The 56672-nt window shown below is 65.9% G+C and carries 56 protein-coding genes (2 of these 56 cut by a window edge); 25 read left to right on the top strand and 31 right to left on the bottom strand.

The features are described from left to right. Nucleotides 1-505 carry the 5' portion of a TonB-dependent receptor gene (locus GV068_RS04410; protein ID WP_159696180.1) on the bottom strand. The gene continues 2372 nt to the left of window position 1, outside the view, so the window shows 505 of its 2877 coding nt (coding positions 1-505); it begins with the start codon at nt 503-505; its stop codon lies beyond the left edge, outside the window. A 506-nt stretch (nt 506-1011) separates the two neighbouring features. Here GV068_RS04410 and aroG point away from each other — a divergent pair. Further along, nucleotides 1012-2070, top strand: a complete 1059-nt coding sequence (aroG, locus tag GV068_RS04405; protein WP_159696179.1) for a 3-deoxy-7-phosphoheptulonate synthase AroG — start codon at nt 1012-1014, stop codon at nt 2068-2070. A 60-nt stretch (nt 2071-2130) separates the two neighbouring features. On the opposite strand, the gene GV068_RS04400 is transcribed toward aroG, so the two are convergent. Next, nucleotides 2131-4995 carry a TonB-dependent receptor domain-containing protein gene (locus tag GV068_RS04400; RefSeq protein WP_229463715.1) on the bottom strand — a complete coding sequence of 955 codons (2865 nt, stop codon included), beginning with the start codon at nt 4993-4995 and terminating at the stop codon, nt 2131-2133. A gap of 384 nt (nt 4996-5379) precedes the next feature. Between GV068_RS04400 and GV068_RS04395 the strand changes: the two genes are divergently transcribed. The 15 genes from GV068_RS04395 to GV068_RS04325 all read left to right on the top strand — a co-directional run bounded on the left by GV068_RS04395 (nt 5380) and on the right by GV068_RS04325 (nt 24995). After that, nucleotides 5380-6318, top strand: coding sequence for an ABC transporter permease (locus GV068_RS04395; RefSeq protein ID WP_159696177.1), 939 nt, complete (start codon nt 5380-5382; stop codon nt 6316-6318). After that, nucleotides 6315-7334: an ABC transporter permease gene (locus GV068_RS04390; RefSeq protein WP_159696176.1), complete on the top strand. Its 1020-nt coding sequence runs from the start codon at nt 6315-6317 to the stop codon at nt 7332-7334. Before GV068_RS04395 ends, GV068_RS04390 begins: the two co-directional genes overlap by 4 nt. A gap of 2 nt (nt 7335-7336) precedes the next feature. Further along, nucleotides 7337-9019: an ABC transporter ATP-binding protein gene (locus tag GV068_RS04385; RefSeq protein WP_159696175.1), complete on the top strand. Its 1683-nt coding sequence runs from the start codon at nt 7337-7339 to the stop codon at nt 9017-9019. Nucleotides 9020-9089: 70 nt separating this feature from the next. Next, nucleotides 9090-10034, top strand: coding sequence for a rhodanese-like domain-containing protein (locus GV068_RS04380; protein ID WP_159696174.1), 945 nt, complete (start codon nt 9090-9092; stop codon nt 10032-10034). A 144-nt stretch (nt 10035-10178) separates the two neighbouring features. Next, nucleotides 10179-11198: a glucokinase gene (locus GV068_RS04375; protein ID WP_159696173.1), complete on the top strand. Its 1020-nt coding sequence runs from the start codon at nt 10179-10181 to the stop codon at nt 11196-11198. Nucleotides 11199-11524: 326 nt separating this feature from the next. Then, nucleotides 11525-12271: an SMC-Scp complex subunit ScpB gene (gene scpB, locus GV068_RS04370; protein ID WP_159696172.1), complete on the top strand. Its 747-nt coding sequence runs from the start codon at nt 11525-11527 to the stop codon at nt 12269-12271. Then, nucleotides 12258-14162, top strand: a complete 1905-nt coding sequence (rluB, locus tag GV068_RS04365) for a 23S rRNA pseudouridine(2605) synthase RluB (protein WP_159696171.1) — start codon at nt 12258-12260, stop codon at nt 14160-14162. The genes scpB and rluB overlap by 14 nt, the downstream gene beginning before the upstream one ends. 342 nt (nt 14163-14504) lie before the next feature. Next, entirely contained in the window at nt 14505-14993 is a 489-nt protein-coding gene (gene rimP, locus GV068_RS04360; protein ID WP_159696170.1) for a ribosome maturation factor RimP, read from the top strand. After that, nucleotides 14990-16555: a transcription termination factor NusA gene (gene nusA, locus GV068_RS04355; protein ID WP_159696169.1), complete on the top strand. Its 1566-nt coding sequence runs from the start codon at nt 14990-14992 to the stop codon at nt 16553-16555. The genes rimP and nusA overlap by 4 nt, the downstream gene beginning before the upstream one ends. A 46-nt stretch (nt 16556-16601) precedes the next feature. Beyond that, complete coding sequence (gene infB / locus GV068_RS04350; protein WP_159696168.1) at nt 16602-19454, top strand: translation initiation factor IF-2; 2853 nt, start codon at nt 16602-16604, stop codon at nt 19452-19454. A 101-nt stretch (nt 19455-19555) separates the two neighbouring features. Continuing rightward, the gene (gene rbfA / locus GV068_RS04345; RefSeq protein WP_159696167.1) at nt 19556-19993 is read left to right on the top strand and encodes a 30S ribosome-binding factor RbfA; all 438 of its coding nucleotides are present in this window, start codon (nt 19556-19558) and stop codon (nt 19991-19993) included. Then, nucleotides 19990-20910 carry a tRNA pseudouridine(55) synthase TruB gene (truB, locus tag GV068_RS04340; RefSeq protein ID WP_159696166.1) on the top strand — a complete coding sequence of 307 codons (921 nt, stop codon included), beginning with the start codon at nt 19990-19992 and terminating at the stop codon, nt 20908-20910. Before rbfA ends, truB begins: the two co-directional genes overlap by 4 nt. A gap of 136 nt (nt 20911-21046) precedes the next feature. Beyond that, nucleotides 21047-22072, top strand: a complete 1026-nt coding sequence (locus GV068_RS04335) for a S41 family peptidase (RefSeq protein WP_159696165.1) — start codon at nt 21047-21049, stop codon at nt 22070-22072. A 303-nt stretch (nt 22073-22375) separates the two neighbouring features. Then, entirely contained in the window at nt 22376-24214 is a 1839-nt protein-coding gene (typA, locus tag GV068_RS04330) for a translational GTPase TypA (protein ID WP_159696164.1), read from the top strand. Nucleotides 24215-24467: 253 nt separating this feature from the next. Then, nucleotides 24468-24995 carry a porin family protein gene (locus tag GV068_RS04325; RefSeq protein WP_159696163.1) on the top strand — a complete coding sequence of 176 codons (528 nt, stop codon included), beginning with the start codon at nt 24468-24470 and terminating at the stop codon, nt 24993-24995. Nucleotides 24996-25065: 70 nt separating this feature from the next. On the opposite strand, the gene GV068_RS04320 is transcribed toward GV068_RS04325, so the two are convergent. From GV068_RS04320 to flgB, 12 genes are all read right to left on the bottom strand, one after another. Further along, the gene (locus tag GV068_RS04320) at nt 25066-26082 is read right to left on the bottom strand and encodes a hypothetical protein (protein WP_159696162.1); all 1017 of its coding nucleotides are present in this window, start codon (nt 26080-26082) and stop codon (nt 25066-25068) included. Between the two features lie 30 nt (nt 26083-26112). Further along, complete coding sequence (flgL, locus tag GV068_RS04315) at nt 26113-27024, bottom strand: flagellar hook-associated protein FlgL (protein WP_159696161.1); 912 nt, start codon at nt 27022-27024, stop codon at nt 26113-26115. 10 nt (nt 27025-27034) lie between these two features. Further along, a complete protein-coding gene (flgK, locus tag GV068_RS04310) occupies nt 27035-28408 on the bottom strand; it encodes a flagellar hook-associated protein FlgK (protein ID WP_159696160.1) in 1374 nt (457 codons plus the stop codon). 94 nt (nt 28409-28502) lie between these two features. Then, nucleotides 28503-28853 carry a rod-binding protein gene (locus GV068_RS04305; RefSeq protein WP_159696159.1) on the bottom strand — a complete coding sequence of 117 codons (351 nt, stop codon included), beginning with the start codon at nt 28851-28853 and terminating at the stop codon, nt 28503-28505. After that, complete coding sequence (locus GV068_RS04300) at nt 28853-29938, bottom strand: flagellar basal body P-ring protein FlgI (protein ID WP_159696158.1); 1086 nt, start codon at nt 29936-29938, stop codon at nt 28853-28855. The genes GV068_RS04305 and GV068_RS04300 overlap by 1 nt, the downstream gene beginning before the upstream one ends. Nucleotides 29939-29984: 46 nt before the next feature. Next, a complete protein-coding gene (gene flgH / locus GV068_RS04295) occupies nt 29985-30635 on the bottom strand; it encodes a flagellar basal body L-ring protein FlgH (protein ID WP_159696157.1) in 651 nt (216 codons plus the stop codon). 3 nt (nt 30636-30638) lie between these two features. Further along, complete coding sequence (gene flgG / locus GV068_RS04290; protein WP_201303242.1) at nt 30639-31424, bottom strand: flagellar basal-body rod protein FlgG; 786 nt, start codon at nt 31422-31424, stop codon at nt 30639-30641. A 31-nt stretch (nt 31425-31455) separates the two neighbouring features. Continuing rightward, nucleotides 31456-32184: a flagellar basal body rod protein FlgF gene (locus GV068_RS04285; RefSeq protein WP_159696156.1), complete on the bottom strand. Its 729-nt coding sequence runs from the start codon at nt 32182-32184 to the stop codon at nt 31456-31458. 12 nt (nt 32185-32196) lie between these two features. After that, nucleotides 32197-33387 (bottom strand): flagellar hook-basal body complex protein, encoded by a 1191-nt coding sequence (locus tag GV068_RS04280; protein WP_159696155.1) that lies wholly within the window; start codon nt 33385-33387, stop codon nt 32197-32199. Between the two features lie 11 nt (nt 33388-33398). Beyond that, entirely contained in the window at nt 33399-34082 is a 684-nt protein-coding gene (locus tag GV068_RS04275; protein ID WP_159696154.1) for a flagellar hook capping FlgD N-terminal domain-containing protein, read from the bottom strand. Between the two features lie 4 nt (nt 34083-34086). After that, nucleotides 34087-34491 carry a flagellar basal body rod protein FlgC gene (gene flgC / locus GV068_RS04270; protein WP_159696153.1) on the bottom strand — a complete coding sequence of 135 codons (405 nt, stop codon included), beginning with the start codon at nt 34489-34491 and terminating at the stop codon, nt 34087-34089. Between the two features lie 2 nt (nt 34492-34493). Then, nucleotides 34494-34853, bottom strand: coding sequence for a flagellar basal body rod protein FlgB (flgB, locus tag GV068_RS04265; protein ID WP_159696152.1), 360 nt, complete (start codon nt 34851-34853; stop codon nt 34494-34496). A gap of 220 nt (nt 34854-35073) precedes the next feature. Between flgB and flgA the strand changes: the two genes are divergently transcribed. Next, a complete protein-coding gene (gene flgA, locus GV068_RS04260) occupies nt 35074-35652 on the top strand; it encodes a flagellar basal body P-ring formation chaperone FlgA (protein WP_229463705.1) in 579 nt (192 codons plus the stop codon). Here flgA and GV068_RS04255 read toward each other — a convergent pair. Genes GV068_RS04255 through GV068_RS04175 form a run of 17 tightly spaced genes read right to left on the bottom strand, consistent with a single transcriptional unit; the run spans nt 35649 to nt 49142 of the window. Then, nucleotides 35649-36389, bottom strand: coding sequence for a glycoside hydrolase family 73 protein (locus GV068_RS04255; protein ID WP_159696150.1), 741 nt, complete (start codon nt 36387-36389; stop codon nt 35649-35651). The genes flgA and GV068_RS04255 overlap by 4 nt on opposite strands. Next, nucleotides 36376-36804 carry a flagellar export chaperone FlgN gene (flgN, locus tag GV068_RS04250; protein WP_159696149.1) on the bottom strand — a complete coding sequence of 143 codons (429 nt, stop codon included), beginning with the start codon at nt 36802-36804 and terminating at the stop codon, nt 36376-36378. The genes GV068_RS04255 and flgN overlap by 14 nt, the downstream gene beginning before the upstream one ends. After that, on the bottom strand, nt 36801-37076 hold the full coding sequence (gene flgM / locus GV068_RS04245; protein WP_159696148.1) for a flagellar biosynthesis anti-sigma factor FlgM: 276 nt from the start codon (nt 37074-37076) through the stop codon (nt 36801-36803). Before flgM ends, flgN begins: the two co-directional genes overlap by 4 nt. A gap of 42 nt (nt 37077-37118) precedes the next feature. Further along, on the bottom strand, nt 37119-38057 hold the full coding sequence (locus tag GV068_RS04240; RefSeq protein ID WP_159696147.1) for a flagellar motor protein MotB: 939 nt from the start codon (nt 38055-38057) through the stop codon (nt 37119-37121). A 2-nt stretch (nt 38058-38059) separates the two neighbouring features. Next, nucleotides 38060-38971, bottom strand: coding sequence for a flagellar motor stator protein MotA (gene motA / locus GV068_RS04235; RefSeq protein WP_159696146.1), 912 nt, complete (start codon nt 38969-38971; stop codon nt 38060-38062). 41 nt (nt 38972-39012) lie between these two features. Beyond that, complete coding sequence (locus GV068_RS04230; RefSeq protein ID WP_159704566.1) at nt 39013-39753, bottom strand: FliA/WhiG family RNA polymerase sigma factor; 741 nt, start codon at nt 39751-39753, stop codon at nt 39013-39015. A gap of 21 nt (nt 39754-39774) precedes the next feature. Then, nucleotides 39775-40242: a flagellar basal body-associated FliL family protein gene (locus GV068_RS04225; RefSeq protein WP_159696145.1), complete on the bottom strand. Its 468-nt coding sequence runs from the start codon at nt 40240-40242 to the stop codon at nt 39775-39777. A gap of 21 nt (nt 40243-40263) precedes the next feature. Continuing rightward, nucleotides 40264-41445, bottom strand: a complete 1182-nt coding sequence (locus GV068_RS04220) for a flagellar hook-length control protein FliK (RefSeq protein ID WP_159696144.1) — start codon at nt 41443-41445, stop codon at nt 40264-40266. Continuing rightward, nucleotides 41442-41759, bottom strand: a complete 318-nt coding sequence (locus GV068_RS04215; RefSeq protein WP_159696143.1) for a hypothetical protein — start codon at nt 41757-41759, stop codon at nt 41442-41444. Before GV068_RS04215 ends, GV068_RS04220 begins: the two co-directional genes overlap by 4 nt. Further along, entirely contained in the window at nt 41752-42141 is a 390-nt protein-coding gene (gene fliS, locus GV068_RS04210) for a flagellar export chaperone FliS (RefSeq protein WP_159696142.1), read from the bottom strand. The genes GV068_RS04215 and fliS overlap by 8 nt, the downstream gene beginning before the upstream one ends. A 26-nt stretch (nt 42142-42167) precedes the next feature. Continuing rightward, the gene (gene fliD, locus GV068_RS04205; RefSeq protein WP_159696141.1) at nt 42168-43565 is read right to left on the bottom strand and encodes a flagellar filament capping protein FliD; all 1398 of its coding nucleotides are present in this window, start codon (nt 43563-43565) and stop codon (nt 42168-42170) included. A 19-nt stretch (nt 43566-43584) separates the two neighbouring features. Continuing rightward, the gene (locus GV068_RS04200) at nt 43585-44025 is read right to left on the bottom strand and encodes a flagellar FliJ family protein (RefSeq protein ID WP_159696140.1); all 441 of its coding nucleotides are present in this window, start codon (nt 44023-44025) and stop codon (nt 43585-43587) included. Further along, entirely contained in the window at nt 44022-45338 is a 1317-nt protein-coding gene (gene fliI / locus GV068_RS04195; protein WP_159696139.1) for a flagellar protein export ATPase FliI, read from the bottom strand. The genes GV068_RS04200 and fliI overlap by 4 nt, the downstream gene beginning before the upstream one ends. Continuing rightward, on the bottom strand, nt 45335-46018 hold the full coding sequence (fliH, locus tag GV068_RS04190; RefSeq protein ID WP_159696138.1) for a flagellar assembly protein FliH: 684 nt from the start codon (nt 46016-46018) through the stop codon (nt 45335-45337). Before fliH ends, fliI begins: the two co-directional genes overlap by 4 nt. Then, a complete protein-coding gene (locus tag GV068_RS04185; protein ID WP_159696137.1) occupies nt 46015-47037 on the bottom strand; it encodes a FliG C-terminal domain-containing protein in 1023 nt (340 codons plus the stop codon). Before GV068_RS04185 ends, fliH begins: the two co-directional genes overlap by 4 nt. Then, the gene (fliF, locus tag GV068_RS04180; protein ID WP_373888405.1) at nt 47021-48757 is read right to left on the bottom strand and encodes a flagellar basal-body MS-ring/collar protein FliF; all 1737 of its coding nucleotides are present in this window, start codon (nt 48755-48757) and stop codon (nt 47021-47023) included. The genes GV068_RS04185 and fliF overlap by 17 nt, the downstream gene beginning before the upstream one ends. Nucleotides 48758-48794: 37 nt before the next feature. Further along, entirely contained in the window at nt 48795-49142 is a 348-nt protein-coding gene (locus tag GV068_RS04175) for a flagellar hook-basal body complex protein FliE (protein ID WP_159696136.1), read from the bottom strand. Between the two features lie 351 nt (nt 49143-49493). Between GV068_RS04175 and GV068_RS04170 the strand changes: the two genes are divergently transcribed. The 8 genes in view from GV068_RS04170 to GV068_RS04135 are tightly spaced (at most 24 nt apart) and all read left to right on the top strand, a layout consistent with a single transcriptional unit that may run on beyond the window. Beyond that, nucleotides 49494-50399, top strand: coding sequence for a FliM/FliN family flagellar motor switch protein (locus tag GV068_RS04170; protein WP_159696135.1), 906 nt, complete (start codon nt 49494-49496; stop codon nt 50397-50399). 7 nt (nt 50400-50406) lie between these two features. Continuing rightward, nucleotides 50407-50769 carry a FliM/FliN family flagellar motor switch protein gene (locus GV068_RS04165; RefSeq protein ID WP_373888404.1) on the top strand — a complete coding sequence of 121 codons (363 nt, stop codon included), beginning with the start codon at nt 50407-50409 and terminating at the stop codon, nt 50767-50769. Continuing rightward, the gene (gene fliP, locus GV068_RS04160; RefSeq protein WP_373888403.1) at nt 50766-51563 is read left to right on the top strand and encodes a flagellar type III secretion system pore protein FliP; all 798 of its coding nucleotides are present in this window, start codon (nt 50766-50768) and stop codon (nt 51561-51563) included. The genes GV068_RS04165 and fliP overlap by 4 nt, the downstream gene beginning before the upstream one ends. 18 nt (nt 51564-51581) lie before the next feature. Next, the gene (fliQ, locus tag GV068_RS04155) at nt 51582-51851 is read left to right on the top strand and encodes a flagellar biosynthesis protein FliQ (RefSeq protein WP_159696133.1); all 270 of its coding nucleotides are present in this window, start codon (nt 51582-51584) and stop codon (nt 51849-51851) included. A 17-nt stretch (nt 51852-51868) separates the two neighbouring features. Then, nucleotides 51869-52648 (top strand): flagellar biosynthetic protein FliR, encoded by a 780-nt coding sequence (gene fliR, locus GV068_RS04150; RefSeq protein WP_159696132.1) that lies wholly within the window; start codon nt 51869-51871, stop codon nt 52646-52648. Beyond that, on the top strand, nt 52638-53777 hold the full coding sequence (locus GV068_RS04145) for a flagellar biosynthesis protein FlhB (RefSeq protein WP_159696131.1): 1140 nt from the start codon (nt 52638-52640) through the stop codon (nt 53775-53777). Before fliR ends, GV068_RS04145 begins: the two co-directional genes overlap by 11 nt. Next, a complete protein-coding gene (locus tag GV068_RS04140) occupies nt 53774-55867 on the top strand; it encodes a flagellar biosynthesis protein FlhA (protein WP_159696130.1) in 2094 nt (697 codons plus the stop codon). Before GV068_RS04145 ends, GV068_RS04140 begins: the two co-directional genes overlap by 4 nt. A gap of 24 nt (nt 55868-55891) precedes the next feature. Beyond that, nucleotides 55892-56672 carry the 5' portion of a DegT/DnrJ/EryC1/StrS aminotransferase family protein gene (locus GV068_RS04135; protein WP_159696129.1) on the top strand. It continues 329 nt past the right edge of the window, so 781 of the gene's 1110 nt are visible here — the first part of the coding sequence; the start codon lies at nt 55892-55894; the stop codon falls past the right edge of the window.

Genomic DNA, 56672 nt, shown 5'->3' with positions numbered 1-56672 from the left:
TGGCCGAAGCGCCGTCCTTCAGGATCTCGACCCGCTCGACGGCGTCGGTGGGGATGACGTTGAGGTCGGCGAACACCTTCTGGCCGTCGTCGGCCAGGCCGTAGGGCGCCATGCGGCGGCCGTTGAGCAGCACCAGGGTCGAGGCGGTGCCGAGGCCGCGCAGCGAGATGCCGGAGGCGCCCGCGGCGAAGCCGCCGCCGAAGTTGGCCGGGACCGAACCCGAGTTGTCGACGGCGAGGGTCTGCAGCAGTTCTGCCACCGTGGTCTTGCCCGAGCGTTCGATGTCGGCCCGGTTCACGGTCTGCACCGATGAGGCGGTCTCTGCCTGGGCGCGGCGGATGTTGGACCCGGTGATTTCGACGCGGGCGACCGGCTTCGGCGCGGCCTCCTGCGCGCGCAGGACGGGGGCGGGCAGTAGCAGGGTAAAGCCGACAGACAACAGGCCGACGGCACCGCCGCCGGCGAAGATGCGCCGCAGGGAGCGCGAGAGCAGGGTTTCAGTCATGTCCGGACTCCAGTGGTTGGGTTGTTCCCGCCGCGTCCGCTTTGCCATTGATCAAATGCTGTAAAGACTTTTCTTGTGAGAACACAAGAAGGCTGCGGAGCTTCGGGGCTTGGAGCGACTTTTGCACCGCTGGATCAACCGCGACTGATCCCGCTCAAGGAGCGCGGAAAGGCGGGGAACGGTTGTGTGGTTCCCGCAACCGCTTGCCGAATCTTGTGATGACAATTGGCGTGATGTTGTATTCGCCGCTTCTGGAAAAGGCTTGCCAACCGTTACACAATGGCGTTATAGTCAGGCGAACAAGGTCTCCCGACCCCTCCGGACTTCCCATGCGCCAGCACGTTTTCTTTACCTGCTATTTTTACTTTAGCCATTCCAGCCCTCAGGCGGTGGAGTAGCGGCAGGTTCACGCAGATCACGAACAGTCCGACGCAATCCAGACAAACCGCCAGCGATGGCGGTTTTTTCATTTTCAGCCTCAGCTCACACACATTACGGAGTACAGCATGCCTCGCACCGACGATTTACGCATCCGCGAAATGAAGGAACTGACGCCGCCCGCGCACCTGATCCGCGAGTTCCCGGTCACGCCGGCGGCGGAGCAGACCGCGGCCAGCGCGCGCGTGGCGCTGCACCGCATCCTGCACGGCCAGGACGACCGCGTGATGGTGGTGGTCGGCCCCTGCTCGATCCACGATCCGAAGGCGGCGCTCGAATACGCGCGCGGCCTGGCCGAGCAGCGCGTGCGCTTCGCCGGCGAACTCGAGATCGTGATGCGCGTGTACTTCGAGAAGCCGCGCACCACGGTCGGCTGGAAGGGCATGATCAATGACCCTTACATGGACAACAGCTTCCGCATCAACGACGGCCTGCGCATGGCGCGCGAGCTGCTGCGCAACATCAACGAGCTGGGCCTGCCGGCCGGCACCGAGTTCCTGGACGTGATCAGCCCGCAGTACATCGCCGACCTGATCAGCTGGGGCGCGATCGGCGCCCGCACCACCGAATCGCAGGTGCACCGCGAACTGGCCTCCGGTCTGTCCTGTCCGGTGGGCTTCAAGAACGGCACCGACGGCAACATCAAGATCGCGGCCGACGCGATCAAGGCGGCCTCGCAGCCGCACCACTTCCTGTCGGTGACCAAGGGCGGGCATTCGGCGATCGTGTCGACCGCCGGCAACGAGGACTGCCACATCATCCTGCGCGGCGGCAAGGCGCCGAACTACGATGCGGCGAGCGTGGAAGAGGCTTGCCGCCAGCTGGCGGCCAACGGCCTGGCGAGCCGCCTGATGATCGACGCTTCGCACGCCAACAGCAGCAAGAACCCGCAGAACCAGGTGCCGGTGTGTGCCGACATCGCTAGCCAGATCGCGGCGGGCGACGACCGCATCGTCGGGGTGATGATCGAATCGCACCTGGTGGGCGGACGCCAGGACCTGGTGCCGGGCAAGGAACTGACCTACGGACAATCGGTGACCGACGGCTGCATCGATTGGGAGACCAGCATCGGGGTGCTGGAAGGGCTGGCGCAGGCCGTGAAGCAGCGCAGGTTGCGGCCGGAATAAGGCCCGGAATAAAAAAACGGCGCACCGAGGTGCGCCGTTTTCGTTTGAGCCGCTAGCCGATCAGAACTTGGCGGTCAGGTTCAGGAAGATATGACGGCCCATGGCGTCATACACCTGCGGGTAGGTATTGCCGTTGCCGAACACTGCGGCCACGACACCGGTCACTGGCGGATCCTTGTCCAGCGCGTTGTTCATGCCGGCGCGCAGGGTGAAGTTCTTGTTGATCGCCCACTGGCCCACCAGGTCCAGGTAGTTGCGTGCTGCCAGGCGTTCGTCAGCCGGTTCGAAGTCGGTGGCCAGCAGCGGGTTGTCGCTGGTAGCGTCGAGCTTCACACCCTTGATGTAGCGCCAGGTCACGCCCACTTCCAGGCCGCTCCATGGGGTGCCCCAGACGGCGCGGATCTTGTGGCGGTACTTCGGCAGCGGGGTGCCGCAGCTGGTGCCGTGCAGGCCGGCGCAGTCGTACTGTCCCGAACCCGGGAAGTCTTCCTGCTTGAACTCGTCCAGGAAGGTGGCGATATACGACAGGTCGAGGCTGCCGTAGCCGGACAGCTTCATGCCGTAGTTGGCGCCAAGGTCCACGCCGCGGGTCGAGCTCATGCCCAGGTTCTGGTTGGTCGCGACGATGCGGCCGGTCGGCAGGGCCCACAGGGTGCCGAGACGGTCACGCTGGATCAGCGAGCAGAACTTCGGATCGCCGGTCTGGATACACTGGCTCAGGGTGGTCGATGCCGACAGGCCGCCGATGGTGCCTTCGACCTTCATGTCGAACGCGTCGACGGTCAGGCTCAGGTTACGCATCGGGGTCAGCACCAGGCCCAGGGTGTAGGAGTCCGATTTCTCGGGCGCCAGGCCGGTATTGCCGCCGGTGATGTTGTTGTACTGCTGGGCCGGGCTGTCTTCGATCTTGCCGTACTGGGCAGCCGTGACGCCGGTCAGCTGGCACTGCGCCAGGGTGGCCGACGGGGTGGCGCCGGCGCACGGGTCGCTCGACATGCCGAACAGGCTCAGGCCGCTCGGGGTGAACAGTTCGACCACGTTGGCGGCGCGGGCGGCGCGCTGGTAGCTGAAGCGCACCTTGGCGGCCTGCACCGGCGCCCATTCGAGGCCGGCGCCGTAGGAGTTGGTCTTCTGGCCGGTCGAGTAGTCCGACTTACGATAGGACAGGGTCGCGGTCAGGGAGTCGGCGAACGGCAGCTTTTCCAGCAGCGGGATACGCGCTTCGGCGTAGTAGTCCTTCACGCTGAACTGGCCGGAGACGCCGAAGGTCGGGCCGCCCTGGCCGGCCAGGTCGCCGGTCTGGTAGGCGGTGTCGGTGTCCAGGGTCAGCTTCTCGGTGCGGTGTTCCCAGCCCAGGGCCAGGCCGATGCCGCTGCTGGCGGTCGGCAGCTTCAGGCCATAGTCGCCCAGGTTGGTCGACAGGTTGATGCCCTGTACCGACTGGTGGGTGCTGCCCTTCTGGAAGCCCGGGGTCTGCAGGTAAGCCAGTGCTTCAGGCGTGACCTTGCCCAGCGACCAGATGTTGTACGGGACGCAGTTCGGGTCAGTGCCGTCGACGACGCTCTGGCAGACCGGCTGGCCAGCGGCGTTGGTGACGACGTTCAGCGCGCGGCCGATGCGCACGTTCGAGAAGTCGTTGAAGTAGGTTTCCGAGTACAGCACCTTGCCCACTTGCGCGAAGGCGTCGTAGGTCCAGTTGCCGACGTCGCCCTTGACGCCGATCACGCCGCGGTAGGAGGTGTGGCGCTGGTCGTCCTGGCGGCCGCCGCCTTCGACGTTGCGGCGGAAGATCAGGGCGTCGGCGGTCTGGCCCGGAGCGGTCAGGCCGAGGTCACGGCGCCATGCCGGGGTCAGGAACGGGTTTTCGTAGCGGATCGCATTCGCGCCCGAGGCGTCGAAGCCGAACAGGCCGGACGGGGCGATCTGCGCCACGGTGTGGTCATCGTGGAAGCTGGCCTCGGTGTACAGGCGCGCCTTGTCGTTGATGTCGTAGTGGGTGAAGCTGCTGAAGGTGTAGCGCTCCGACGGACGGCGGAAGTAGTTCAGCGGACCGTAGTTGTACTGGTCGGTCGCGGCCACGTAGGGACGGGTGTTGCCGGCGGCGTCAGCGACGGTGCGCTGGCCGGCGTCGGTGAAGAAGCGGCCCGGGAAGCTGGTGCCCGAACCGCCGCAGTTGAAGGTGTTGCCCGAGCTGAAGCCGTCCAGCGAGCAGGCGGTGAAGTCGCGCTCGGACTGCAGCAGCGCGTCTTCCTTCTTGTAGCCGATGAAGGCGACGGCATTGCCGCGGCCGTCGGCGAAGTTACCGCCCAGCAGCAGGTTGACGTCCTTGACCTTGCCGTCGGCGCCCTTGTCGCCCGGCACCGGGAAGTTGCGGCGTTTGGCTGCCTCGGCAGCGGCGCCGCCGTTCTGGTCGTGGTTGTAGAAGGCGTAGTTCGACTCGATCTGCACGCCCTGGAAGGTGTCGTTCATGATGAAGTTGACGACACCCGCCACCGCATCCGAACCGTAGATGGCGCCGGCGCCACCGGTCAGCACCTCGACGCGCTTGATCAGCGATGCCGGGATCTGGTTCAGGTCGGCTGCGGTATTGCGTGGCGAACCCGACGGCAGGCGGCGGCCGTTGACCAGCACCAGGGTGCGGTCGGCGCCGAAGTTGCGCAGGTTGACGGTTGCGGTACCGGAGGAGCCGTTCGAGATCGAACCGCCCTGGTCGGCGAAGACCTGGGGCAGGTTGTTCAGCAGGTTTTCGACCGAACGCGTGCCTTCGAGCTTGATGTCCTTGGCGCTGACCACGGTCACCGGGCTCACGCTTTCCAGGTTGGCGGTCGCGATGCGCGAGCCGGTCACTTCCACGCGCTGCAGTTGCTGGCCTTCGGCAGGCGCTTGCTGCGCGTCCTGCGCATAGGCGGAGGCGGCGAATGCCATGCCGCCCGCAAACATCAATCGAACCGAACGAGATAATACTGTTTCAACCATCATGTCGAGCTTCCCAGGTAAGCTCCGCGGCTCTTTTTCTTGAGTCGGCCGCAGAGAAGTTTCGAGACATTGCCGCACAAGTGCAAAATCGGCATCTTTTCCTGCATGGCAATAAATACAATGACATACATACGCTGTCAAATGGAATGTCTGTACAAGTCGAAAAAACAACTGCCCAGCAAAAGTCTTTACAAACGGAATATTTAGAGTTATAGGCGGGAAATAAAATGGAATGGTCGGGCGCCGCCATGGCATGCTGTCAACCCGGCAAAATATGCGCTATCGTTACGCGCCCGGCCGGCCAGGCGCCGCCCTAATTACTTCAGGAGATCCATGCTTCGCTTTATCGTCCGCCGGCTGTGGCAGATGCTGCCGACCATGCTCGGGGTCGTGGTGCTGGTCTTCGTGCTCTTCAACTGGGTGGGCGGCGACCCGGCCTACCTGCTGGCCGGGAAGATGGCCGACACCGCCGCCATCGAGAACATCCGGCGCCAGCTCGGCACCGACCAGCCCTATACGGTGCAGCTGTGGATCTTCGTCAAGCAGATCCTGACTTTCGACTTCGGCAATGCCTGGAGCACGGGCGAGCCGGTGTCGCACATCATCTCCAGCCGCCTCGGGCCTTCGCTCACCGTGCTGGTGCCGCTGACCATCCTGGAAACCGTGCTCGGCATCGCGCTGGCGCTCAGCATCGCCTTCGTGCGTGGCTCGCTGACGGACCGCGCGGTGATGGTGGCCTGCACGGTCGGCATGTCGATCTCGATCCTGGTCTACATCATCGTGTTCCAGTACCTGTTCGCCTACAAGCTGGGGCTGTTCCCGGTGCAGGGCTGGGGCAATAGCCTGGGCGAGAACCTGCTGCGCTATGCGCTGCTGCCCATCATCATCGGCCTGGCCGTCTCGATCGCGCCGACCCTGCGCCTGTACCGCAGTTTCGTGCTGGACGAAGTAGGGCAGGACTACGTGCGCACCGCGCGCGCCAAGGGCTTGCCCGAGCGGCGCGTGGTCTGGGTCCATGTGCTGCGCAATGCCGCGATCCCGATCATCACCCACGTCATGGCGAACCTGCCGGCGCTTCTCATCGGCGCGTTCCTGCTGGAGCGCTTCTTCGGCATTCCGGGCATCGGGCGCGAAGTCATCCTGGCGGTCGAACGCAGCGACTTCCCGGTGATCAAGGCGATCACGGTCTATGTCGCCGCCGCGACCATGGTGTTCAACCTGCTCGCCGACCTGCTGTACCAGCTTGTCGATCCACGGGTGAAACTGACATGAGGATGGCTACGACGAACGCGCGCGCACCCGGACTGTGGGCGCTGGCCTGGCGCCGCCTGCGCGCCGACCGCGTGGCGATGGCCGCGCTGGCGGTGGTGGCGGCTTTCCTGTTGATGCTGCTGCTGTCCGCCACCGGCCTGGTGGCGAGCGATTGGGAAGACGAGGTGGCGGTCAACTACGCGCCGCCAAGCTTCGTGGGCGCGGATGCCGGCACGCGCGCGCTGGCAGCGGCCCAGCTGCCGCGCGAGACGCCGCCGAACGCCTTCGATCCGCTGGCCAACGAACTGGCGCAGCTCAAGGCGCAAGTCCGCGCCGCGCATCCGCCCGTGCAGAAAGCCACCACGCTGTCGTTCGGGGCCGACAAGTGGGGCCACGACATCGTCAAGAAGACCATCAAGGGCGGCGAGACCTCGATCGTGGTGGGCCTGGTGGCCGCCCTGGTGGCGGTGACCCTGGGCACCCTGTTCGGGGCGCTGTCCGGCTTCTACGGCGGCATCGTGGACGACCTGTTCAACTGGTTCTACAGCATCTTCACCTCGATTCCCTCGATCCTGATGATCCTCACCGTGGCTGCGGTGCTGCAGCAGAAGGGTGTGATGACCATCGTGCTGATCCTCGGCCTGACCGGCTGGACCGGGCCTTATCGCCTGATGCGCGCCGAGTACATCAAGCACAAGGCGCGCGAGTACGTGATGGCGGCCGACGCCATTGGCGCCTCCAGTTGGCGCCGCATGTTCGGCCACATCCTGCCCAACGTTTCGCACGTGGCCCTGGTGCAGATGTCGATCCTGGTGGTCGGCTTCATCAAGGCCGAAGTGATCCTGTCCTTCCTCGGCTTCGGTGTGCCGGTCGGCGTGGTCTCCTGGGGCAGCATGCTGAACGAGGCGCAGAATGAACTCATCCTGGGCAAGTGGTGGCAACTGGCCGCCAGCGCGAGCGCGATGGCGCTGCTGGTCACCGCCTTTTCGCTGTTTGCGGACGCCCTGCGCGACGCGCTCGACCCCAAGCTCAAATGACGATGGACCAACACCTCCTCTCGGTGCGCGACCTGCGCATTTCCTTCCGCGTCGACAAGAAGAACACGGTCGAAGCGGTGAAGGGCATTTCCTTCGACGTGCCGAGGAACAGCACGGTGGCGCTGGTGGGCGAATCCGGCAGCGGCAAATCGGTCAGTTCGCTCGCCATCATGGGCCTGCTGCCGCTGGAAACCACGGTTGTCCATCCCGGTTCCAGCGCGCGCTTCGACGGCCGTGAGCTGCTCGATCTGTCCGTGGCGGAGCGCCGCAAGCTGTGTGGCAAGGACATCGCGATGATCTTCCAGGAGCCGATGTCTTCGCTCAATCCGGTGTTCACGGTGGGCTACCAGATCGGCGAGGTGCTGCGCCGGCACATGGGGATGAACGCGAAGCAGGCGAAGGCGCGCACCCTCGAACTGCTGGCGGAAGTGGGCATTCCCGACCCTTCGACAAAGATCGAAGCGTACCCGAGCCAGATGTCGGGCGGCCAGCAGCAGCGCGTGATGATCGCGATGGCGATCGCCTGCGAACCCAAGCTCCTGATTGCGGACGAGCCGACCACGGCGCTCGACGTGACCATCCAGAAGCAGATCATGGAACTGATCGCGGGCCTGCAAAAGAAGCACCAGATGTCGGTGCTGTTCATCACCCACGACCTCGGGCTGGTGGCCGAGATTGCGGACCGCGTGATCGTGATGCGCCACGGCGAAGTGCGCGAGGAGGGCGCGGCCGCGCAGGTATTTGGCGCGCCGGCCGACGCTTATACCCGAGCCCTGCTGCACTGCCGCCCGAAGCTGGACCAGCGCCCGCTGCGCCTGCCCGTGATCGACGATTACCTGAGCGGCCGCTTCATGCCTGACGACGAGCTGCCGCAGCGCACGCGCGGCAGCGCGCCTGAGGACGAGCCGGTGCTGGTCGTGAAGAACCTGGCCAAGAGCTTCATCCTGCGCGAAGGCCTGCTCAAGAAGCGCGAGTTCAAGGCGGTGAAGGACGTCTCCTTTACGCTGGCGCGCGGCAAGACCCTGGGCGTGGTGGGCGAATCCGGCTCGGGCAAGACCACGGTCGGCCTGACCCTGCTGCGCCTGCACCGCGCAACGGGCGGCAGCGCCATGTTCGACGGGCGCGACCTGTTCACGATGCCCGACCGCGACTACCAGGCCTACAAGCGGCGCATCCAGATCATCTTCCAGAACCCCTACGCTTCGCTCAATCCGCGCTTCACGGTGGGCCAGATCCTGCTCGAGCCGATGCGCATCCACCGCATCGGCGCCAACGACGCCGAACGCATCGACATGGCGCACACCCTGCTCAAGCGGGTGGGACTGCCGGAACAGGCTTTCCACCGCTACCCGCACGAATTCTCCGGCGGCCAGCGCCAGCGCATCGCGATCGCGCGCTGCCTCACCATGAAGCCGGAAATCCTGGTGTGCGACGAATCGGTGTCGGCGCTCGACGTGTCGGTGCAGGCCCAGGTGCTGAACCTGCTGCAGGACCTGCAGGACGAATACGGCATGAGCTACATCTTCATCTCGCACGACCTGTCGGTGGTGAAGTACATCGCCGACCAGGTGATGGTGATGCACCATGGGAGCGTGGTCGAGATGGCCGATTCGGACGAGCTGTATCGCAATCCGCAGCACGCGTACACGCGCACGCTTCTCGCCGCGATCCCGCGCGGCGCCTGAACGGCGCCGCTGGTGCAAAAAACCACAGCGGCGCCCAGCGACGCGCGGGAAAGTCGGCTACACTAGAACGATGCCCCAGCTTGTCGAACTCCTGCAGATCTATGGTGTGCTGATTGTGTTCGGCATCGTCCTTGTCGAACAGTTCGGCCTGCCCATTCCCGCCTTTCCGGTCCTGATCGTGGCCGGCGCCCTCTCCGTCGACGGTTCCCTCAGCTGGCAGCTATGCCTGCTGTCCGCGGTCGGCGCCTGCCTGATCTGCGACCTGTTCTGGTTCCGCGCCGGGCGCTTCTATGGCAAGCGCATCCTGCGCCTGCTGTGCAAGATCTCGCTGTCGCCCGATTCCTGTGTCAACCAGACCGAAGACCGTTTCCGCCGCTTCGGCGCGAAGTCGCTGCTGGTGTCCAAGTTCGTCCCCGGCTTCAATACCATCGCCGCGCCGCTGTCCGGCGCGATCGGCACCGTGCCCCGCCAGTTCCTCGGCTATGCCCTTACCGGCGCGGCGCTGTGGAGCGGCACCGGCATCCTGCTCGGCATCCTGTTCCATGACGGCGTTCAGGAGCTGCTCGACTGGCTCGAGACCGCCGGCGGCACCGCCCTGATGGTGCTGGCCACGCTGCTGCTGCTCTTTATCGCGGTCAAGTACGTGGAGCGGCGCCGCCAGCGCGCCCGCAGCGCGGTGCCGCGCATCGAGATCGCCGAGCTGAAGGCGCTCATCGACGGCGGTCACGATCCGGTCATCATCGACGCCCGCAGCCTGACCGCCCAGCAGCTCGAGGCCGCGATTCCTGGCGCCGTGGTGTTCCAGTCCTGCGTGCCGGACCAGCTGATGGCCACCATCGACAAGGACCGCCACGTCGTCATCTACTGCAGCTGCCCGAACGATGTGACGGCGGCCGAAGTGGCCAAGCAGTTCCTGGCCAATGGCTTCCACCGTGCGCGTCCCTTGCGCGGCGGGCTGGACGCGTGGAACGCGCAGCAGGGCGCCGATCCGGAACTGGCCCCGGCAGCGTGCTGAGGTAGTTCGACTACTTTTGAGTTCGCACCACGTTTAGGCCGGTTGGCGCCGCGAAAACGGGGCTTTGTACCTAAACTACAAAATTCTCTTGTAAGACTGCTACAAAGTTTAGTAAGCTTGGTCATCGCTTCTTTATTAGCTGCAATGACCGCCTTTCCCTCCAGCCTAGCCCAAGCGTCCACCATTCCTGCCGGCGGCGCGCGCCTGCTCGCCGACATCGGCGGCACCAACGCCCGTTTCGCGCTGGAGGCCAAGCCCGGGCGTTTCGAGGCGATCGAAGTGCTGTCCTGCCAGGAGCATGCGAGCCTGGCCGACGCCATCCGCGCCTACCTGGCGCTGCCCCAGGTGGCCGGCCGCGCGGGCGGCCTGCGCCACGCGGCGATCGCGATCGCCAATCCGGTCACCGGCGACCAGGTGCGCATGACCAATCACCACTGGGCTTTCTCGATCGAGGCGCTGCGCCAGGAGTGCGGCTTTGCTACTCTGGTCGTGGTCAACGATTTCTCGGCGCTGGCGCGCTCGCTGCCGCACTTGGGCGAGCACAAGCGCCAGATCGGCGGCGGCGCGCCGGTGGCGGATGCGCCGCTCGGCCTGCTGGGCGCCGGCACCGGCCTGGGCGTGTCCGGCCTGATCCCGGCCCCCGGTGGCGCCGGCTGGACGGCGCTGCGCAGCGAGGGCGGGCACACCAGCTTTTCGCCGGTGAACGAGCTCGAAGTCGCGATCCTGCAGTACGCCTGGCGCGAATTCGAGCACGTCTCCAGCGAGCGCCTGCTGTCCGGCGCCGGGGTCGAACTGATCTACCGCGCCCTGAGCGAGCGCGCCGGCCGTCCCGACAGCCTGAGCGCGCCCGAGATCTCGCGCCGTGCCCTTGAGGGCGAATGCGCCGTCTGCGACGCCGTGCTGGACGCCTTCTGCGGCATGCTCGGCACCGCCGCCGGCAACCTGGCCATCACCCTCGGCGCCCAGGGCGGGGTCTATATCGGCGGTGGCATCGTGCCGCGCCTGGGCGAGCGTTTCGTGCAATCGTCCTTCCGCCGCCGTTTCGAGCAGAAGGGGCGTTTCAGCGCCTACCTGGCCCAGGTCCCGACCTACCTGATCACGGCGGAATACCCGGCTTTCCTGGGTGTGTCGGCGATTTTGTCGGAAAAACTGGCCACGGCTTGACCAAATAGGGCATTCCTGCACGGCGACCCCCGGTCGCCTTGTCCGTTTTCGGGTTTTATCGGTTACAATGGCCGCCAGTTGTCGGACAAGATATCGCCGTCTTCCGGCAAGACCACCCGTTTTCCTGACCCGCCTGGCACGCGGGCAGCCGTGGCAGGCGCCAAGCCCGCCACCTTAGTCAGCCCGTCGCATTCCAGCCCGGGCCCACGGATTCCAGAGTATTGCGCGCACTACCATCGCACCGCGGCCGGTCTCGGCCCCGCGGCTGGCATCCGCTAAACCAGTGTAGTTTTGATGTGTGCATTCGAGCGTGACGACACCGCCATATGAATACTGACGAGGCCAAGCGCGTCCTCGAGACCGCCTTGCTGTGCGCGCGCGAACCGATGACGATCCACGGCATGAAGAAGCTCTTCGCCGAGGTCGATGCGGGCGGCCGCCAACTGAACGCCGGTGTCGGCAGCGACACCATCAAGATCTTGCTGGAAGAATTGCGCCAGGACTGGCAGGGGCGCGGAATCGAGATCGTCAGCCTGGCGTCCGGCTGGCGCTTCCAGAGCCGGCCCGAGATGAAGCCCTATCTCGACCGCCTGGCGCCCGAGAAGCCGCCGAAGTATTCGCGCGCGACGCTGGAAACGCTGGCGATCATCGCCTACCGCCAGCCGGTCACGCGCGGCGACATCGAGGAAATCCGCGGCGTCGCCGTGAATTCGCAGACCATCAAGCTGCTGGAAGACCGCGGCTGGATCGACGTGGTCGGCCACCGCGAAGTGGTGGGGCGCCCGGCGCTGCTGGGCACCACCAAGCAGTTCCTGGACGACCTCGGCCTGGCCTCGCTGTCGCAACTGCCGCCGCTGCAAGCGGTCAGCGACGGGCCGGACAGCCGCAGCCTGGAAGCGCTGGAAGCGGCGCTGAACGACAACTTTGAACGGGCGGACGCTGCGGCGCACGCCGAAGAGACAGACACCGAGACGGACGCGATGCCCGTCGAAGTCACCCATTTTGACCGGGAGACGGCAGACGCCGCCGGGCCGGATCAGCACAATAAAGATACGAACGATGAATCCAACTGAACCGAACGACAAGCCCGTCGAGGCCGAAGCGGCCGCCAAACCGAAACGTACGCGCAAGACCGCCGTCAAGGCGGAGGCCGCCCCCGTGACCGAAGCCGCGCCGGCAGCTGAAAAGCCGAAGCGCACCCGCAAAGCCGCAGCGCCGGCGGAAGCCGCTGTCGAAGCGCCTGCCGCGGTCGAGCCGGCCGCGAAACCGCGCAAGACCCGCGCCAAGCCGGCTGCCGCCGAAGCGGCAGTTGCGCCAAGCGTGGAGGCGCCAGCTGCGGCCCCGGTGGCCGAAGCCGCCGCCGCCCAGGCCGGCGAACAGCGCAAGCCGCGCGGCCCGCGCCAGATGCGCGAGAAGCGCCAGGAACGCGAACTGCGCCAGCAGGAGCAGGTGGCAAGCCAGCCGCCGGTTGAAGCTGTCGCAGCTGCCGCAGTTGAAGGCGAGCAGCCGCAGCTCGACGCCAAGCGCGAAGGCCGTGGCCGCAACCAGCAGAAGGGGCGCGGCCAGCAGGGCCAGCGTCCGCAACAGGGCGTGCAGCAGGCCGGCAAGCCGCAGGGCCAGCCGGGCAAGCAAGGCAAGCCTCAGGGCAAGGGCGGCAAGCCGCAGCAGGGCAAGGGCGGCAAGGGCAACGAGGCCGACGCGGTATTCTCCTTCGTCACCTCGGACGATTTCGACGCCAACGAGGGTGGCCGCGGCAAGGCGCAGCCTAAGCCGGTGCGCCGCGACCTGACCGCCGACGACGACGCACCGAAGCTGCACAAGGTGCTGGCCGAAGCGGGCCTGGGCTCGCGCCGCGACATGGAAGAACTGATCGTCGCCGGCCGCGTGTCGGTGAACGGCGAGCCGGCCCATATCGGCCAGCGCATCCTGCCGACCGATGCGGTCCGCATCAACGGCAAGCTGATCCAGCGCCGCGTGAACAACAGCAAGCCGCCGCGCGTGCTGGTGTACCACAAGCCGGCCGGCGAGATCGTCAGCCACGACGATCCGGAAGGCCGTCCGTCCGTGTTCGACCGCCTGCCGACCATGAAGACCGGCAAGTGGCTGGCCGTGGGCCGCCTCGACTTCAACACCGAAGGCCTGCTGCTGTTCACCACCTCGGGCGACCTGGCCAACCGCCTGATGCACCCGCGTTACAACATCGACCGCGAATACGCGGTGCGCACCCTGGGCGAGCTGGAAGAAGGCATGCGCCAGAAGCTGCTGGCCGGTGTCGAGCTGGACGACGGCCTGGCCTCGTTCTCGAAAGTCCAGGACGGCGGCGGCGAAGGCATCAACAAGTGGTACCGCGTGGTGATCGGCGAAGGCCGCAACCGCGAGGTGCGCCGCATGTTCGAGGCGGTCGGCCTGACCGTCTCGCGCCTGATCCGTACCCGCTACGGCGCCATGACCCTGCCGACCGGCCTGAAGCGCGGCCGCTGGGAAGAGCTGGAGGAAAACGACGTGCGCGCCCTGATGGCGGCCTTCGGCGTCGAGAAGAAGGGCGGCGCCGACGGCAATGCCAAGGGCAAGGGCGGCAAGCCGCAAGCCGGCAAGCACGGCGACGATGCGCGCCGCTCGGACGGCAACCGTATCGATCGCGCCGACGCCAACCGCAATGTCGACCCGTTCGGCCCGCAGGTAGCGCGTGCCGGCGTGCCGCGCCAGCAGGGTCCGGGCGGCTTCGCGGGCGGTCGTCCGCAGGGCCAGGGACCGAAGGGCGCAGTTGGCGGCAAGGGCCGCGGCGGCAACAACGCCAATTCCTTCGGCGGCAAAGGGGGTAGCGGGGGCGGCAGCAGCCGTCCGAAGCAGCCGGACCCGCTGCAGACCACCTTCGGCTTCGCCGGCACCGGCGGCGGCCGTCGCGGCGGCCAGGGTCCGCGCGGTTCCGAGCATGGCTTGCCGCGCCGCGGACGCCGCGGCTGAGGCAAAAACAAGCGTTTCGGCGGCAAAAACCGGGAAAAATCGGTGCAAAACATGATAATTTCCCGCGCCGCCGTTCACGCCTTGCTGCAATGCCGTAGAATGCAGCCCATGCCCCGATGTGGTAATCCTGCCAACTGTTGCTTTTCATGCTAGCGCCCGCCCATTTTTGGCCCGGCGATTGCGAGAGAGGCAGGATCACTGTATAATTTGCAGCCTAATCAAAGTTCTTCCCATATTTTCTTGGTGCAAGTGCTTTCATCTGGTTGGGTTGTGAATACAAAAAGATGGGCAGATGCCCATTTTTTTTTTGTAATTTCGATTTGCGAGTCGTGGAGAAGCATCGTGCAGCAGTTTGAACTCATCGCCAAAACAGTCAGTGGTCTCGGCTACGAACTCGTCGATGTCGAACGGGGTGAGCGCGGCATCCTGCGCGTGTATATCGATTTCCCCGCGGATGTCGTGGAAGAGAAGGGCCTGATCACGGTCGAGGACTGCGCCACGGTCAGCCATCAGTTGACGCACGTGTTCACCGTCGAGAATGTGGATTACGAACGGCTGGAAGTCTCGTCGCCGGGCCTCGATCGCCCGGTGCGGACCCTGGCCGACTTTGCGCGTTTCGCCGGCCATGAATGCACGGTGAAGCTGCGGGTCGCCATGCCCGGCACCGCGAACCGCAAGACCTTCACGGGGATCCTGCGCGGCGTCGAAGGCGACAAGGTTGGTCTGGAATTTGATAATAAAGATGGTGCAGCGTTGTTGGAATTTACGCTGGCCGAATTGGACAAGGCACGCCTCGTGCCGCAGGTGGATTTTAGGAGTCGCAAAGCATGAGTCGCGAAATTTTATTGCTGGTGGATGCGCTTGCGCGCGAAAAGAACGTCGATAAGGAAGTGGTTTTCGGAGCGCTCGAATTCGCGCTCGCGCAAGCCACGAAAAAACGCTATGAAGGCGATGTCGACATTCGCGTGAGCATCGATCGCGACAGCGGCGAATTCGAAACCTTCCGCCGCTGGCACGTCGTTCCCGACGAAGCCGGCCTGCAGCTGCCCGACCAGGAAATCCTGCACTTCGAAGCCAAGGAACAGATCCCTGACATCGAAGTCGACGAATACATCGAAGATCCGATCGAATCGGTCGAGTTCGGCCGCCGCTTCGCCCAGGACACCAAGCAGGTCGTGCTGCAGCGCGTGCGCGATGCCGAGCGCGAGCAGATCCTGCAGGACTTCCTCGAGCGCGGCGATTCGCTGGTCACCGGCACCATCAAGCGCATGGAGCGCGGCGATGCCATCGTGGAATCGGGCAAGATCGAAGCACGCCTGCCGCGCGACCAGATGATCCCGAAAGAGAACCTGCGTATCGGCGACCGCGTCCGCGCCTACATCCTGCGCGTGGACCGCAACATGCGCGGCCCGCAGGTGATCCTGTCGCGCACCGCGCCGGAATTCATCATGAAGCTGTTCGAGCTGGAAGTGCCGGAAATCGAGCAAGGCCTCCTGCAGATCAAATCGGCTGCCCGTGACGCCGGCGTGCGCGCCAAGATCGCGGTGTTCACCTCGGACAAGCGGATCGACCCGATCGGTACCTGCGTCGGCATGCGCGGTTCGCGCGTGCAGGCCGTGACCGGCGAGCTGGGCGGCGAGCGCGTGGACATCGTGCTGTGGTCGGACGATCCGGCCCAGTTCGTCATCGGCGCGCTGGCTCCGGCCAACGTCTCCTCGATCATGGTCGACGAAGACAAGCACGCCATGGACGTGGTGGTCGACGAAGAGAACCTGGCGATCGCGATCGGCCGTTCGGGCCAGAACGTGCGCCTGGCGTCGGAACTGACCGGCTGGAAGATCAACATCATGACGGCCGAGGAATCGGCCAACAAGGTGGAGCAGGAAACCGCCGCGATCCGTGCGCTGTTCATGGAAAAACTGGACGTCGACCAGGAAGTGGCCGACATCCTGGTGGATGAGGGCTTCTCGAGCCTTGAAGAAATCGCTTACGTCCCAATTTCCGAAATGCTGGAAATCGAGTCGTTCGACGAAGACACCGTCAACGAACTGCGCACCCGTGCCCGTGACGCACTGGTGACCGAAGCGATCGCTTCCGAAGAAGGCCTCGAAGGGATGGAAGAAGCCCTCGTGAACCTGGAAGGCATGGACCGCACCACCGCCGGCAAGCTCGGCCTGGCTGGGATCAAGACGGTCGAAGCCTTCGCGGCACTCGCCTACGACGAATTCGGCGCCATCCTGGCGCTGCCGTCGGACCGTGCCCGCGACCTGATCAAGAATGAATTTAACGATGTGACCGACGAAGAGATGAAGCTGGTCGACAGCAAATACGATGACCGCGCCAAGGCGCTGCAGGCGAAAGCCTGGAGCCTGGCAGAAACGGCCAAGGCGTAATTTGCAAATCTTTATCATCTCAGCGACACATAGAAAAGAGGACTGAATGGCGAGTAACAACGTAGCCCAATTTGCCACCGAACTGAAGATGCCCGCAGACCTGCTGCTGACACAGCTGCGCTCGGCCGGCGTCGAGAAAAGTTCGACGTCAGATCCCTTGTCGAAAGATGATAAGGACAAGCTGCTGAACCACCTGCGCCGTACCCACGGCGCAGCGGAATCGACTGAAAAGAAGAAGATTACGGTCACCCGCAAGGAAACGACCGAGATCAAGCAGGCTGACGCCAGCGGCAAATCGCGCACCATCCAGGTCGAAGTCCGCAAGAAGCGCACCTTCGTGCAGCGCGACGACCTGGTCACGCCGAAAGCCGCCGAAGCCGCCGCTCCGGTGGTGGACGCTGCCGAGCAGGCGCGCCGCGAAGAAGACGCGCGCCGCCAGACCGAGCTGATCGCCCGCCAGGAAGCGGACCTGCGTGAAAAGCAGGAACGCCTGGCCAAGCTGGAAGCCGAGGAAGCCGCACAAGCCAAGGCCGCTGAAGAGCAGGCCAAGCGCGACGCGGCCGAGAAGGCCAAGCGCGAAGCCGCCGAGGCAGCCGCTGCCGCGAAGGCAGCCGCTACCCAGGCGTCTGCCGCGCCGGTGTCGGCCGCAGCCGAAGAGGCCGCGCAAGCCGCTGCCGCCGAGGCCAAGAAGCGCTCGGAAGAAGCCGCCAAGGAAGCCGCCGAACGCGCTGCCGCCACCGAGCGCGCACGCAAGGCCGTGGCCGACGAAGTGGCCCAAATCAAGCTCATGATGAGCCAGCCGCGCCGCGTCATCAAGGCGCCGGAACCGGTTGCCAAGCCGGCTGCACCTGCAGCCCCGGCCGGTACCCTGCACAAGCCGGCTGCATCGGCCGACAAGAAGCCGGGCGAAGCCAAACCGGGCGACAAGAAGCCGGGCGACAAGAAGTCGATCAAGTCGGCCAACGTGTCCTCGACCTGGTCGGACGACGCCAAGAAGCGCGGTGCACCGAGCGGCCCGAAAGGCCGTGGTGCGCCTGGCGGCGGCACTGGCCGTGACGGCTGGCGCGCGGGTGGCCGCAGCGGTGGCCGTCGTTCGCATAGCGACGACCGCGAGACCAATTTCCAGGCCCCGACCGAGGCGATCGTCAAGGACGTCCACGTGCCGGAAACCATCACCGTGGCGGAACTCGCCCACAAGATGTCGGTGAAGGCGTCGGAAGTCATCAAGCAGCTGATGAAACTGGGCCAGATGTGCACCATCAACCAGGTGCTGGATCAGGAAACCGCGATGATCCTGGTGGAAGAGATGGGCCACAAGGCCTTCCCGGCCGCCGTCGACGATCCGGAAGCACTGCTGGCCGACCAGGGCGAGCACGCCGAGTTCGAAGCCAAGCCGCGCGCTCCGGTCGTGACCGTCATGGGCCACGTCGACCACGGTAAAACTTCGCTGCTGGATTACATCCGCCGCGCGAAAGTGGCGGCTGGCGAAGCCGGCGGCATTACCCAGCACATCGGCGCCTACCACGTGGACACCCCGCGCGGCATGGTTACCTTCCTGGATACCCCGGGTCACGAAGCCTTCACGGCAATGCGTGCCCGCGGCGCGAAAGCGACCGACATCGTCATCCTGGTGGTGGCGGCGGACGACGGCGTGATGCCGCAGACCAAGGAAGCGATTGCCCACGCGAAAGCAGCCGGCGTGCCGCTGGTGGTGGCGATCAACAAGATCGACAAGCCGGGCGCCAACACCGACCGCGTCACCCAGGAACTGGTGGCCGAAGGCGTGGTGCCGGAAGAATACGGCGGCGATTCGCCGTTCGTCCCAGTGTCGGCGAAAGTCGGCACCGGTATCGACGACCTGCTGGAACAGGTGCTGCTGCAGGCCGAGGTGCTGGAACTGACCGCCCCGACCGAAGCGCCGGCACGCGGCCTGGTGGTCGAAGCCCGCCTCGACAAGGGCCGGGGTCCGGTCGCGACCATCCTGGTGCAATCGGGTACCCTGCGCCGCGGCGACGTGGTGCTGGCCGGTTCCTCCTTCGGCCGCGTCCGTGCGATGCTGGACGAGAACGGCAAGTCGGTGACCGAAGCCGGTCCGTCGATCCCGGTCGAGATCCAGGGCCTGACCGAGGTGCCGAGCGCCGGTGAAGAAGCGATGGTGATGGCCGACGAGCGCAAGGCGCGCGAAATCGCCCTGTTCCGTCAAGGTAAGTTCCGCGACGTCAAACTGGCGAAGCAGCAGGCCGCCAAGCTGGAGAACATGTTCGACCAGATGGCCGAAGGCGAAGTCAAGAACCTGCCGCTCATCGTCAAGACCGACGTGCAGGGTTCGCAGGAAGCGCTGGTCGGTTCGCTGCAGAAGCTGTCGACCTCGGAAGTGCGGGTCCAGATCGTCCACGCGGCGGTCGGCGGCATCAGCGAGTCGGACGTCAACCTGGCGGTGGCCTCGAAAGCGGTCATCATCGGCTTCAACGCCCGTGCCGATGCATCGGCGCGCAAGGTGGCGGAAGCCAACGGCGTCGACATCCGTTACTACAGCATCATTTACGATGCGATCGACGAGATCAAGACCGCACTGTCGGGCATGCTGGCGCCGGAGAAGCGCGAGACCATCACCGGCCAGGTCGAGATTCGCCAGGTCATCCTGGTCTCGAAGGTCGGCGCGATCGCGGGCTGCCTGGTCACCGATGGCGTGGTCAAGCGTACCTCCTCGGTTCGCCTGCTGCGCAACAACATCGTCGTGTGGACCGGCGAGATCGACTCGCTCAAGCGCTTCAAGGACGACGCGAAGGAAGTCCGCGCCGGTCTCGAGTGCGGCCTGTCGCTCAAGAACTACAACGACATCCAGGTGGGCGATACCCTGGAAGTCTTCGAAGTCACCGAAGTGGCGCGTACGCTGTAATTCCGCAAGGAGGCGTACCATGAGGGCCAGGACGCTTCGCGGCAATGCCGCGAGGGGCCTGGCCCTTGTTTTTAGTCACAAGAACAACATCAGCAAAGAACATGGCAAAACACAGCAAAAGCATCCCCCAGCGCGGCCTGCGCGTCGCCGACCAGATCCAGAAAGACCTGTCGGAACTGATCGCCTTCGAACTCAAGGACCCGCGCGTCGGCATGGTCACCATCAGCGAAGTGAAGCTGACCCCCGACTACGCCCACGCCAAGGTCTACTTCACCCTGCTCAAGGATAGTCCGGAAGAAGTCAAGCAGACCCTCGAAGGCCTGTCGAAGGCGGCCGGCTACCTGCGCAACCTGCTGGGCAAGCGCCTGCACATCCACACGCTGCCCCAGCTGCACTTCGTGCACGACACCTCGACCACGCGCGGCCTGGCCATGTCGGCCCTGATCGACCAGGCCAACGCGGTGCGCGCGGCGGATGCCGACGAGCCGGTGGACACGACGCCGGGCGCGCGCTCGGCGCCGCCGGCGGATTCCGAGTGAACGCGCGTCCGCCGAAGAAGCCGCGCGACCTGGTCGACGGCGTCCTCCTGCTCGACAAGCCGGTCGGCCTGTCCTCGAACGACGCCCTGATCAAGGCCAAGCGTGTCCTGAACGCCAAGAAGGCCGGCCACACCGGCACCCTCGATCCCTTCGCCACCGGCTTGCTGCCGCTGTGCTTCGGCGAGGCGACCAAGTTTTCGCAAGACCTGCTGGAAGCCGACAAGACCTACGAAGCAACGGTTCACCTGGGCATCATGACCAGCACCGGCGACACTGAAGGAGAGGTGATCGAGCAGCGCGAGGTCGATGTCACGCGCGAGCAGATCGAAGCTGCGCTGGCGCGTTTTCGCGGTCCCATCTTCCAGGTCCCGCCCATGTATTCCGCGCTCAAGCGCGACGGCAAGGCGCTGTACGAATACGCGCGCGAAGGCATCACGCTCGAGCGCGAGGCGCGTCCGGTGACGATCCACGGCCTGTCCCTGGTCGAGTTCAATGCGCCTTTCCTCAAGATCCTGGTCACCTGCAGCAAGGGCACCTATGTGCGCGTGCTGGGCGAGGACATCGGCGCCGCGCTCGGCTGCGGCGCGCACCTGAACGCGCTGCGCCGAGTGCAGGTGGGCGCGCTGTCGACCGACCGCATGATCACGCTGGAAGACCTGCAGGCGCACCCGGATCCGCTGTCGCTGCTGGCCCCGGTCGATGCGCTGCTGTCGAGCTTCCCGTCGGTCGAGCTCACGCCGGAACTGGCGAAGCGCTTCCTCAACGGCCAGCGCCTGGCGCTGGGCAAGGAATCGGTCATGGTCCCCGGCGAGCTGGGGCGGGTGCGGGTCTACCTCGACGGCAAGCTGCTCGGCACCGCCAACCTGCAGGAATACGCGATCCTGGCGCCGGAGCGCCTGATCGCGGCGCAGCAGTAAAAGCGGCCGGGGCGTCCATCTCGGCGGGCGGACAACCCGGGTGGCGTCCGCGGACGCCCCGCGGGGCGCTTTTCCCTAGGGGAAACAGCTGGCACGGCCTTTGCAAGAGTGTCCTTACCAACCCAAGGAGACTCCCATGCATCGTCACTTATTACGCGCGGCCGTGCTGGCCGCGTCCCTCCTGAGCAGTACTGGACTGAGCGCGGCCGCGCCGATCGAGCGCGAGCTCGTCATCGACGAAGCCCTGGCCCTGATCAAGGCGCAATACGTGTTCCCCGAACGCTACGAGGCGATCGAGCAGAGTGTGCGCAAGCACCAGCAGGCGGGCGAGTATGCCGCGGCGGCCAGCGAGGAGGAATTCGTCAAGCTCGTGACGACGCACCTGCGCGACATCACGCACGATGGGCACATGGGCCTGAAATACCAGCCAAAGGTGCGCGATTTCCGTCCGGCCGCCTTCACCATCACGCCGGCACAGCGCGAGCAGGAACGGCGCGAGAACTACGGTTTGAATAAAGTCGAAGTGTTGCCCGGCAACGTAGGCTACCTGAACGTGATCCAGTTCCACGATGTCGAGAATGCGCGCGATACGATCGCCGCAGCCATGGCCTTCCTCTCGAATACCGATGCCTTGATCATCGACCTGCGCGATAACCGCGGCGGCAATGGCGAATCGATGCAATTACTTGCCAGCTACTTCTTCAAGGACGTTCTCACCCTGATGGAACTGCGCTTCCGCGGCCAGAAGCCGGAGCAGGCCAGGACCTACGCCGAGGTCTCGGGCAAGCGCTACCTCGACAAGCCGGTCTATGTCCTGACCTCCGGCCGCACTTTCTCCGCGGGCGAGGCCTTTGTTCACGCGTTGCAAAGCCGCAAGCGCGTCACCCTGGTCGGTGCGACGACGCGCGGCGCCGGCAATCCGAACACGATGCTGCCGGTGAGGACCGACTACCTGCTGTCGGTGCCGATCGGCGAGTCGGTCAACCCGGTTACCGGCAGCGGCTGGGAGGGTGTCGGCGTCAAGCCCGATGTCGCGGTGGCCGACAAGGCAGCGCTCGGCATCGTCCACCGCCGGGCGCTGGAAACCCTGCGCGACGGGGCGAAGGACGAAGCCCTGCGCACCAGCCTGGTCAAGCAGATCGAAGCCTTGGACAAAAGCTGAGAAACTTTTTCTTCAAGACCCGTTCCGACGGGTCTTGAAATCCCCCGAAACATCCCTATATTACCTGCTGTACCGGAGTGGTAGCCTCATGCTGCCCAGCGGCATCCGGACCTGTCATCCCCCTGCAACACCTTGCCGCTATGCTCGACGGCGGCACATCGTCCAACTTTTCAGTGCATTCCCCCTCGCTGCAGCGCAGCAAGGCCGATAACCATGCTATAGTAGCGGGTTACGGAAACCGGTAATGCTCTCGAATCGTCACCGCCTCCATCCATCACGCAACATTCACTGTTGAATACATACATGTCAGACATCAAACGCGCAATTCGTAATATTGCAATCATCGCCCACGTTGACCACGGCAAGACCACCCTGGTCGACCAGCTGCTGCGCCAGTCGGGCACCTTCCGTGAAAACCAGGCGGTGGATACCCGCGTGATGGACTCGAACGACCTCGAAAAAGAACGCGGCATTACCATTCTGTCGAAGAACTGCGCGGTCGAGTACGAAGGCACCCACATCAACATCGTCGACACCCCGGGCCACGCCGACTTCGGCGGCGAGGTCGAGCGCGTGCTGTCGATGGTGGACTCGGTGCTGCTGCTGGTCGATGCCCAGGAAGGCCCGATGCCGCAGACCCGTTTCGTGACCCGCAAGGCGCTGGCCCTGGGCTTGAAGCCGATCGTCGTCGTCAACAAGATCGACCGTCCGGGCGCACGCGCCGACTGGGCGATCAACCAGACCTTCGAACTGTTCGACAAGCTCGGCGCCACCGACGAGCAGCTGGACTTCCCGATCGTCTACGCTTCGGGCCTGAACGGCTACGCCGGCATGGACGAAAGCGTGCGCGGCGGCGACATGAAGCCGCTGTTCGACGCCATCCTGAAATACGTACCGGTGCGTGACGACAACCCGGACGGCCCGCTTCAGATGCAGATCACTTCGCTGGACTACTCGTCTTACGTCGGCAAGATCGGTATCGGCCGCATCAACCGTGGCCGCGTCAAGCCGGGCATGGACGTGCTGGTCGTGAACGGCCAGGACGACAAGAACCCGATCAAGGGCCGCATCAACCAGGTGCTGAACTTCAAGGGCCTGGAGCGCGTGCAGGTGGAAGAAGCCGTCGCCGGCGACATCGTCCTGATCAACGGTATCGAAGACATCGGCATCGGCGTGACCGTCACCGCCCCGGACGTGCCGGAAGCGCTGCCGATGCTGACCGTCGACGAGCCGACCCTGACCATGAACTTCATGGTCAACACCTCGCCACTGGCCGGCCGCGAAGGCAAATTCGTCACCAGCCGCCAGCTGCGCGAGCGTCTCGAGCGCGAACTGAAGGCCAACGTGGCGCTGCGCGTGCTGCCGACCGACGACGACACCATCTTTGAAGTGTCGGGCCGCGGCGAGCTGCACCTGACCATTCTGCTGGAAAACATGCGTCGCGAAGGCTTCGAGCTGGCCGTGTCGCGTCCGCGCGTGGTGTTCAAGGAAATCGACGGCGTCAAGTGCGAGCCGTTCGAGAACCTGACCGTCGACGTGGAAGAAGTGAACCAGGGCGGCGTGATGGAAGAACTGGGCCGCCGCCGTGGCGACCTGCAGAACATGGAATCGGACGGCAAGGGCCGTGTCCGTCTGGAATACCTGATCCCGGCGCGTGGCCTGATCGGCTTCCAGGGCGAGTTCATGACCCTGACCCGCGGTACCGGCCTGATGAGCCACGTGTTCCATGAATACGCACCGGTCGACAACACCAAGGGCGACCTGGCCGGCCGCCGCAACGGCGTGCTGATCTCGCAGGACGACGGCGCCGCCGTGGCCTACGCGATCTGGAAACTGCAAGACCGCGGCCGTATGTTCGTCGAGCACAACACCCCGGTGTACGAAGGCATGATCATCGGCATCCACTCGCGCGACAACGACCTGGTCGTCAACCCGATCAAGGGCAAGCAGCTGACCAACGTGCGCTCGTCGGGTACCGACGAAGCCGTGCGCCTGGTGCCGCCGATCCAGATGTCGCTGGAATACGCCGTCGAGTTCATCGAGGACGACGAACTGGTCGAGATCACCCCGAAATCGATCCGCCTGCGCAAGCGCTTCCTGAAAGAGCACGAGCGTAAGAAGGCGAGCCGCGAAGGCGCATAATCCGTTTCAGGCTCTAGAAGAAACCCGCTGCTTCGCCAGCGGGTTTTTTTTCGCCTGTAGTGCTGTCCGCAGGCCGCTACAGCATATCGTCCGTCATCTGGCGCACATAAGTGCCGATCTGGTCTCTATTTTTCATCTTGTTACAGTTCTTACTGCCCGTTCGCTTGGGCATTGCGACGATCCTTGCTATTGTGATCACAACGCGATTCATTGTGAATTGCGATCCAGTTAGTAATCGTTAAAGGGAGTTCGCATGAAAAAGCTGATCATTGCCACCATCGTCACCGCCGCCGCCATCGGCAGCGCCCAAGCCCAGAACACGCCGGGCACCGCCTATGTGGGCGCCAGCGCCGTGACCGCGAAGAACACCACGGTCGACGCGCACAAGGCCGACGGCAAGCTGTTCGGCGGCTACAACGTCACCGACAAGCTCGGCGTGGAAGCCGGCTGGACCAACCACCACGAGACCGACTTCGTCCGTAACGGCGTGCGCGGCAGCACCGAGGGCTATGGCACCTACGTGGCCGCCAAGTACACCATGCCGGTCAACGAAAAAGTCTCGGCCTACGGCAAGCTGGGCGTCTCGCACAACGAGCGCAAGCTCAGCACCAACCTGGGTAGCGCCAAGGATACCGACACCAGCGGCTACGGCGGCCTGGGCGTCGAGTACAAGCTGAACCAGAACACCGCGCTGGTGGCGGAATATGAGCGCTACGGCAAGACCAAGGACTACGGCGCCCGCGCCAATGTGTGGAGTGCCGGCCTGAAATACGGCTTCTAAGCCCTTCAGGCAAGAAAAAAGCCCTCCGGCGCCTTGGCGCGGGAGGGCTTCTTTTATTCCAGGGAAAGAATCAGCGCAGGCCGAGCAGGGCTTGGACCCGTTCGCGGCTGACGCCGACCAGGGCCGAGGTGATCGCGAGCAGCGACTGGTAATCGTGGCTCGCGGCGGTGACCGAGACATCGCTGGCGATGACCGCCAGTTCGGCTTCCGGGACCGCGGGTTGCGCGGTGGCCGCCATGGCCGCGCTGAGCGCGGCGCTTGCGGCGTCCTGGGCGCGCCGCACCCGGGCCAGGGCTTGCAGCACTTCGCGCAGGCTCTGGCGCAGGGCGTCCGGATTGCCGATGTCCCATTGTTGTGGGGCGAGGGCGGCAGGTTCCTCGACCACCTCCACGCGGCCGCGGCCGGAGATCGCGATCGCATCCTTGATGCCGACCCACTCGCCCTCCGGCGCGCTGAACACCAGTTGCTGCTGGTTATCGAGCCCGACACGGACTTTCACCGGCGACAAGGTGCGGTCCAGGCGCGCGGCGATTTCTTCCGGCGTCATGCCCGGTTCGATGGTGGCGGTGAGCTGCGGGCCGCCGCTGCCGCCGACCGAGAAGGCGTAGGTCTGCGCGCTGCTGCTCGACTGCAGCGCCGCCAGGTCGAAACCGCGGATGCGGAAACGGGTCATGGCCGGCTGGCCGTCGTTGAACGAGAGCTGGGCGTCGAGGCCGCCGCCGCCCTGCTTGCGGCGCGCTTCCAGCATGCTGGTGAGCTGCTGCGAGCGCGCTTCGATCTGGCGCGCGGGGTCGGCGCGGCCGGTGATCTTGGCGCTCAGGTCGGCTTTCAGCGCTTCCAGCTGGGAAGCGACGCGTTCCAGGTAATCCAGGGCCTGCTGGGCGCGCGCGACGTTGCCCTGCGTTTGAGGATTCCACTTGATGCCGCGCTGCAGCGGCGCCGACGCGGGCGCACGGGTGACGACGCGGCTATCCGGATCGGCCGGCTTGACCGCGGTCGCGCGCACCACCGCGGCATTGGCGCCGGCGGCGGTGGTATTGCTGATCGACGAATTGGCCGGGTTGGCCGGACGGAGGGCTGCTTCCATTTGTGCGTAGACGATTACAACGATTACGAATTACAACACCGAGAACAGGGACATCTGGCCGATACGGCTGTAGGCCTTGTACGTCGCTTGCAGGGCGGTCGAATAGCCGTTCAGCGCGGTGGCGGCCTCGCCGACGTCGAGCGCGCCGATGTCGGTGATCGCCATCTTGTTCGACAGGCTGACGTTGGCGTGGTTGGCGTCCAGGGTCTTCATGATGTTCTGCGCACCGCCCAGGCTCGCCATCTTGCTGGTGACCAGGTTGTGCGCTTCGTCGAAGCCGCCGAGGGCATTGGCCAGCACCGAACGCACGGCCGGATCGTTGGCCGAGGCGCCGGGCGCCTTCAGCTTGTCCAGGCTGAGCTCGAGATGGTTCAGCAGCTTTTCGATGCCCTTCATGTCCTGATTGGCCGGCTGGGTGATGCCATTGCCGACCAGCACTTCCTGCGTATTCGTGTTACCGACGAAAGTGTAGCGCGAACCGAGGGCGGCCGTCGGATCGTATTTGATCGGCGCGGTCTTGGTCAGGGTGCCGGAGAACAGGTAGTTGCCTTCCTGGTCGATCGAGTTGGCGTTGTAGAACACGCTGTCGCGCAGCGATTCGAGCGGGCTGATCATGGCTTTCAGGTCGTCCGACGCATTGCCGCCGTCGGCCGCCCAGACCAGCAGGTCGCGGCCCTGCACCAGTTCGGTCGCCATATTGCTCATGTAGCCTTCGATCTTGGTCAGGCCGATCTTGATCGCGGCGATGTTGTCGCGGTACTGCTGCACCGTGGCGTCCTCGCGGCTCAGGCGCGCCAGGCGCACGCTGTCGACCGGGTCGTCCGACGGCACCAGGATGCGCTTGTTGGCGGCCAGCTGCTGCGTCAGGTAGGACATGCGCTCCTGGTTGGTCTGCAGCGACTGGTTCATCGTCGATTGGTACTGGGTGGTCGCGATACGCATGGTGTTTCCTTTAGCTCATCATCGCCAGCGTGGCGTCGAACAGCTGGTTGGCGACGGCGATCACTTTCATGTTCGCCTGATACATGTTCTGGTACTCGACCAGGTTGACGGCTTCTTCATCCTGGTTGACGCCGCTGGTCGATTGCCAGTCGTCGATCGACTGGGTGCGCACGGTCTGGGTGGTCTTCAGGCCGGCCTTGTTGAGCTGGCTGTCGACGCCGAGTTTGCCGACCAGCTGGGCATCCGCGTCGCTCAGCAGCACGGTGCCGATGGTGCCGACCGTGATCGACTGGCTCTTGATGCCGACCAGTTTCTTCAGGTTGCCGGTGTCGCCCGGCGTGCCGTCGCTGGAAAAGGCCAGGTCGGAGTACTTGAAACCAGGCGCGATCTTGAGCATGTCGGCATTGCTGCCGGGGGTGTACACGAACATGGGCGCACCGGCCGTACCGTCCGGCTTGAAGCCGAGGCCGAGCTGGGTGTTGACCTTGGTGGCAATCTGTTGCGCAATATCGGCGATGTCCTTCTGCAGCGGCACCAGCTTTTCGGTTTCGTACTTGGTCAGGCCGCCCAGCTGGCCGCCCAGCTTGCCGGCATCCAGTGCGAAGGTGGTGTTGGCGAAAGTCAGGCTGAATTCCTGCGGCGAGGTCGAGGTGGCGGCCGCCTTCAGGGTGCCGTAGATGCCGCCCAACACCAGCGCCTGGCCGGTTTTCAGCGACACGTTGCGGGTGCCGTCGCCATTGTCCGAGACTTCCAGCGCCATCTTGCCGGCCAGGTCGTCGATGGCCTGGTCGCGCGCGTCGATCATGCTTGATGCGCTCAGGCCGCCGGCCTGGGCTTCGCTGATCTGGCCGTTCAGGCGCGCGATGGTGGCGATCTGGGCGTTGGCCGAATCGATGATCGCGCTGCGCTGGTTGCGCACCGACTGCAGCTGGGCGTTGAACACGTTGTTCAGGCCGTTGAAGCGCTCCGCCATCAGGTTGGCCGAGGTCAGCACCTGCTCGCGCAGCGGGGTCGAACCCGGCTCGCCGGCGACCGCGTTGAGGGCGCCGAAGAACTGGTCGATGCCGGCCGACAGGCTGGCGGTGTCGTCGCCCATGACGTTTTCGAGCTGGTTCAGGTAGGGCTGGGTCTGCGAATACGAGCCCAGGTCGGCAGCGGCACGCCACATGGCCTGGCTCTTGTAGTTGTCCGAGAAGCGCAGCAGGGAAGAGACCTGCACGCCATTGCCCGGCGAACGAGGATTGGCATCCGCGCCGAGGGTGGCAAGCAGGGCGGACTGGCGGGTATAGCCCTTGGTCTGCAGGTTGGCGATGTTATGGCTGCTGGTGGTCAAAGCCACCTGGGCGGCAAGCGCGCCCGACAGAGCGTTGTTGATGATGGCCATGGTGCGGAATTCTTCCTCGAGCGGGGTACACCTGTTAAAGGCGACCGTTTATTGCTGCTTATTAAGTTTTTATGCGCAAGCTTTGCGCATCGGCCTACTTGCCGGTCTTGGCGCCCGGCACCAGCTGGCGCAGGATGGCGTCGGCAATGCCGAAGGCGCGATTGCCGGCCATGTTCCCGGCCAACAGGTCGTCGGCCATGTCCTGCATGTCCTGGTTGACGCGGTTGTTGAACACGCTGTCCTCGGCGGCCATGGCGCGGGTCGAGGAGCGCATTTCCTTGAGCATGTGCGAGATGAAGAAGCGCTCGAACTCGACGGCGGCCTTGGTGGCTTTGGCTACGTACACGGGATCGGGCAGCTCGGAAGCGGGGGCGACGCGCGCCAGGGCGTCGGGCGCCTCGGCGCCGGTCTGCAGCGACATAGCCTGGTTCGGTTCGATCTTCATCAGATCACCACCAGTTCGCCTTCGATCGCGCCGGCCTGGTCGAGAGCCTGCAGGATCGCCATGATGTCGTCGGGCGAGGCGCCCAGGCTGTTGACCACGTCGATGATGGTCTGCAGCTTGGCGCCGGCCGGCCAGCGGAACATCTGGCCCGAGCCCTGGTCCACCGACAGCTTCGATTCCGGCGTCACCGCGGTCTGGCCGCGCGAGAACGGCCCCGGCTGCGAGACGCGCGAGCTTTCCGAAATGATCACCTTGAGCGAGCCGTGGGTGACGGCGGCCGCTTTCACGCGCAGGCCGTCGGCGATGACCACGGTGCCGGTGCGCGAGTTGAACACGACTTTCGGCACTTCGACGCCGGATTCGATCGAGAGGTTGTTCAGCTTGGCCATGAAGGCCACGCGCTCGGTCGGATTCTGCGGGGCGACCACTTCGACGCTGGTGCCGTCGGCGGTGGTGGCGATCGGGCCGTACCTGGCGTTGATCGCATTGACCACGTTGGTGGCGGTCTCGAAGTGCGGCTGGCGCAGGCGCAGCATCACTTGCGGGCGGGTGGCGAAGTCGGTCGCGATCTCGCGCTCGATCATCGCGCCGTTCGGGATGCGGCCGGTAGTCGGGGTGTTCACCGTCACCGAGGAACCGCTCTTGCCGGTCGCATTCAAGCCGCCGACCACCAGGTTGCCCTGGGCCAGCGCATAGACTTCATTGTCGGCCGCGCGCATCTGCGTGAGCAGCAGGGTGCCGCCGCGCAGGCTTTTGGCGTCGCCCAGCGAGGACACGGTGACGTCGATCGCCTGGCCGCGGCGGTAGCCCGGCGGGAACACGGCCGAGACCATGACGGCGGCGACGTTCTTGTTCTTGGCGTCTTCGCCTTCCGGCAGGCGCACGCCGAACTGCTTGAGCATATTGACCACCGACTGGCTGGCGTACTTGACCTGGGTCGAGTCGCCGCTGCCGTTCAGGCCGACCACCAGGCCGTAGCCGACCAGCGGGTTTTCACGCACGCCTTCGACGCTGACCAGGTTGCGCAGCGCCTGCGCGCCTTGAGCGGGCAGGGCGGTCGCGCCGAGCGCGGCCACGCACAACATGATTCGAAAAACGCGCGATGCCTTGATAATTTGAATCATATCGTCCTCAGAACGGCATCAGCGGGCCAGTGAAGAAACGCACCAGCCAGCCCGGGGCATTGGAGTCGGCCAGCGCACCCTTGCCCGAATAGGCAATGCGGGCATTGGCCACGCGCAGCGAGGACACCTGGTTGTCGTTGTCGATGTCCTGGGCGCGCACGAAGCCCTTGAGGCGCACGAATTCCTCGCCCTGGTTCAGCATCAGGTTCTTCTCGCCGGCCACGCGCAGCAGGCCATTCGGCAGCACTTCCTGCACGATCACGGTCAGGGCGCCGGACAGGGCGTTCTGCTGGGTGCTGGTGGCGTCGCCTTCGAAGCTGCGGTCGGCCGAGACATCGATGCCGGTCTTGCCGAATACCTTGCCCAGCGCGCCGATCGGGGCGACCGAGGCCGACGAGCCCTTCGAAAAGCTGGTGCCGGCGCGCTTGCTGGCCTGGGTGGTTTCCTGGAGGATTACGGTGACCGCGTCGCCCACGCGGTAGGCACGGCTGTCCGAGGTCAGTCCCACGGTGTCAGCCGTGAAGACGCCGCCCGAGACGCCGCGCGACACCGTGCGCCCCATCGGCACGATGTCGTCGTCGTTCATGGCCTGGCGCGGCGGAGCGGAAGCGCAGCCGGCGAGGACGGAGGCGCACAGCGCCGCGATCAGGTATTTCATTATTTAGCGGGCAGCCTGTGCCAGGTACTGGAGCATGTTGTCCGCAGCCGACAGCACCTTGGTGTTCATCTCGTAGGTGCGCTGGGCGGCGATCATGTCGACCATCTCTTCGACCACCTGCACGTTCGAGCCTTCCAGCGCGCCTTGCTTCAGCTTGCCGAAAGCGCCGTCGCCCGGACGGCCTTCGTTGGCGGTGCCGGAAGCAGCGGTTTCCTGGAACAGGTTCTCGCCCAGGGCCAGCAGGCCAGCCGGGTTCACGAAGCTGGTCAGGGTCAGCTGGCCCAGTTCGGTCGGGGTGGTGGAACCGGCGACGGTGGCCGAGACCATGCCGTTCTCGCCGATGGTAATCGCCGTGGCGTTCTGCGGCACGGTGATCTGCGGCACCAGCGGCAGGCCCTGGGCATTGGTCAGGGTGCCGTTCGAATCGACCGCCAGCTGGCCGGCGCGGGTGAAGGCCGGGTCGCCGTTCGGGCGGCGCACCTGCAGGAAGCCGGCGCCGGAAATGGCGACGTCCAGCGGCTGGCTGGTGGTCTGCATGTTACCGTTGGTGAAGACCTTCTGGGTGCCGACGATGCGGGTACCGTTACCCAGCTGGACGCCGTTGGAAATGGTGTTGTCCGCGCTCTGGGCGCCCGGCTGGGCGTCGACCTGGTAGAACAGGTCTTCGAACACGACGCGGTCGCGCTTGAAGCCGACGGTGTTGACGTTGGCCAGGTTGTTGGCGATCGCCTGCAGCTTGGCATCCTGTGCCTGCACGCCGGTCTTGCTGATCCACATTGCTGGATTCATTACGACTCCTTGATTGGGTGAGTTGGCGTGCTTACGCGCCGATCAGGCGGTTGCCCACTTCGTTCATGCTGTCGCTGGCCTTGAACAGCTTCATCTGGATCTCGAAGCTGCGGTTCAGGCTCATCACGGCGACCATCTCTTCTACCGCCGACACGTTGCTGCCCTCGAGGGCGCGGCCGCGCACGCTGACGTTCGGGTCCGCTTCGAGCGGATCGCCCGTGCGCGACACGATCAGGCCGGCTTCGTTCTTGGCCAGTTCCACGCCTTCGGCATTCACCAGGCGCAGCTTGTCGACGGGCTGCATCAGGGTCGCGCCTTCGGTCAGCACCGAGATGGTGCCGTCGGTGCCGATCTCGACCGCCTGGTGCGGCGGCAGGGTGATCGGACCGCCTTCGCCCATCAGCGGGTGGCCGTTCACCGACAGCGCGCCGTTGGCGTCGATGTCGATCGCGCCGGCACGGGTATAGGCTTCGCCGTCGCCGTACTGGACCGCCAGGTAGCCGTTGCCGTTGAGGGCGACGTCGAGCGGGCGGCCGGTCTCGCGCACCGAACCGGCGCGGGTCGAGATGGTGTCGGCCTGGGTCTTGGCCAGGTGCATGCTGTCGTAGCCATAGCCCTGCTGCATGGCCTGGGTCGCCGCCACTTCGAGGTTGGCGCGGAAGCCCGCGGTCTCGATGTTGGCGAGGTTGTTGGCGCGTACCTGCTGGGCCTTGAGGGTGCGTTCGGCGCCGCTGACGGCGGTGAAGATCAGCTTATCCATGGTCGCTCAGGCTTACAGGGCCTGCATCAGGGCCTGCATCATCTGGTTCTCGGCGGTGATCACCTTCGAGTTGGCCTGGTAGTTGCGCTGCGAGGTCATCAGGCCGACCAGTTCCGAGGTGATGTCCACGTTCGAGCCTTCCAGGGTGCCGGTCGAGAGCTGGCCGGCCAGGCCGACGCCCGGCGCCGCGTACAGCGGGGTGCCGGAGGCGTTGTTGGCGACCCAGCTGGTGTCGCTGGTCTGGGACAGGCTGCCTTCGTCCGGGAAGGTGGCGATCGCCAGGGTGCCGACGATCTGCTGCTGTTCGTTGCTGTACTTGGCGATGACCGAACCGTCGTTGGCCAGCTGCACGCCGACGAAGCTGCCCGAGGCATAGCCGTCGCTGCGGTTGGTGGTGTTGGTCGCTTCGCCGGCCACGAAGGAGGAGCCGTCGTAGTCGATGGTGAGGTTGACCGGGTCGCGGCCGGCGCCCGGGTTGTAGGTCAGCGCCTGGCTGGTCCCTGCCGGCAGTGCGCCCTTGCTGTCGAAGGTCAGGGTCTTGACGGGGGTCGCGAGCGGTGCGCCGCCATCGAAAGCGTAGTGGACCTCGACGGTGTTGGTGGTCGCGCTCTTGACGAAATACTGCGACATGGTGTGCTGGGTGCCGAGCGAGTCGTAGACCACCGACTGCTTGACCATGTTGTAGCTCTTGTCGTTGGTGGGGTCGAAGGTGGTGACGGTCGGCGTCTTCCAGTCGGAGGACAGGTTGCCGACGTAGGCCACCTTGGTGGTGGCGACGGCCGGGATCTGGCCGGTCGGGATCTTGATGTCGCCCATCACGCCGGTCGCGCCGCCCACGGTCGGGCCATAGCCCTGGACCTTGCGGCCGGCCGCGTCGACCAGGTAGCCGTCCTTGTTGGCCGAGAAGATGCCGACGCGGGTGTACTGCATCACGCCCTGCTCGTCGCGGCTGGTGAAGAAACCGCGGCCCTGGATCATGGCGTCCATGCTGCGGCCGGTGTTGACCAGGCCGCCGTTCTGGCCGATGTTCTGGGTCAGCGACGCGACTTCCACGCCGTTCATCTGGTCGCCGGCCATGACGGAGGCGAAGTTGGCGCGGCTGCTCTTGAAGCCGTAGGTGCCGGCGTTGGCGATGTTGTTCGAGACGGCTTCCAGCTGTTCGTTGATGGCCTGGATGCCGGACAGTGCGATATTGAAGCTCATGTGAATTCCTTTCAGTGTTCCAGGGAGGCCAAGGCAGATGCCTTGCCGTTGAAGCCGGTGACCATCGAAGGGTCGACCTCGCCGATGCCGGCGACCTGCAGCAGGATGCCGCCGTTCGCCGACATGCGCACGCTGTCGAGGCGGCCGCTGACTTCCACGGCCGGTTTGGTGCCGTCCGATGCTTCGGCACTGATGCTGTAATTGCCCGGCGCCAGGCCGAGGGCGGCCGGGTCGATCGTGAACGGCAGGCTGCCCGCGCCGTGCGAGGGCAGGCTGATGCGGTGTTGCTGGCCGTCGACGCCGGTCAGGACCAGGTTGGTGGCGCTGCTCATGCCGCCCAGCTGGATGTTGCCCGAGACCTTGTCGCCGTCCAGGCGCACGCGATTGGTCTCGACCGAGACCTCGCTGCCGACCTGGGCGCCCATCGCCAGCACTTGCAGGCTCTGCAGCACGCTGGCGCTGGCGCTGGTGGTCTGCGCCAGGTTCTGCAGCGCTTCGGTCTGCGACAGCTGCGACAGCTGGTTCACGAACTGGCTCGGGTCCGAGGGCGCGAGCGGGTCCTGGTTGCGGATCTGGGCGACCAGCAGCTTGGTGAACATGTCCTTGTTCTCGCTGGTGGCGACGCCGGTCGCGATCTTGTCGCTGGCCGGGGTGCTGGAAGCGGGGAAGCCGAAAGAATTAGTGGTGGTGACCATGCGCTCAGCCCTCGCCCATCTTCAGCAGGGAAGCCTGCATGCCCTTGATGCGGCTCATGACCTCGACGTTGGTCTCGAAGGCGCGCGAGGCGGCCATCATGTCGGCCATTTCCGCCACTTCGTTGACGTTGGCGTAGTAGACCATGCCGTCGGCGTCGGCCACCGGATTGTCCGGTTCGTACATCTTGCGCAGCGGCTCGCTCGACTGCACCACGTCCAGCACCTGGACGCTGGCGCCGCCGTCTTCGCCCATGACGGAGGCGAACACGGGTTTCCTCGCGCGGTAGCCTTCGGTTTCCGAGCCGGCCACGGCGTTGGCATTGGCCAGGTTGCTGGCGATCGTGTTCAGGCGCACGGTCTGGGCCGCCATGGCCGAGCCTGCGATATTCGAGATGTCCTTGAAACCCATGCTTATTGTCCGTTGATGGCTTTGGCCAGGCCACGCAGCTTCATGTTGATGAAGGTGAGGCTGGTCTGGAAATCGGAGGCGTTCTGCGAGAACGCGGCCTGCTCGACGCCGATCTCGACGGTGTTGCCGTCGGCGCTCGGGTGGAAGGGGACGCGGTACAGCGGGCCGTCGGTCGACAGCGTCGGCTCACCGGCTTCGGCATCGATCTGTTCCTGCAGCGCCGACGCGAAGTCGATGTCGCGCGCGGTATAACCCGGCGTGCTTTCGTTGGCGATATTGGCGGCAAGCACGCGGGTACGCTCGGCGCGCAGCTGCAGCGCGTCGGTGTGGACCCCGAGGGCTTCCTTGAAATTAATCGTCATGTCGATCCTCTGTCGGTGTACTGCAGCTTGTTTCGGTAAAATGGGCGCTTGTTGATTTCCTGCCGCGACCCTCTATTTAACAATGATTGCTTTCCGTACGGCAACCGTCGCCATTGTATCCTGTCTTTTATGCGCCACAACCGATGCTGCGCAATCTATTTCCTTACGGATAGAACAAGCCGCGCGTGGTCAAATTGACAAACAACTGCTGAATAGCGGCTTGTCGGATCCACAAGTCGAGCTCACGGTCCTCAGCGCACGCCCGGCGCCGCCCTGCAATGCGCCGGTCGAGATCGAGGCCCTCGACACCCGTCAGTACGCGCGCATGCGCTTCGTGGCGCGCTGTCCGGACCCGGGCGGCTGGCGCCACGACTTCGTGGTGCGGGCCCGCGTCAGCGCCGTGGTCGCCGTCACCAGCGCACCGCTGCGCGCCGGTGAAGTCCTGGGCGACGAGCACATCACCCTGGAGCGGCGCGACGTCACCATCATGAACGACGCCATCGGCACGCCTGCGGATGCGCTTGGCCAGACCAGCCGGCGCAGCCTGCGCGCCGGGGAAGTGCTGCGTTCCAGCCAGTTGAGCTCTCCCGTGATGGTCAAGCGTGGCGACCAGGTGCTGATGGTGGCGCGCCACGAGGGCATCGAGGTGAGCATGGCGGGCGAGGCGCTCGACGCCGGCGCGCGCGGCGCCGTGGTCCGGGTGCGCAACGTCGGCAGTGGCCAGGTGGTGCGCATGCGCGTAGCCGGCGCCGGCACCGTGGAGCCGGTCGAGACGCCGGCCGGCATCAGCCGGCCTTAGCCGTCGTTACGCTGCAGTTTGGTGGCCAGGCGTTCCAGCTTGCTTGCATAGCCCGGGTCGGTGGCGTAACCGCCGCGCGCCAGGCCCTGGGCAAAGGCGCGCGCGTCGCCGCCCACGCCCAGCGCGCCCTTGTAGCGAGGATTATCGATCAGCATCTGGGCATAGTCGCGGAAGGCGGAGCCCGCGTCCGGATAGGCGCGGAAGCGTTCGCGGGTCTTGATCGCGGCGCCGCCCACGTATTCGGTGGTAGCGGAATCGCTCACGGCGCCATCCCAGTTGCTGCCTGCCTTGATGCCGAACAGGTTGTGATCCTTCAGCGGACGCTGGCCCCAGCCCGATTCCAGCGCGGCGTGGGCCGACACCAGTTCCGGCGCCACGCCCAGCTGCTGCGCGGCCTGCTGCGCCCAGGGGGCGATGCTTTCCAGGAAAGCCTTCTGCTCCGGCGTGTTCACGCCGACGGCATTCAAAGCTTCGGCGCCCTCGACTTCCGTTTCGCCGCTGATGAGACCTGTAGCGCGTGCGCGCCACATGGCGCCTTCCGCCGTCAAGCCGGCTGCGCCGCTGCTGGACGCGCCTGGATCGCCGTTCTGGATATAGGCGGCGACTTCGCCTTGTACCTCACCGAACATGCGGCCAAAGCTGCTGCCATCGCCGCCGCCGATGCCGGCGGTGGGGCGGGTGGCCGCAGTCGGGGCGGTCGGCTGCAGGGCAGGGGTCGAGAAATCAGCGTGGCGCATAGGTGTCGTCCTCGCCGTGCAGCACGCGCTGCATCACGGTGTACTGTTCCGCCAGCAGGCCGCCGTTGCGGGCGGTAGCGGCCTTGCAGGCCTGCACGGTGCTTTCCAGGTCGGCCCAGGCGGCGGCCAGGGCGCCGCGCGCCGGCTCGGCCAGGCTGCCGATGTAGTCGCCCATGCTGCCTTGCTGCCCCATCAGGGCGCGCACCAGCGACACGCGCTGCTGGCGCCGCGCTTCCATGGCGTCGAGCAGGGGCGTGAGCTGTTCGGCCAGCAGGGTCAGCTCGCTGCTGCGGTGGCGCAGGGCGGCGTCGAACTGGCGTTCGAGCAGGGCCAGCACCTCGGCGCTGTCGCGCACGTCGGCCTGCACCCCGTCGGCGAGCAGCAGGTTGGCCTGCTGGCGCGTCATCTTGCTCATCCGCGGCCTCCGCCGTGGAAGCGCTGGATCAGGCCGGCGAGGCGGCCCGGATCGAAAGGCAGCTCGCCCTTGGCCAGGGCGTCGCGCAGCTCGGCCACGCGGGCGGCGTCGAAATCCGGCATCGCCTTCAGGGCCGCGGCCGCGGGCTGCAGCACCTCGGACTGGAGCGCCGGTGCAGCGGCGCCGCCCGGCGTCGCCTCGGCGGGCGCCTGCACGGTGACGCGCTGGGCGCCGACGCTCACGGTGGAAGTGATCGCGCCAGTGATCTTCATGCGGGGTCCTCGTTTCGATTGAATGCTCATTGGTGCCTCGGCTTACTTGGGCAACTGGCTGCGCAGCTTTTCCAGCGCCGCCGCGTCCGGCATCCCGATCGACGCTTCCTTCCCCAGCGGGAGGGCGGCGCCCGGTTTACCGAACATGCTGGCCACCAGGCGCGATTGCCCGCTGGTCAGGATCAAGAGTTCGATGCGGCGGTTGATGCCTGCCAGCGGCTCTTGCGCGTCGATCGGTGCGCGGTCGGCCATGCCCACCACTTGCAGCACGGTCTGGGTGCGCATGCCGCCGCCCAGCAGTTCGGCGCGGGCGGACAGCGCGCGGTCGGTCGACAGCGCCCAGTTCGAATAGCCGCCCTTGTCGGAGCCGGCGAAACGCGACGAGTCGGTGTGGCCGACGATCAGCATCTGGTTTTCCATCTGCGCGAACAGCGGGCCCATCTTGCGCAATAGCTTCACGAAGCGGCCGGTGGGCAGGGCGCTGCCGCGCATGAACATGCCCTGGCGGTCGGTATCGTGCAGCATCACGCGCAGGCCGTAAGGCGTCACCACGGTGTCGAGGTTGGCGGCGAGGCCGGCTTCCCGGCTCATTTCGCCCAGGGCCTTCGACAGCGCCGCCAGTTCCGACGGCGACTCGTAAGCGACGCGCGGCTGGCTCGGGGTACCCGGATCGTCGTTGCCGCTGCTGCCGGCGGTCGGCAGCTGGAAGCGTTCGATCATGCTGCCGCTCGGCTCCGAGGCGATTTCCGGCTTGCGCCCCAAGCCTTCCAGCATACCGCTGTCGGTGGCGTCGCGCACGATTTTCTTGAGATTCTGTTGTTCGCGCGAGGCAATCAGCCAGAGAACTAGAAAGAGTGCCATCAAGGCCAGGCAGAAGTCGGCGAAAGCGACCTTCCAGGCCCCGCCGTGCTCGTCGTGCGCGTGCTTGCCGCCACCGCGCTTGACGATGGTGGCTTCGTGTTTCTCGTTCGCTTTAGACACGATCAGCCCGCCATGCGATCGGTATTGCGGCGACGCTTGTTCTGCGATTCGTCTTCACCGCCCATGGCATTGATCCACTGTTCGAGCTGGGCGAAGCTGGGCTTGGTGTTCAGCTGGATCAGGCGGCGCCCGGCGTCGATCGCCAGCAGCGCAGGTTTGCCGGCCACATGGGTGCACAGCACCACCTTCACGGTTTCCATGGTCGAGGCTTCCGAATTCACCAGCTGCTTCATCATGTTGGCGAGCGGTTCCAGCAGGCCGTAGCAGAAGAAGATACCGATGAAGGTACCGACCATCGCGGCGCCGATCTTCTCGGCGATCTCGCCCGAGTCCGCGCCGCCCGACACCGAGAACATCGCCATCACGATGCCCAGCACCGCGGCCAGGATGCCGAAGCCCGGCATCGCTTCAGCGATCTTCTGCAGCGACTTGGCCGGCTGGGTCAGTTCTTCGTGGATGGCTTCCAGTTCCTGTTCCAGCACGCCTTCGAGCTCGTGGGCGTTGATCTTGCCCATGGCCATGAGGCGGAAGTTGTCGACGATGAAAGCCAGCAGCTTCGGCTCTTCCAGGATGCGCGGGTAGCGCTGGAACAGCGGGCTTTCCGACGGTGCTTCGACGTGGGCGTCGAGGGCCTTCAGGCCGCCGGCGGCGGTCTGCAGCAGTTCGTACATCAGGAGCAGCAGCTGGCGCTGGAATTCCGAATCGTGCTTCTTGCGCGCGGCCACCTTCTTCAGCTGGTGGGCCAGCTCGGCCAGCACGTGCTTCGGATTGCCGAGCACCAGGGCGCCCAGCGCCGCCCCGCCGATGATCAGGAGCTCGACCGGGTGGAAGATCGCGGAGAAGGTGCCGCCCATCAGGGTGAAGCCCCCGAACACGGCGCCGAGCACGATCGCGATACCGAGTAATTGCTGCATGACGTACTGCCTTTCTTGTTGGCTTGCTTGTTTGTTCTCGATCAGCCGCGCTGCAGCGCCGCCTTCATCTTGGCCAGCGCGCTCTTGTTGAGCTGGCAGACGCGCGCGTCCGACAGGTCGAGCACGGCGGCGATTTCCTTGTAGCTCAGTTCGAACTCGTAGATCATCTGGATCACACGCTGTTCTTTTTCGTTCAGGCTGCCCAGCACCTGTTCCAGGCTGCGCCGCACCAGATACTGCTCTTCCGGACCCGGTGCGCTGTGGGCCTGCTCGGTGCTTTCCTGCAGCACTTCGTCGAAGCTGAGCATCTCTTCGGCGCAGTCGTCCAGCACGTGCTGGCGGAATTCTTCGGCCGTCACGCCGAGGGCTGCGGCGCCTTCTTTCTCGGTCGGCTCGCGGCCCAGCTTGCGGGTCAGCTCGCGCAGCGCGTCGCGCACGCGGTGGCTGTCCTGGCGCACGGCGCGCGGGCGCCAGTCCTGGCGGCGCAGCTCGTCCAGGATCGCGCCGCGCACGCGCAGCGAGGCGTAGCTGCCGAAGCCCTGGTCGGGAGTGCCGTAGCGGCGCAGCGCTTCGAGCAGGCCCATCAGGCCGATCTGCTCCATGTCCTCGCGCGAGACCGCGCCCGACACCTGCGAGTTCAGCTGGCGCACGATGCGCTTGACCAGCGGCGCGTAGGCGACCAGGTGGCGCTGCTCCTCGCCACGGGGCATCCCGGCGTTGGCGGGCGCCTCCCCGTACAGGGAGGCGCCATGGCTGTCGGCATACTCGGCTTGATAGGCCACGCTGTCCCCGCTGCTCACGCTTTATTCAATGATCAGCTTGCCGATCATGACTTCGGAAAACGGCTTTTCGTGGTTTTCCTTTTCATAACTGGCGTTGAAGGTCTTGTTCAGCTGCGCGGCGTACTGGTCGACGGTCATGGCGTTGGCCTCGGCCAGCGTGTGCGAGGACAGCGAAGACACGGCGATCGAGCGCAGCAGCGGCAGGTGTTCCTTGGCTTCCTTCTCCAGCTCGGCGGTGGTGGCCAGCACCAGGTCGACCGACAGGTAGTGGGCCGCGGTCTCGTTGGGCGCGCGGCGCAGCATCACGATCACCTTGTCGAGGGTGACGTACTTGGTCGGTTTCTTTTCCGGCGCCGCTTTCGGCGCCTCGGCGGCGGCGCCCTTGGCGGCATGGGCCGGCGCCAGGTACCACATCGCACCGCCGGCGGCGCCGGCGGCGAGGAGGGCGACGCCCAGGAAGGCGACCATCAGTTTGGCTTTGCTGTTCATGTTCTTGGCCTTAGTTCAGACTCACGCGCGCCCGTTCAGGGAGAACGGCGAGGTGGATTGGTTGGCTTCGGCCAGGGCCGCGCCCGGGGCGCGTTCGTCCTGGTCCTGGCCCTGCTGGCGCCCGCGGCCCTGGGCATCCGTGCCGAAGCCGGCGCCCGACTGTGCCGTCGCCTGGGCACGCGGAGTGGCCTGGCTGACGTTGACCGATACATCCGTGTATTGGCGCTGCGCCAGGTCGCTGCGCAGGTTGTCGCTGACGGTGTTCAGCTGGCGCAGCACTTCGCTGTGGGTGGCGGTGATGTTCACTTCCAGGCTGCCGGCGGCGTGGCGGATCGAGATCTCGACCCGGCCCAGCATCGGCGGCTCGAGGCGGATCACGGCCTGCTCGGCATTCTTGCCGAGCTGGAGGTTCAGGCGATCGCCCAGCGCATCCTGCAGGCTCTGGCGCCATGCGGTCGGCGGGCCGGACAGGGTCAGGGTGCCGCCGTCGCGCGGCGCGGCGCTCTGGGTAGCGGGGGCGCTGACGCCGAAGGCGGCATTCGCGCCGTTGCCGTTGCCGTTGCCGGCTGCGGCCTGGCCGTCGGCGCCGGCTTCGCGCGCCGGCGCAGCGGCCACAGGGGCTGCCGGCTGCTGCGGAGCGGCGGCCGGCTGGGCCACCGCGGCGCCGGCGCGGGCCTGCTGCGCGCTGGCCTCGGCGACCGGCTGGGCGGCTTGCGGCAGGGAGGCGGCAATGGCTGCCGGCAGTTCGACGGCGTCCGCGCCACCGGTGGCTGCGGTCACGACGGCATCGCCGGCGCGCTGCTGGCGTTCCTGCGTGCCGGCGGCGAAGCGCACGGCGGTAGGCAGGGCGGTGCTCAGGGCGGCCGGCATGGCCAGCATCATGGCCGGGGTCAATGGCAGGCTCATGGCGGCCGTCAGCGGCTCGGCCGCGGCGTCGCTGCTTTCTTCCTGTTCCTCGGCGGCGACCGGGGCGGCCTGCGGGTCGATGGGGGCTTCGCCCGCCAGTTCCGGCTGCGGCAATGCGTCGCCCGGGACCACGGCGTCCATCTGCATGAACTGCAGGAAGGCCAGCGGCGCGGGAACGCCCGGCTGGGCTGCAGCCAGTGCGGGGTCGAGCGGCAGGCCGTCGGCTGGCGCCGCGCCGGTCACGCTCGCGGCATCGCTGGACGCCGGCAGGGTCGGGCTATTCATCGTGATGTTCATGATTGGGTATTACCAGGTTCGAGTTCGCCCGCGAGGGCATAGGCCATCCAGCCTTCCTTGTTGGCGAGCATGTCGTCCATGCGCGCCTGCAGCTGCGCGCTGGCCGCCGCCACTGCCTGGGCCGCGCCGTCGTGGGCGGCGCGCAGGCGCGCGAGCGCGCGGCGCTCGTCCGTGCTCCACGGGCGGCCGGCGCCCAGGGCCTGCAGCTGCGGGCCGAGCTCGCGCACGGCCGCGCCCAGCAGCGGCCAGTCGGCGCGCGCGCCGGCATCGGTCAGCACGACCGCCAGGCGGTCGATGGCGCGGCTCCTATCCATTGCGCTCCTGGACGCCTTTCCAGCCCTGGCGGATGGTGGTCAGCACGCGGATCACTTCGTCCACCATGTTCGGGTCCAGCTTGATGCCGGCGCCCTGGAGGTGCTGGGCGCAGAAGTCATAGATGCGGGCCAGGTTGGCGACGGTCTCGCCGCCCTGCTCGAAGTCGAGGGAGCTGGACAGGCCGTTGATGATCTCGACGCATTTGTCGATGCTGGCCGCCTTGGCTTCGTAGCGCTTGGCGACGATGTGGGCGCGGGCGCGCGCCAATTCGTCGAGCAGGCCGTCGGTGAGCAGCAGGACCAGTTCCACCGGCGAGGCGCGCGAGGTCTGCGCATCGAGGTTGACGGCGTGGTAGCTGCCGTAGGCTTCCTGATAGGACATGATGGTTTCCGTGTTGAGGTGCGGGCTTAGTCTTTGTTGTTGCCGAACAGGGCGTCGAACATCGACAGGTTGTTGGTCATGGCGCCTTGCAGGTTGGCCAGGGCCGTAAACTGTTTCAGGTAGCGGTTGTAGGCCGCTTCGTGCTGCTGGTCGAGGACAGCCTGGCGGTCGGTAATCGCGTCCTGCTGGTTGGTCGTGGCTTCCTTGCGCTTCTTGATCTGGCCATCGGTGCTGTTGCTCCAGCCCTTGATGAACTTGTCGAGCGCGCCGGCGATGCCGGTCGGGGTCGACGAGGATGCGGTGCCGATGATGGCGTCCAGGCCGGTGGGCTTGAGCGCCAGCTGCTTCTGCAGGCGGTCGGTGCGCAGCTCCAGGGTGCCTTCCTTGGTGGCGATGATGCCGAACGAAGCCAGGGTGTCGCCGCTGGTGGTCGGGCGCAGCAGCGACACCAGGCGGTCGTTGAGCGCTCGGATGCCGCCGTCGTGGGCGAACGCGCCGGCGGCGGCGCCGGTCGCCGGGTCGCCGGCGTCGGTCAGCTTGTTCAGCACGGCCTTGAGCTTGTTGTAGGCGTCGACGAAGGCCTGCACGTTGGCGACGGTGGCGGCGCTGTCGGCGCCCACGGTGACCGTCAGCGGGGTGCTGCCGCTGGCCTGCGCCTTGGTAAAGCTCATCTTCACGCCGTCGATGTTGGTGAAGGTGTTGCTGGCCTGGGTGATCGCGGTACCGGTTTCGGAGCCGACGCGGATCTCGGCGTCCTGGGCTGCCGCCAGGGTGCGCACCCGGGTCGGATCGCCGTTGGCGGCCTTCAGGCTCGACGGGCCGGTGACGGCGGAGGTGTCGATCGTGATCGCGGTGTTGGCGCCGGTATTCTTCGCGGTCAGCACCAGTTCCGAGGTGGCGCCGGTGGTGACGATCGAGGCGGTGACCATCGAGGTATTGCCGGTGGCGCTGTTGATCGCCGCGGCCAGTTCGCGCGTGGACAGGATGCCGTTGGCGTCGGTGTCGGCCGCGTTCAGGTTGACCGCGAAGGCGAGCGACCCGGCCATGTTGATGTTCAGAGTGCCGGCCACGCCCGCGTTGTCCGTCAGACCGGTGTAGGACACCTGGCTGGCGGTGGCGAGCTGCTTGACGAAAAAGGAATAGGTGCCGGCCGCCGCGGTGGCGCTGGCGGTGGCGCTGCCGAAGGAAGTGTCGCTGTAGGTGGCGGCCTGCGCATACATGCTCTTGCCGGTGCCCGACAACGTGCTCAGGCTGCTCTGGAAGGACAGCAGCGCCGAGTTCAGGTCGTTCAGGCCCTTCATGGTGGCGGCCGTCTCTTTGGTCTGGGCGTCCAGGATCTGCTGGCGCGCGATGACGTACTTGTCCGCCAGCGCATTCGCGGTGTTGACCGGGTCGTAGGTTGGTGCGGTGATTGCCGATGCCATGTGCTTCTCCTTGCTCTTGTTATGCCGCCGGGCGGCCTGCCATCCACGATTGCGTGGCGATGTCGTCTTCGCGCTTGCGCTGCGCGCGGTCCTGTTCGCGGGCGTGCGCGACCTGCTCCTGCTCGAGCACCTTGCCCAGTACTTCTTTCTTTGCCCAGGCGTCGACCAGCTTGCGCTGCGACACCGCCATATTGGCCTCGTGCAGGGCCAGGTCGGTGCGGTGCAGGTCGGCCATCGCCATCACGTTCTGCTTGTAGGCGCCGCAGTTCAGCGCCAGCGCCGGCGGCAGGCTGCCGGTGGCGCCGCTGCCGGTAGCCAGCGCATCCAGGCGCGCCAGGTTGTTCTGGTAGCGCGCACGGGTCGCTTCCTGGCTGGCCAGGTCGGCCTGCAGGCGGTCCACGTCCAGCGAACGCAGTTCTACCAGGGTGCCGAGGCTGGCGATGGTGCGTTCGCGCTTCATGACATCATCGCTTTCAGTTGTTCGACGCAGCCCGTCATCGGCGCTTCTTCACGCGTGCCCTGGCACAGGAAGGCTTCGATGTGCGGGTGCAGGCGCACCGCCTTGTCGGTTTCCGGATCCGCCCCCGGCACATAGGCGCCGAGCGGGATCAGGTCGCGCACCCGCGCGTGTTTCGCCAGCGCGGCCTTCAGCTTGCGCGCGGCGAGGGCGTGCTCCTGTGGCACCACCTGCGCCATGCAGCGCGAGATCGACTGGGCGACGTCGATCGCCGGATAGTGGCCGCGTTCGGCCAGTTCGCGCGTCAGCACGATGTGGCCGTCCAGGATCGCGCGCGCCGAATCGACCACCGGGTCCTGCTGGTCGTCGCCTTCGGCCAGCACGGTGTAGATCGCGCTCATGCTGCCTTTCGGGTTCTCGCCGTTGCCGGCCGATTCCACCAGCTGCGGCAGGTTCGAGAACACCGAGGGCGGGTAGCCGCGCGTGGCCGGCGGCTCGCCCAGCGAGAGCGCGACTTCGCGCAGCGCCATCGCGTAGCGGGTCAGCGAATCGCACAGCAGCAGCACGTTCTGGCCGCGGTCGCGGAAATGGGCCGCGATCGAGTGGCACAGTTCGGTGGCCATCACGCGCATCAGGGGCGACTCGTCGGCCGGCGCCACCACCAGGACGGCGCGCTTCAGGCCTTCCGGGCCGAGCGACTTCTCGACGAATTCGCGCACCTCGCGGTTACGCTCGCCGATCAGGCCGACCACGATCACGTCGGCCACGGTCTGGCGCGTGATCAGGCCCAGCAGCACCGATTTACCGACGCCGGAACCGGCCATCAGGCCGACCCGCTGGCCCTTGCCGATGGTGAGCATCGAATTGATCGCGCGCACGCCGACGTCCAGCGGTTCTTCCACCGGCGCCTTGCGCAGCGGGTTGACCTTCGGCGGGGTGGTCGACAGCGGCTGGTCGCCGCCCAGTTTGCCCAGGCCGTCGATCGGCTCGCCCATGCCGTTGACCATGCGGCCCATCCAGGACGCGCCGATCATCAGTTCGGTTTTCTCCTGCACCGGCAGCACGCGGGCGCCGGTCGCCAGGCCCGAAGCCTTCTTGAAGGGCATCAGGTAGCTGATCTTTTCCTTGAAGCCGACCACCTGCGCGTCCATCCAGCCGCCGTCGACGGTCTCGATGCGGGCGCGCTGGCCGGTGTGGAGCGGGCAGCCGACCGCTTCCAGCAGCAGGCCCTGGGCGCCGACCAGGCGGCCGGTCGGGGTGGCGACCGGCACCGCCCCGAGTTCGACCGCGCGTAATCTGGCGGCGAGGGCCGTCATTCTTCGTCCTCCGCGTCCAGCAGCTGGTCGCGCACCTGATCCATCACGGCGCTCAAGCGGCCCTGGCAGCCGGCATCGACTTCATTGTCGCCCGAGCGCACGCGGCACTCGCCGGGTTCGAGCGCCGGGTCGGGCAGCAGGGTCCATTTCTTGGCGCGCTTCGGATCGAGTTCGAGCACGCGGCGCAGTTCTTCCGGATTCAGGAACACCTCGACCGCATCGCGCGAAGCCGGCATCACGGCGAGGGCTTCTTCCACCAGGGCGAGCAGCTGCACCGGCTGCAGGGCCAGTTCGGCGCGGATCACCTGGCGCGCAATCTTGCCGACCAGGTCCACGACTTCCTTGCGCTGGGCCGCGCGCATGTCCGTCTTCAGCTTTTTGAGGCCCTTGAGCATGGCATCGACCGGCTTGGCCAACTGCTCGAACTGCTCGGCAGCCATGGCGCGGCCATCCTCGATGCCGCGCTGCAGGCCTTCGCTTTGCCCCATCGGAAAGCCTTCCGAGCGGCCCTGGTCCAGGCCCGCCTCGTAGCCTTCGCGCTGGCCCTGGCGGTAGCCGTCGGACAGCGCGGCCTGCCATTCTTCGGCCGAGCCGACGCCCGCGCCGTTGCCTTCGCCCTTGGGCAGGGCGCTGGTGAGCTGGTACAGGGGAGGGAAGTGATAAGCCCTGAATTGCTTCATTCGGCAGTCGCCTCGGCAAACAGCTGGATGTCGATTTCGCCGGAGTCGGCCAGGTCCTTGACGGTGGCCATGATCTCGCGGCGGGTCTGCTCGATGCGCGACATCGGCACCGGACCGGAACGGCGCATCAGGTCTTCGAAGCTCTGGGCCTGGCGCTTCGGCATCGCGCTCAGGATCGCATCGCGCAAGGCCGGCTCGGCGCCCTTGAGCGCGATCGCCCACTGCTCCAGCGGCACTTCGTCGAGCAGGCGGGTGATGACCTGTTCGGTCTGGCGCGACAGGATGAAGAAGTCGTACATCGACATCTCGATCTGGGTCACGACTTCCGGATCGTGGGCGCGCAGCAGTTCGACCATGCCGGCGCGGTTTTCCTGCAGGCGGTTGAGGATCTCGGCGACCTGGCGCACGCCTTCCACGCTGGCGCTCTGGGTATCCAGAGCGGACAGGCAGCGGTTCACCAGTTCTTCCAGTTCGTGCAGGACGTCGCGCTCGATCTCATCGAGGTGAGCCATGTTCAGCAGCACCAGTTCGCGGCCATCCAGCGGCAGCGCTTCCAGGATCTGCGAGGCCAGCACCGGCGGCAGGAAGGCCAGGAACACGGCCTGCATCTGCACGTGCTCGGTCGCGATGAACTCGGCCAGCCACTTGGGCGAGGCGTACTGCAGGCGCGCCATCATCGGGCGGATCTCGTCGCCGTAGATGGTGTTCAGGACGCTGTTGGCGATGTCGCTGCCAAGCGCCAGGTCGAGCGAGCGTTTCAGGTAGCTGCGCGAGGCGCCGTGCAGGCCACTTTGCTGGCGATAGTCGTCGAAGAAGTTCTGGACCGCCGACTTCACGGCGTCGACCTTGATGCCGCTCATGCGCGACATGACCTGGGTCAGTTCCAGCAGTTCTTCACGCTCGAGGCAGCGCAGCACGGCGGCCGCACCTTCTTCGCCGATCGAGAGCAGCACGATGGCGGCCTGCTCGACCGGGGTCAGGACGGCTTGTTCGCCATCGAGGTTATTCAGTTCGGCCATGTTTTTTCTGTACCCATTGTTTGACGACTTCGGCAACGCGCTCAGGCTCTTTGCCGGCGAGGACTTTCAGATGGTCGACCATCACGTCGACGGCCGAACCGGCCGGCGGGAGGTCGTAGTTTTCGAGCAGCGGGACCACCGGCATCTTGCCCGGGGTGTTCTCGGTGACAGCCGGAGCGCCCAGGGCCGCGGGGGCCGCGCCCGGCAGGGCCGCGATGCCGTCCGGGGTGGCTGCGGCGCCGCCAGGCATGCCCGGCAGGGCCGGTGCAGCGGGGACGAGCGGCGGCTGCGGCGCCAGGCGCGAGGTCACCGCGCGCAGCAGCGGACGGGCCAGCAGCAGGTAGCCGAGCAGAGCGGCGAGAGCATACATACCGTAGCTCGTCATGTCGACCACGTTGTCGCGTTCCTGCCACCATTCCTGGGCCACCGGCGCAGCCGGGAAGCTCAGGCTGGAAACGGTCAGCACGTCGCCGCGGGTGGCGTCGATGCCCAGGCCGCCCTTCAGGATCTTTTCGATGTTGGCCAGTTCGGCCGGGGTATAGCCGACTTTCGGGTTGGCGGCGCTGGCATTGTTCAGCACCACCGCCACCGACAGCTTCTTCAGGCGGCCGCGCGAGCGCTTGATCTGGGTGATCGCACGGTCATAGGCGTACTGGCGGGTGGTGGCGTTCTTGCGTGCGCTGCCGTCGTCCGGCTTGGCGGCAGCGGCGTCCGGGTTCTGCGCTGCGGCTTGCGCGGCGGCCGGATCGGCGGCGGCCTGCGGCGGACGGTTCGACAGGGTGCCCGGCACGCCCAGGGCCATGCGGTTGCGCTCCATCTCTTCGCGCATCGCTTCGCTGGTGACCTTCGGGGCTTCGCCGTACTTTTCCTGGGTCTCTTCGACCTTGTCGTTGTCGACGTCGGCGGTGACCGACAGGCGGAAGTTATTCGCGCCCAGCACCGGGCCGAGCAGTTCGTTGACGTTCTTGCGCACGTCGTCGGTGAAGTGCTTGGAGGCGGTATCGCCCTGCACCTGGCCGTCGAAGCCGTCGGTGAGATCCACGCGCGAGGACAGGTAGTTGCCGGCCTGGTCGACCAGCGACACGCGGCTCGGGCTCAGGTTGGCGACGCTGCTCGACACCATGTTGACGATGGCGGCGATCTGTTCGTTCGACAGCGTGCGACCGGGTTTGACTGCAACGACCACCGAGGCCGAGGACTGGTCGCTGGCGCCGGCAACAAACGAGCTGGTCTTGGCGATCGCCAGGTGCACGCGCGCCGAGGCGATCGCGTCCATGGTCAGGATGCTCTGCGCCAGTTCGCCTTCGAGGCCGCGGCGGAAGCGCACGTCCTGCACGAAGGACGACACGCCCAGCGGGTCATTGCGGTCCATCAGTTCCAGGCCGGCCGGCAGCTGGGCGGTCACGCCCTTGGCGGCCAGCAGCATGCGCACCTTGCCCAGTTCGCCGGACGGCACCATCACCTGGCCGCTCTCCGGGTGGATGCGGTAGGGGACCTGCTCGGCTTCCAGCACGCTCATCATGTCGCTGGCGGCGACCTTTTCGCGCGCGCCGAACACCGGCTTGTAGTTCGACTGGTCCTGCCACAGGAACAGCATGACGGCGGCGGTGATGGCCACGGCCAGTCCGAGCAGTAGGGACAGGTTGTTGCGCAGCGCAGGCGGCAGGGCGGGCAGGGCCGGCTTCTTGCCGCCCATGGCGGCTTTGATGGAGGAAATCACGGGTTATTCTCTTCGCGTCTCTGCAATAAGGGAGAGGTCAGACCGGGAGCTTGATCAGTTCGTCGACCGCGCCCATCACTTTGTTACGTACCTGCATCAACATCGAGAAGGACAGGCTGGCTTGCTGGCTGGCCAGCATGGCGCCCACCAGGTCGTCGCTCTTGCCGGCATCCACGGCCGCCATGCGCTCACCGGCGGCGCGGTCTTCCTGGTCGACGCTGGCGATCGCATCCTTCATGGTCTGAGTGAAGGAAAAAGTGCCGGATGAATTGTTAAATGCACCGTTCGGCGCTGGATTGGCGGCCGGCGCGATGGACAGGCGATTGGCTTCGTTTGTCAGTGCTGCAAGGTCAGCTTTGATCAGACCGGCAAGTTCGGTTCCCATTACGTCATTCCAGTGCTAAAAAGTTGTACTGCAGGTGTGCTGCGCCTGTTGTGCGGAGACGACAAAGTGTGGCTTCTTTTGTCGTCAAAAAGCCTCGTAAGCGGCTCTAATTGTTAAATCGGTGTCTACGAACGGCCGTTTTATTCTTGACCCTTTTGCTGGGGTTTCCCTGTGGTGCGACTAGGGAAGGGTCGGGTGAAGCGAATGCGATAGGAGAGATATTACCGTAGGGCAAGTGGGAAATCAAAGGCGAATGTCAAAGTATTTGGCGCAAATCTCCATGTATAATAGTTTCCTTGAGGAATGAAAAAAAGTCATTCGCCGTTTCCCAGTGACCAATAAACAATGCCGATGAATCCACTCGACCGATCGCGCAAGGACGGGGCCGACCGCTCCAGTAAGTACCAGGTACTCGATCCCAGCCTGCTGGGACGCCCGGTGCACCTGCTGCCGAAGTTCGCGCGCCGCTTCGCCGATGCCCTGGGCACGGCGATGGGCGGACCGGGCGGGCGCCGCTATTGGGGCGCCTACCGGCTGGCGAACCTGTCCTTCGAGCGCGCCCCCGACGACGCGGCCCTGCGCTGGCTGGCGGTGCCCGGCCCGCTCGGCACCGCCGCGGTGGCGTTCGAGCGCAGCCTGCTGCTGGGATTGCTGGAAGGCCGCTACGGCCGCAAGAACAAGGCGCCCGGCGCCTCGGCGCCGCGCGACCCCAGCGCCGAACGCGTCACCGCCACCGAGGAAAGGCTGGCCGCGACCCTGACCGCGCAGCTGGTCGAAGGATTGAACGCCCGCGTGGCCGAAGGCCTGCATGCGGTGGGCGTGGACGTGCCGGGCGCGGACGCCGCGGTGGTGGAAGCGCCGACCCCGGCCAGCGCCCCCGGCAAGGCCGGCTGGGTGATCCGCATTACCCTGTCCGCGCTGGGCGCCGAGGGCGAGCAGCTGAGCCAGTGCTGGATCGGCCTGGACCAGGAACTGATGGCCCACGTGCTGCAGGGCCTGAAGGAAGAACGCAACAGCGTGCGCACCGCGCGCGCCGGCAACGACGGCCTGTCCTCCGGCCTGTTCGTCAAGCTCGAAGGCCGCCTGGTCAGCAAGGAAGTGACCCTGGGCGCGCTGTTCGAGATGAAGGTGGGGGACGTGATCCCCGTGTCGGTCGGGCGCGCCGACGTGCTGCTGGACGAATCGCGCCTGTTCACGGCCGCCGTGGCCGAGCACAAAGGAAAACTCTGTCTAACCTCTTTTGAAGATGCCGAGTAAATCTGATATGAACCTGAACGATCAACTGAATGGGCAACTGGGCGACGACGTGATCATCGATGACCTGGAAGGCGTCGACGCCGCGACCGCGGTCGCCGGCAAGAACGCCGCGCGCCAGCTGCCGCAGATGATGCGCCGCATCCCGGTCACCCTGACGCTGGAAGTGGGCTCGGCCCGTATCTCGCTGCAGGAACTGATGGCGATCGGCCCGGCCTCGGTGGTGCCGCTGGACGCCCTGGCGGGCGAACCGCTGGTCATCAAGGTCAACGGCGCGCCGATCGGCCGCGCCGAAGTCGTCGTCGCCGGCGAGCAGTACGGCCTGAAGGTCATCGACCTCGACGGCCTGAACCTGGACGCCCTGACGTCATGACCCTGGCAGTCCGCGGCGCGCGGGTGATGTCACACCCGCGCCGCACCGCGCTGGCCGTGGCCGGCGCGCTTGTCTTGCCGCTGCTGCTGGTCGCGCTCCCCGCCGACGCCCAGCAGCAGGGACCGAGCATCCTGCCCGGCGTGATCCCCGGCTCGACCCAGGGCATGACGGTCAAGTCGCAGATCCTGGTCCTGATGACCCTGCTCGGGCTGCTGCCCGTGATGGTCATGATGATGACCAGCTTCACCCGTTTCGTGATCGTGCTGTCGCTGCTGCGCCAGGCCCTCGGCCTGCAGCAGGGCCTGCCGAACCGGATCATCACCGGCATCGCCCTGATCCTGACCATCCTGGTGATGCGCCCGGTGGGCGAAGCCGTGTGGCGCGACGCCTTCCTGCCCTATGACAAGGACAAGATCGGTCTGGAGCAGGCCTTGCGGATCGCGGAAGTGCCGGTGTCGCGCTTCATGCTGGCCCAGACCAGCAAGACCTCGCTGGCCCAAGTCGCGCACCTGGCGGGCGAGCCGGCCAACCTGGCGCCCGAGCAGCGCGGCTTCACCGTGAAGCTGGCCGCCTTCGTGCTGTCGGAACTGAAGACCGCCTTCCAGATCGGGGCGATGCTGTTCATTCCCTTCCTGATCATCGACCTGGTGGTGTCCTCGGTGCTGATGGCGATGGGCATGATGATGCTCTCGCCGCTGGTGATTTCGCTGCCCTTCAAGCTGCTGCTGTTCGTGCTGGTGGATGGCTGGACCCTGACCGTGAACACCCTGGTCGGCAGTATCCACGGCTATTAGCGTCAAGAAAGCAAAGACATGACTCCCGATATCGCAGTCGACCTGGTGGTCGAGGCCCTGCAGGTCGTGATGCTGCTGGTGCTGGTGCTGGTGGTGCCGGGCCTGGTGATGGGCCTGATCGTGGCCCTGTTCCAGGCCGCGACCCAGATCAACGAGCAGACCCTGAGCTTCCTGCCGCGCCTCCTGGTGACGCTGGCGGCGCTGATCCTCGCCGGCCACTGGATGACCTCGACGCTGATGGATTACTGCGTCTCGGTGTTCCAGCGCGCGGCCACGCTCGCGACCTAGCGGAGCCGCATAGAACCATGGAGCTGGTCGGCTTCCTGCTGCCGCTGATGAATGCCCTGTGGTGGCCGTTCTGCCGCATCATGGCCATGCTCTCGACCGCCCCGGTGCTGGGCGAGGGTGCGGTCCCGGTGCCGGTGCGCGCGCTGCTGTCGGTCGCCCTGAGCTTCATGATGCTGCCGGTGACGAAGGTCGCGACCATGCCCGACCCGTTCTCGCTGGCCGGCGTGGTCACCATGATGGAGCAGGCCGTGATCGGCGGCGTGATCGGGCTGGCGCTGCAGTTCGCGATGGCCGTGATCACCATGCTCGGCTTCATCGCCTCGAGCCAGATCGGCTTCTCGATGGCGCAGATGAACGACCCCGTCAACGGCCAAGCCTCGGACGTGGTGTCCGGCCTGATGTCGCTGGTCGCGATCCTGGTGTTCTTCGGGATCGACGGCCACCTGGTGCTGATGGGCGTGGCGGGCCAGAGTTTCAAGGCCTGGCCGATCGGCGCCGGCTTCGGGCCGATGCTGTTGGAGGCCATCGCGCTGAACGTGGCCTGGGTGTTTTCCGCGGCGGTGCTGCTGGCGCTGCCGATCGTGTTTTCGACAATGGTGGTGCAGATCGGGTTCGGTTTCCTGAACCGGGTCGCGCCGAGTTTGAACCTGTTTTCGCTGGGCTTCTCGCTGGTGACGATTTTTGGCCTCTTGATGCTGGTGCAGGTGGTGCGTTTCATCCCCGAGCATTACGTGTCGATGACCAACCAGATCCTGGAGATGCTGCAGGATCAGATGAGGATGGCGCATGGCCGATAACGGTACCGGCGGCGACAAGACCGAAAAGCCCTCAGCGCAGAAACTGAAAAAGGCGCGCGATGAAGGCCAGGTCGTCCGTTCGCGCGACCTGTCGACGGCGGTCGGCATCCTGGTGAGCCTGAAGCTGTTCGCGATGCTGCTGCCCGGTTACCTCGAGTCCTTCCGTTCGCTGTTCAGGCTGATCTACGTGCCGCTGGGCGAGGCGGGCGCCATTGAGAACGCGATGTCGGTGGTGTTCACGGGCGCGCTGATGCTCCTGATTAAAATGGTGCTGCCGCTGGCGGTGATTCCGGTAGCGATCGTCGCCGCCGGCATGTTCCCCGGCGGCTGGATCGTGTCGAGCAAGAACCTGGCGCCGAAGTTCAGCCGCCTCAGCCCCTTGACCAACCTGGGCAACCTGTTCTCGCAAAAGCATTGGATCGGTTTCGCTACCTCGGCGGCCAAGGCGATCGTGCTGGGCTTCGTGCTGTGGCACGTGACCTCGTCCGCCATCAAGGCCTACGTCGAGCTGCAGCGCATGGCGCTGCCGGACGCGCTGGCCGGCGGCACCGCCCTGATGCTGGACGGCCTGATGGCCATGGTGGCCGTGTTCGTGGTGTTCGCCCTGATCGACGTGCCGGTGCAGGCCTTCCTGTTCACCAAAGACCAGCGCATGAGCAAGCAGGAAATCAAGGAAGAACATAAGAGCAACGAAGGCCGGCCGGAAGTGAAGCAGCGCATCCGCCAGCTGCAGCAGCAGCTGGCCCAGCGCAGCGTGCGCAAGAGCGTGCCGACGGCCGACGTGGTGATCGTCAACCCGGAACACTACGCGGTGGCGCTGAAGTACGATACCGACCGCGCCGAAGCGCCTTTCGTGGTGGCCAAGGGCGTGGACGAGATGGCGCTGTACATCAAGCGCATCGCGCGTGAGCACCAGATCGAAACCCTGTCGCTGCCGCCGCTGGCGCGCGCGATCTACAACACCAGCCAGGTACAGCAGCAGATCCCTGCGCAGCTGTACCAGGCGGTGTCCCAGGTACTGAATTACGTCCTACAACTGAACGCGTTCCGTGCAGGCCGGCGCCAGGCGCCCCCACGGTTCCCCAACGAGGTGGTCGTTCCATCTCATCTGAGCGAGGTTACTGCATGAATTCCTTTAACGCCTTCATTTCGGAGCTGAAGCGCCAGAAGTTCGCCGGGCCGGTGTTCCTGATCGCGCTGCTGGCGATGATCATGTTGCCGCTGCCGCCGGTGCTGCTGGACGTGCTGTTCACGTTCAACATCGTGCTGGCCCTGATCGTGATCCTGGTGTCGGTGACGGCCAAGCGTCCGCTCGACTTCTCGGTGTTCCCGACCGTGATCCTGGGCACCACCCTGATGCGCCTGGCGCTGAACGTGGCCTCGACCCGCGTCGTGCTGCTCAACGGCCACACCGGCACCGACGCCGCCGGCCATGTGATCGAATCCTTCGCCAACGTCGTCATCGGCGGTAACTTCGTGGTCGGCCTGGTCGTGTTCGTGATCCTCATGATCATCAACTTCATCGTGGTGACCAAGGGCGCGGAGCGGATCTCGGAAGTGTCGGCGCGCTTCACGCTGGACGCGCTGCCGGGCAAGCAGATGGCGATCGACGCCGACCTGAACGCAGGCCTGATTAACCAGGAAAAGGCCACCCAGCGCCGCCTGGATGTCGCGGCCGAAGCGGACTTCTACGGCGCCATGGATGGCGCCTCGAAGTTCGTGCGCGGCGACGCCGTCGCCTCGATCCTGATCCTGATCATCAACCTGGTAGGCGGTATCGCCATCGGCGCCCTGATGCACGGCCTGCCGCTGGGCGAAGCCTTCAAGGTGTATGCGCTGCTGACCATCGGTGACGGCCTGGTGGCCCAGATCCCGGCGCTGCTGCTGTCGGCGGCGGCGGCGATCCTGGTGACCCGCATCGGCGAATCGGGCGACCTCGAGAAGCAGGTCGGCGGCCAGCTGCTGGCCCAGCCGGCAGTGCTGTTCTCGGCCGCCGGCGTGATGATCATCCTCGGCCTGGTGCCGGGCATGCCGACCGTGACCTTCTTCATCTTCGGCGGCGTAGTTGCCTACGTCGGCTGGCGCCTGACCAAGATCGTCAAGGCGCCCGACAATGCGGGCGTGGCCGCGATCGAAGCGGCGCTGCGCGACGAGCGCGCCCCCGACCTCGACTGGCAGGCGCTGCCCGTGGTGCAGCCGGTCACGGTCGCCGTCGGCTACAAGCTGGTCGGCATGATCGACAAGGCCCAGGGCGAACCATTACCTAAGCGCATCAAGGGCGTGCGCCAGAGCCTGTCCGAGCAGATGGGCATGCTGCTGCCGAACATCGGCGTGCGCGACGACCTGGCCCTGCGCCCTTCGCAGTATGCGATCAGCCTGTCGGGCATCGTGGTGGCCGAGGCCGAGGTGATGCCGGACCACCTGATGGCGATCCCGTCGCCCAACGTCTACGGCGAACTGGATGGCATCCCCGGCATCGAGCCGGCCTACGGCATGGCGATCACCTGGATCGCGCCGGAGCAGAAGGCCGACGCGCTGGGCCTGGGCTACCAGGTGGTCGAGGTCTCGAGCGCGATCGCGACCCACACCTCGAAAGTGGTGCGCGAATACCTGCACGAGCTGTTCCGTCACGAAGACGTGCCGGCGATCCTGGAGCGCCTGCAGGCGCTGTCGCCGAAGCTGGCCGGCGCGCTGGAGAAGGCGTTGACCCACACCCAGCTGCTGCGCGTGTTCCGCGTGCTGCTGGGGGAGGGCGTGTCGCTGAAGGACATCGTGGTGGTCGCCACCACGCTGCTGGACAGTTCGGAGACCACCAAGGACCCGATCCTGCTGGCGGCCGAGGTGCGCTGCGCGCTGCGGCGCCAGATCGTTGCCGGCCTGTTCGGCAAGAAGAAGGACATGCCGGCCTTTAACCTGTCGGCCGAACTGGAAAACATGCTGCTCGGTTCCCTGAACCAGGCACGCCAGAACAACGGCGGCAAGGTCGCGCTCGACAATTACCCGATCGACCCGCAGCTGCTGTCCCAGCTGCAGATCAACATGCCGGTGGCGCGCGAGCAGATGAAGCAGCAGCACACCCCGCCGCTGCTGCTGGTGCTGCCGCAGGTGCGCCCGCTGCTGGCGCGCTATGCGCGCCTGTTTGCGCCGGGCCTGCACGTCCTGTCGTACAACGAAATCCCGGAAAACCGCGACGTCTCGATCGTCGGCACCGTGGGCTAAACGCCAAGCGCAAGGGAAGCCATCATGAACCGCAAGCCGATCTACGTGACCCAGCCGCAGCTGCCAGCGCTGGAAGACTTCTATCCCTATCTCGAGCAGATCTGGGAAAACAAGATCCTGACCAACGGCGGCCCTTTCCACCAGCAGCTGGAAAAGGCGCTGTGCGAGTATCTCGGTGTCGAGCACCTGGCGCTGTTCTCGAACGGCACCCTGGCCCTGGTGACGGCGCTGCAGGCGCTGCGCGTGACGGGCGAGGTGATCACCACGCCCTACTCGTTTGTCGCGACCGCGCATTCGCTGCTGTGGAACGGCATCAAGCCGGTGTTCGTGGACGTCGACCCGTACACCCTGAACCTCGATCCGCAAAAGATCGAGGCGGCGATCACGCCCCAGACCACCGCCATCATGCCGGTGCACTGCTACGGGCGTCCCTGCGACGTTGCGGCGATCCAGCGCATCGCTGACAACTACAACCTGAAGGTGATCTACGACGCGGCGCACGCCTTCGGGGTGCGCGATGCCAGCGGCAGCATCCTGCGCCATGGCGATTTGTCGGTGCTGAGCTTCCATGCGACCAAGGTGTTCAACACCTTCGAGGGCGGCGCCATCATCTGCCCGGACGCCAAGACCAAGCAGCGCATCGACCACCTGAAGAATTTCGGCTTCGTCGACGAAGTGACGGTGGTGGCGCCCGGCATCAACGGCAAGATGAGCGAGATTAACGCCGCCTTCGGCATGCTGCAGCTGCGCGGCGTGGACGAGGCCATCGCGCGCCGCGCCGAGATCGACCGCGCCTACCGCGAAC

The sequence above is a fragment of the Massilia sp. 9I genome (assembly GCF_902506415.1).
Taxonomy (GTDB): domain Bacteria; phylum Pseudomonadota; class Gammaproteobacteria; order Burkholderiales; family Burkholderiaceae_D; genus Telluria.
Note: the sequence above shows the minus strand (reverse complement) of the source record. Positions and strands in the feature narration are given on the sequence as shown.

Coding starts and splice junctions, on each gene's coding strand:
- motA (WP_159696146.1), bottom strand. CDS start 38,971: ATGCAGCAATTACTCGGTATCGCGATCGTGCTCGGCGCCGTGTTCGGG.
- scpB (WP_159696172.1), top strand. CDS start 11,525: ATGAATACTGACGAGGCCAAGCGCGTCCTCGAGACCGCCTTGCTGTGC.
- GV068_RS04185 (WP_159696137.1), bottom strand. CDS start 47,037: ATGGCCGAACTGAATAACCTCGATGGCGAACAAGCCGTCCTGACCCCG.
- flgG (WP_201303242.1), bottom strand. CDS start 31,424: ATGAATCCAGCAATGTGGATCAGCAAGACCGGCGTGCAGGCACAGGAT.
- fliQ (WP_159696133.1), top strand. CDS start 51,582: ATGACTCCCGATATCGCAGTCGACCTGGTGGTCGAGGCCCTGCAGGTC.
- GV068_RS04300 (WP_159696158.1), bottom strand. CDS start 29,938: ATGTTGTGCGTGGCCGCGCTCGGCGCGACCGCCCTGCCCGCTCAAGGC.
- GV068_RS04390 (WP_159696176.1), top strand. CDS start 6,315: ATGAGGATGGCTACGACGAACGCGCGCGCACCCGGACTGTGGGCGCTG.
- flgC (WP_159696153.1), bottom strand. CDS start 34,491: ATGGGTTTCAAGGACATCTCGAATATCGCAGGCTCGGCCATGGCGGCC.
- nusA (WP_159696169.1), top strand. CDS start 14,990: ATGAGTCGCGAAATTTTATTGCTGGTGGATGCGCTTGCGCGCGAAAAG.
- GV068_RS04255 (WP_159696150.1), bottom strand. CDS start 36,389: ATGCGCCACGCTGATTTCTCGACCCCTGCCCTGCAGCCGACCGCCCCG.
- fliR (WP_159696132.1), top strand. CDS start 51,869: ATGGAGCTGGTCGGCTTCCTGCTGCCGCTGATGAATGCCCTGTGGTGG.
- GV068_RS04275 (WP_159696154.1), bottom strand. CDS start 34,082: ATGGTCACCACCACTAATTCTTTCGGCTTCCCCGCTTCCAGCACCCCG.
- flgN (WP_159696149.1), bottom strand. CDS start 36,804: ATGAGCAAGATGACGCGCCAGCAGGCCAACCTGCTGCTCGCCGACGGG.
- GV068_RS04305 (WP_159696159.1), bottom strand. CDS start 28,853: ATGAAGATCGAACCGAACCAGGCTATGTCGCTGCAGACCGGCGCCGAG.
- GV068_RS04385 (WP_159696175.1), top strand. CDS start 7,337: ATGGACCAACACCTCCTCTCGGTGCGCGACCTGCGCATTTCCTTCCGC.
- GV068_RS04285 (WP_159696156.1), bottom strand. CDS start 32,184: ATGGATAAGCTGATCTTCACCGCCGTCAGCGGCGCCGAACGCACCCTC.
- GV068_RS04320 (WP_159696162.1), bottom strand. CDS start 26,082: ATGGAAGCAGCCCTCCGTCCGGCCAACCCGGCCAATTCGTCGATCAGC.
- GV068_RS04335 (WP_159696165.1), top strand. CDS start 21,047: ATGCATCGTCACTTATTACGCGCGGCCGTGCTGGCCGCGTCCCTCCTG.
- infB (WP_159696168.1), top strand. CDS start 16,602: ATGGCGAGTAACAACGTAGCCCAATTTGCCACCGAACTGAAGATGCCC.
- GV068_RS04375 (WP_159696173.1), top strand. CDS start 10,179: ATGACCGCCTTTCCCTCCAGCCTAGCCCAAGCGTCCACCATTCCTGCC.
- flgK (WP_159696160.1), bottom strand. CDS start 28,408: ATGGCCATCATCAACAACGCTCTGTCGGGCGCGCTTGCCGCCCAGGTG.
- GV068_RS04140 (WP_159696130.1), top strand. CDS start 53,774: ATGAATTCCTTTAACGCCTTCATTTCGGAGCTGAAGCGCCAGAAGTTC.
- GV068_RS04200 (WP_159696140.1), bottom strand. CDS start 44,025: ATGAAGCGCGAACGCACCATCGCCAGCCTCGGCACCCTGGTAGAACTG.
- flgM (WP_159696148.1), bottom strand. CDS start 37,076: ATGAAGATCACTGGCGCGATCACTTCCACCGTGAGCGTCGGCGCCCAG.
- GV068_RS04165 (WP_373888404.1), top strand. CDS start 50,407: ATGAACCTGAACGATCAACTGAATGGGCAACTGGGCGACGACGTGATC.
- GV068_RS04280 (WP_159696155.1), bottom strand. CDS start 33,387: ATGAGCTTCAATATCGCACTGTCCGGCATCCAGGCCATCAACGAACAG.
- GV068_RS04395 (WP_159696177.1), top strand. CDS start 5,380: ATGCTTCGCTTTATCGTCCGCCGGCTGTGGCAGATGCTGCCGACCATG.
- fliS (WP_159696142.1), bottom strand. CDS start 42,141: ATGTCCTATCAGGAAGCCTACGGCAGCTACCACGCCGTCAACCTCGAT.
- fliI (WP_159696139.1), bottom strand. CDS start 45,338: ATGACGGCCCTCGCCGCCAGATTACGCGCGGTCGAACTCGGGGCGGTG.
- flgL (WP_159696161.1), bottom strand. CDS start 27,024: ATGCGTATCGCGACCACCCAGTACCAATCGACGATGAACCAGTCGCTG.
- GV068_RS04220 (WP_159696144.1), bottom strand. CDS start 41,445: ATGAACATCACGATGAATAGCCCGACCCTGCCGGCGTCCAGCGATGCC.
- GV068_RS04225 (WP_159696145.1), bottom strand. CDS start 40,242: ATGAACAGCAAAGCCAAACTGATGGTCGCCTTCCTGGGCGTCGCCCTC.
- GV068_RS04215 (WP_159696143.1), bottom strand. CDS start 41,759: ATGGATAGGAGCCGCGCCATCGACCGCCTGGCGGTCGTGCTGACCGAT.
- GV068_RS04380 (WP_159696174.1), top strand. CDS start 9,090: ATGCCCCAGCTTGTCGAACTCCTGCAGATCTATGGTGTGCTGATTGTG.
- fliD (WP_159696141.1), bottom strand. CDS start 43,565: ATGGCATCGGCAATCACCGCACCAACCTACGACCCGGTCAACACCGCG.
- GV068_RS04325 (WP_159696163.1), top strand. CDS start 24,468: ATGAAAAAGCTGATCATTGCCACCATCGTCACCGCCGCCGCCATCGGC.
- typA (WP_159696164.1), top strand. CDS start 22,376: ATGTCAGACATCAAACGCGCAATTCGTAATATTGCAATCATCGCCCAC.
- GV068_RS04400 (WP_229463715.1), bottom strand. CDS start 4,995: ATGGCATTCGCCGCCTCCGCCTATGCGCAGGACGCGCAGCAAGCGCCT.
- GV068_RS04145 (WP_159696131.1), top strand. CDS start 52,638: ATGGCCGATAACGGTACCGGCGGCGACAAGACCGAAAAGCCCTCAGCG.
- GV068_RS04170 (WP_159696135.1), top strand. CDS start 49,494: ATGAATCCACTCGACCGATCGCGCAAGGACGGGGCCGACCGCTCCAGT.
- GV068_RS04175 (WP_159696136.1), bottom strand. CDS start 49,142: ATGGGAACCGAACTTGCCGGTCTGATCAAAGCTGACCTTGCAGCACTG.
- rbfA (WP_159696167.1), top strand. CDS start 19,556: ATGGCAAAACACAGCAAAAGCATCCCCCAGCGCGGCCTGCGCGTCGCC.
- fliP (WP_373888403.1), top strand. CDS start 50,766: ATGACCCTGGCAGTCCGCGGCGCGCGGGTGATGTCACACCCGCGCCGC.
- aroG (WP_159696179.1), top strand. CDS start 1,012: ATGCCTCGCACCGACGATTTACGCATCCGCGAAATGAAGGAACTGACG.
- flgH (WP_159696157.1), bottom strand. CDS start 30,635: ATGAAATACCTGATCGCGGCGCTGTGCGCCTCCGTCCTCGCCGGCTGC.
- fliH (WP_159696138.1), bottom strand. CDS start 46,018: ATGAAGCAATTCAGGGCTTATCACTTCCCTCCCCTGTACCAGCTCACC.
- rluB (WP_159696171.1), top strand. CDS start 12,258: ATGAATCCAACTGAACCGAACGACAAGCCCGTCGAGGCCGAAGCGGCC.
- flgB (WP_159696152.1), bottom strand. CDS start 34,853: ATGACGATTAATTTCAAGGAAGCCCTCGGGGTCCACACCGACGCGCTG.